Origin of the sequence: Bacillus paranthracis (assembly GCF_001883995.1) — a bacterium.
GTDB classification, from domain to species: Bacteria; Bacillota; Bacilli; order Bacillales; family Bacillaceae_G; genus Bacillus_A; species Bacillus_A paranthracis.
On sequence record NZ_MACE01000027.1, the window covers coordinates 1 to 57671 of the forward strand.

59 protein-coding genes, 4 pseudogenes and 3 other annotated features (1 of these 66 running past the window's edge) are annotated in these 57671 nt (G+C 33.9%); of the genes and pseudogenes, 52 read left to right on the forward strand and 11 right to left on the reverse strand.

The genetic code is table 11. The features are described from left to right. The coding region (locus BAQ46_RS11580) for a 3D domain-containing protein (protein WP_249024550.1) at window positions 1-616 on the forward strand (616 nt) is incomplete at its 5' end. A gap of 51 nt (window positions 617-667) precedes the next feature. Here the strand turns inward: BAQ46_RS11580 and BAQ46_RS11585 are convergent. Then, the gene (locus tag BAQ46_RS11585; protein WP_000070098.1) at window positions 668-1183 is read right to left on the reverse strand and encodes a kinase; all 516 of its coding nucleotides are present in this window, start codon (window positions 1181-1183) and stop codon (window positions 668-670) included. A 101-nt stretch (window positions 1184-1284) separates the two neighbouring features. Between BAQ46_RS11585 and BAQ46_RS11590 the strand changes: the two genes are divergently transcribed. The 3 genes from BAQ46_RS11590 to BAQ46_RS11600 are packed head-to-tail and all read left to right on the forward strand — an operon-like array spanning window position 1285 to window position 2683. Next, on the forward strand, window positions 1285-1581 hold the full coding sequence (locus tag BAQ46_RS11590) for a YfzA family protein (protein WP_000387947.1): 297 nt from the start codon (window positions 1285-1287) through the stop codon (window positions 1579-1581). Window positions 1582-1602: 21 nt separating this feature from the next. Continuing rightward, complete coding sequence (locus tag BAQ46_RS11595; RefSeq protein ID WP_071741954.1) at window positions 1603-2136, forward strand: GNAT family N-acetyltransferase; 534 nt, start codon at window positions 1603-1605, stop codon at window positions 2134-2136. A gap of 16 nt (window positions 2137-2152) precedes the next feature. Continuing rightward, window positions 2153-2683, forward strand: a complete 531-nt coding sequence (locus tag BAQ46_RS11600; RefSeq protein ID WP_000709526.1) for a cysteine hydrolase family protein — start codon at window positions 2153-2155, stop codon at window positions 2681-2683. Between the two features lie 189 nt (window positions 2684-2872). Here BAQ46_RS11600 and BAQ46_RS11610 read toward each other — a convergent pair whose 3' ends face one another. Further along, window positions 2873-3307, reverse strand: a complete 435-nt coding sequence (locus tag BAQ46_RS11610) for a YndM family protein (protein WP_000997700.1) — start codon at window positions 3305-3307, stop codon at window positions 2873-2875. Window positions 3308-3457: 150 nt separating this feature from the next. On the opposite strand from BAQ46_RS11610, the gene BAQ46_RS11615 reads away from it, so the two are divergent. From BAQ46_RS11615 to BAQ46_RS11660, 10 genes are all read left to right on the forward strand, one after another. Further along, window positions 3458-6970: a DUF4020 domain-containing protein gene (locus BAQ46_RS11615; RefSeq protein WP_002170222.1), complete on the forward strand. Its 3513-nt coding sequence runs from the start codon at window positions 3458-3460 to the stop codon at window positions 6968-6970. Window positions 6971-7078: 108 nt separating this feature from the next. Further along, window positions 7079-7315 (forward strand) — a binding site (T-box leader). A gap of 54 nt (window positions 7316-7369) precedes the next feature. Further along, window positions 7370-7606, forward strand: a binding site (T-box leader). A gap of 195 nt (window positions 7607-7801) precedes the next feature. Beyond that, the gene (locus BAQ46_RS11620) at window positions 7802-8878 is read left to right on the forward strand and encodes a bifunctional 3-deoxy-7-phosphoheptulonate synthase/chorismate mutase (RefSeq protein WP_001273581.1); all 1077 of its coding nucleotides are present in this window, start codon (window positions 7802-7804) and stop codon (window positions 8876-8878) included. A 9-nt stretch (window positions 8879-8887) separates the two neighbouring features. Then, window positions 8888-9107, forward strand: a binding site (T-box leader). 53 nt (window positions 9108-9160) lie between these two features. Then, complete coding sequence (gene aroC, locus BAQ46_RS11625) at window positions 9161-10333, forward strand: chorismate synthase (protein WP_001269412.1); 1173 nt, start codon at window positions 9161-9163, stop codon at window positions 10331-10333. A gap of 18 nt (window positions 10334-10351) precedes the next feature. After that, a complete protein-coding gene (gene hisC, locus BAQ46_RS11630) occupies window positions 10352-11452 on the forward strand; it encodes a histidinol-phosphate transaminase (protein ID WP_071741955.1) in 1101 nt (366 codons plus the stop codon). After that, window positions 11445-12545 carry a prephenate dehydrogenase gene (gene tyrA, locus BAQ46_RS11635; protein ID WP_071741956.1) on the forward strand — a complete coding sequence of 367 codons (1101 nt, stop codon included), beginning with the start codon at window positions 11445-11447 and terminating at the stop codon, window positions 12543-12545. The genes hisC and tyrA overlap by 8 nt, the downstream gene beginning before the upstream one ends. A gap of 16 nt (window positions 12546-12561) precedes the next feature. Beyond that, on the forward strand, window positions 12562-13851 hold the full coding sequence (gene aroA / locus BAQ46_RS11640; protein ID WP_000664611.1) for a 3-phosphoshikimate 1-carboxyvinyltransferase: 1290 nt from the start codon (window positions 12562-12564) through the stop codon (window positions 13849-13851). A 134-nt stretch (window positions 13852-13985) separates the two neighbouring features. Then, the gene (locus BAQ46_RS11645; protein ID WP_071741957.1) at window positions 13986-15143 is read left to right on the forward strand and encodes a GNAT family N-acetyltransferase; all 1158 of its coding nucleotides are present in this window, start codon (window positions 13986-13988) and stop codon (window positions 15141-15143) included. Window positions 15144-15372: 229 nt separating this feature from the next. Beyond that, window positions 15373-15939, forward strand: coding sequence for a TetR/AcrR family transcriptional regulator (locus BAQ46_RS11650; RefSeq protein WP_001107307.1), 567 nt, complete (start codon window positions 15373-15375; stop codon window positions 15937-15939). Between the two features lie 211 nt (window positions 15940-16150). Further along, complete coding sequence (locus BAQ46_RS11655) at window positions 16151-19267, forward strand: MMPL family transporter (RefSeq protein WP_071741958.1); 3117 nt, start codon at window positions 16151-16153, stop codon at window positions 19265-19267. Window positions 19268-19682: 415 nt separating this feature from the next. Next, window positions 19683-20531, forward strand: a complete 849-nt coding sequence (locus BAQ46_RS11660) for a P-loop NTPase family protein (protein WP_000992226.1) — start codon at window positions 19683-19685, stop codon at window positions 20529-20531. Between the two features lie 192 nt (window positions 20532-20723). On the opposite strand, the gene BAQ46_RS11665 is transcribed toward BAQ46_RS11660, so the two are convergent. After that, entirely contained in the window at window positions 20724-21164 is a 441-nt protein-coding gene (locus BAQ46_RS11665) for a hypothetical protein (protein ID WP_001997685.1), read from the reverse strand. Between the two features lie 233 nt (window positions 21165-21397). Here BAQ46_RS11665 and BAQ46_RS11670 point away from each other — a divergent pair, with 233 nt between their 5' ends. Both BAQ46_RS11670 and ltaS read left to right on the forward strand, forming a co-directional pair. Beyond that, a complete protein-coding gene (locus BAQ46_RS11670; RefSeq protein WP_000633868.1) occupies window positions 21398-23023 on the forward strand; it encodes an ABC-F family ATP-binding cassette domain-containing protein in 1626 nt (541 codons plus the stop codon). Window positions 23024-23541: 518 nt separating this feature from the next. Further along, window positions 23542-25515 carry a lipoteichoic acid synthase gene (gene ltaS / locus BAQ46_RS11680; RefSeq protein ID WP_000808752.1) on the forward strand — a complete coding sequence of 658 codons (1974 nt, stop codon included), beginning with the start codon at window positions 23542-23544 and terminating at the stop codon, window positions 25513-25515. A 56-nt stretch (window positions 25516-25571) separates the two neighbouring features. Here ltaS and BAQ46_RS11685 read toward each other — a convergent pair whose 3' ends face one another. Then, entirely contained in the window at window positions 25572-26246 is a 675-nt protein-coding gene (locus BAQ46_RS11685; RefSeq protein WP_000346935.1) for a TerC family protein, read from the reverse strand. Between the two features lie 305 nt (window positions 26247-26551). Between BAQ46_RS11685 and BAQ46_RS11690 the strand changes: the two genes are divergently transcribed. The 4 genes from BAQ46_RS11690 (at window position 26552) to BAQ46_RS11705 (ending at window position 30816) form a co-directional block, all read left to right on the forward strand. Then, a complete protein-coding gene (locus BAQ46_RS11690; protein ID WP_071741959.1) occupies window positions 26552-28657 on the forward strand; it encodes a BglG family transcription antiterminator in 2106 nt (701 codons plus the stop codon). 13 nt (window positions 28658-28670) lie between these two features. Further along, entirely contained in the window at window positions 28671-28940 is a 270-nt protein-coding gene (locus BAQ46_RS11695) for a PTS sugar transporter subunit IIB (protein ID WP_000757318.1), read from the forward strand. A 24-nt stretch (window positions 28941-28964) separates the two neighbouring features. Beyond that, complete coding sequence (gene ulaA / locus BAQ46_RS11700; RefSeq protein ID WP_000459665.1) at window positions 28965-30236, forward strand: PTS ascorbate transporter subunit IIC; 1272 nt, start codon at window positions 28965-28967, stop codon at window positions 30234-30236. A 154-nt stretch (window positions 30237-30390) separates the two neighbouring features. Then, the gene (locus BAQ46_RS11705; protein WP_000575898.1) at window positions 30391-30816 is read left to right on the forward strand and encodes a WapI family immunity protein; all 426 of its coding nucleotides are present in this window, start codon (window positions 30391-30393) and stop codon (window positions 30814-30816) included. A gap of 38 nt (window positions 30817-30854) precedes the next feature. Here the strand turns inward: BAQ46_RS11705 and BAQ46_RS11710 are convergent, their stop codons facing one another. Beyond that, a complete protein-coding gene (locus tag BAQ46_RS11710; RefSeq protein ID WP_000551424.1) occupies window positions 30855-31682 on the reverse strand; it encodes a peptidoglycan-N-acetylglucosamine deacetylase in 828 nt (275 codons plus the stop codon). 222 nt (window positions 31683-31904) lie between these two features. Between BAQ46_RS11710 and BAQ46_RS11715 the strand changes: the two are divergent. The 25 genes and pseudogenes from BAQ46_RS11715 to BAQ46_RS31045 all read left to right on the forward strand — a co-directional run. Next, window positions 31905-32069, forward strand: a pseudogene (locus BAQ46_RS11715) (hydrolase); the annotation flags it as partial. A 191-nt stretch (window positions 32070-32260) separates the two neighbouring features. Next, window positions 32261-32650 carry a VOC family protein gene (locus tag BAQ46_RS11720; RefSeq protein ID WP_071741960.1) on the forward strand — a complete coding sequence of 130 codons (390 nt, stop codon included), beginning with the start codon at window positions 32261-32263 and terminating at the stop codon, window positions 32648-32650. A gap of 119 nt (window positions 32651-32769) precedes the next feature. Beyond that, a pseudogene (locus BAQ46_RS11725) lies at window positions 32770-33272 on the forward strand (pyridoxal-phosphate dependent enzyme); the annotation flags it as partial. A gap of 222 nt (window positions 33273-33494) precedes the next feature. Continuing rightward, window positions 33495-34178, forward strand: a complete 684-nt coding sequence (locus BAQ46_RS11730; protein WP_000923436.1) for a DNA alkylation repair protein — start codon at window positions 33495-33497, stop codon at window positions 34176-34178. A 16-nt stretch (window positions 34179-34194) separates the two neighbouring features. Next, window positions 34195-34896: a nucleotidyltransferase domain-containing protein gene (locus BAQ46_RS11735; RefSeq protein ID WP_000646299.1), complete on the forward strand. Its 702-nt coding sequence runs from the start codon at window positions 34195-34197 to the stop codon at window positions 34894-34896. A gap of 15 nt (window positions 34897-34911) precedes the next feature. Next, a complete protein-coding gene (locus BAQ46_RS11740; RefSeq protein ID WP_071741961.1) occupies window positions 34912-35457 on the forward strand; it encodes a GNAT family N-acetyltransferase in 546 nt (181 codons plus the stop codon). A gap of 34 nt (window positions 35458-35491) precedes the next feature. Beyond that, a complete protein-coding gene (locus BAQ46_RS11745) occupies window positions 35492-35992 on the forward strand; it encodes a GNAT family N-acetyltransferase (RefSeq protein WP_071741962.1) in 501 nt (166 codons plus the stop codon). 15 nt (window positions 35993-36007) lie between these two features. Beyond that, window positions 36008-36681 (forward strand): annotated as a pseudogene (locus BAQ46_RS31675) (DinB family protein). Between the two features lie 69 nt (window positions 36682-36750). After that, on the forward strand, window positions 36751-37689 hold the full coding sequence (locus tag BAQ46_RS11760; RefSeq protein WP_071741963.1) for a DMT family transporter: 939 nt from the start codon (window positions 36751-36753) through the stop codon (window positions 37687-37689). 56 nt (window positions 37690-37745) lie between these two features. Further along, the gene (locus BAQ46_RS11765) at window positions 37746-38147 is read left to right on the forward strand and encodes a GNAT family N-acetyltransferase (protein ID WP_001053313.1); all 402 of its coding nucleotides are present in this window, start codon (window positions 37746-37748) and stop codon (window positions 38145-38147) included. Between the two features lie 112 nt (window positions 38148-38259). Next, a complete protein-coding gene (locus BAQ46_RS11770; RefSeq protein ID WP_001242156.1) occupies window positions 38260-38871 on the forward strand; it encodes a hypothetical protein in 612 nt (203 codons plus the stop codon). 20 nt (window positions 38872-38891) lie between these two features. Next, the gene (locus tag BAQ46_RS11775) at window positions 38892-40139 is read left to right on the forward strand and encodes a glutathionylspermidine synthase family protein (protein WP_071741964.1); all 1248 of its coding nucleotides are present in this window, start codon (window positions 38892-38894) and stop codon (window positions 40137-40139) included. 176 nt (window positions 40140-40315) lie between these two features. Further along, window positions 40316-41113: a BA2930 family N-acetyltransferase gene (aacC, locus tag BAQ46_RS11780; protein WP_130776749.1), complete on the forward strand. Its 798-nt coding sequence runs from the start codon at window positions 40316-40318 to the stop codon at window positions 41111-41113. A gap of 15 nt (window positions 41114-41128) precedes the next feature. Next, complete coding sequence (locus BAQ46_RS11785) at window positions 41129-41818, forward strand: phosphopantothenoylcysteine decarboxylase domain-containing protein (RefSeq protein WP_071741965.1); 690 nt, start codon at window positions 41129-41131, stop codon at window positions 41816-41818. Window positions 41819-41941: 123 nt separating this feature from the next. After that, window positions 41942-42415, forward strand: coding sequence for a tetratricopeptide repeat protein (locus tag BAQ46_RS11790; RefSeq protein WP_000400626.1), 474 nt, complete (start codon window positions 41942-41944; stop codon window positions 42413-42415). A gap of 12 nt (window positions 42416-42427) precedes the next feature. After that, window positions 42428-43477: pseudogene (locus tag BAQ46_RS11795) on the forward strand (hypothetical protein). Further along, window positions 43470-43964 (forward strand): NUDIX hydrolase, encoded by a 495-nt coding sequence (locus BAQ46_RS11800; protein ID WP_000525962.1) that lies wholly within the window; start codon window positions 43470-43472, stop codon window positions 43962-43964. The pseudogene BAQ46_RS11795 and the gene BAQ46_RS11800 overlap by 8 nt, the downstream one beginning before the upstream one ends. 102 nt (window positions 43965-44066) lie before the next feature. Next, the gene (locus tag BAQ46_RS11805; RefSeq protein WP_061130987.1) at window positions 44067-44576 is read left to right on the forward strand and encodes a ribonuclease FAU-1 family protein; all 510 of its coding nucleotides are present in this window, start codon (window positions 44067-44069) and stop codon (window positions 44574-44576) included. A gap of 209 nt (window positions 44577-44785) precedes the next feature. Continuing rightward, window positions 44786-45376 carry a TetR/AcrR family transcriptional regulator gene (locus BAQ46_RS11810; RefSeq protein WP_061130988.1) on the forward strand — a complete coding sequence of 197 codons (591 nt, stop codon included), beginning with the start codon at window positions 44786-44788 and terminating at the stop codon, window positions 45374-45376. Beyond that, window positions 45373-46101 (forward strand): hypothetical protein, encoded by a 729-nt coding sequence (locus BAQ46_RS11815; protein WP_061130989.1) that lies wholly within the window; start codon window positions 45373-45375, stop codon window positions 46099-46101. Before BAQ46_RS11810 ends, BAQ46_RS11815 begins: the two co-directional genes overlap by 4 nt. A gap of 228 nt (window positions 46102-46329) precedes the next feature. Beyond that, on the forward strand, window positions 46330-47085 hold the full coding sequence (locus tag BAQ46_RS11820; RefSeq protein ID WP_000218625.1) for an ABC transporter ATP-binding protein: 756 nt from the start codon (window positions 46330-46332) through the stop codon (window positions 47083-47085). 17 nt (window positions 47086-47102) lie between these two features. Then, a complete protein-coding gene (locus BAQ46_RS11825) occupies window positions 47103-48089 on the forward strand; it encodes an aliphatic sulfonate ABC transporter substrate-binding protein (protein ID WP_071741966.1) in 987 nt (328 codons plus the stop codon). Window positions 48090-48105: 16 nt separating this feature from the next. Next, window positions 48106-48954: an ABC transporter permease gene (locus BAQ46_RS11830; RefSeq protein WP_071741967.1), complete on the forward strand. Its 849-nt coding sequence runs from the start codon at window positions 48106-48108 to the stop codon at window positions 48952-48954. A gap of 76 nt (window positions 48955-49030) precedes the next feature. Continuing rightward, window positions 49031-50143 (forward strand): FMNH2-dependent alkanesulfonate monooxygenase, encoded by a 1113-nt coding sequence (ssuD, locus tag BAQ46_RS11835; RefSeq protein ID WP_000422271.1) that lies wholly within the window; start codon window positions 49031-49033, stop codon window positions 50141-50143. A 138-nt stretch (window positions 50144-50281) separates the two neighbouring features. Next, window positions 50282-50374 (forward strand): putative holin-like toxin, encoded by a 93-nt coding sequence (locus BAQ46_RS31045; RefSeq protein WP_001289320.1) that lies wholly within the window; start codon window positions 50282-50284, stop codon window positions 50372-50374. A 228-nt stretch (window positions 50375-50602) separates the two neighbouring features. Here BAQ46_RS31045 and BAQ46_RS11845 read toward each other — a convergent pair whose 3' ends face one another. Continuing rightward, complete coding sequence (locus BAQ46_RS11845) at window positions 50603-51424, reverse strand: HNH endonuclease (RefSeq protein WP_000189721.1); 822 nt, start codon at window positions 51422-51424, stop codon at window positions 50603-50605. A gap of 149 nt (window positions 51425-51573) precedes the next feature. On the opposite strand from BAQ46_RS11845, the gene BAQ46_RS11850 reads away from it, so the two are divergent. Further along, window positions 51574-52659: an AI-2E family transporter gene (locus tag BAQ46_RS11850; protein ID WP_000837888.1), complete on the forward strand. Its 1086-nt coding sequence runs from the start codon at window positions 51574-51576 to the stop codon at window positions 52657-52659. A 241-nt stretch (window positions 52660-52900) separates the two neighbouring features. On the opposite strand, the gene BAQ46_RS11855 is transcribed toward BAQ46_RS11850, so the two are convergent. From BAQ46_RS11855 to BAQ46_RS11875, 5 genes are read right to left on the reverse strand one after another with little or no spacing between them, the layout of a single operon-like run. Beyond that, window positions 52901-53041 carry a YrzI family small protein gene (locus BAQ46_RS11855; RefSeq protein ID WP_000668488.1) on the reverse strand — a complete coding sequence of 47 codons (141 nt, stop codon included), beginning with the start codon at window positions 53039-53041 and terminating at the stop codon, window positions 52901-52903. Between the two features lie 25 nt (window positions 53042-53066). After that, window positions 53067-53207: a YrzI family small protein gene (locus BAQ46_RS11860; protein ID WP_000669815.1), complete on the reverse strand. Its 141-nt coding sequence runs from the start codon at window positions 53205-53207 to the stop codon at window positions 53067-53069. A 25-nt stretch (window positions 53208-53232) separates the two neighbouring features. Further along, window positions 53233-53376 (reverse strand): YrzI family small protein, encoded by a 144-nt coding sequence (locus BAQ46_RS11865; protein WP_000668983.1) that lies wholly within the window; start codon window positions 53374-53376, stop codon window positions 53233-53235. A 28-nt stretch (window positions 53377-53404) separates the two neighbouring features. Further along, window positions 53405-53548 (reverse strand): YrzI family small protein, encoded by a 144-nt coding sequence (locus BAQ46_RS11870; protein ID WP_000142725.1) that lies wholly within the window; start codon window positions 53546-53548, stop codon window positions 53405-53407. 27 nt (window positions 53549-53575) lie between these two features. Next, window positions 53576-53716, reverse strand: a complete 141-nt coding sequence (locus tag BAQ46_RS11875; protein WP_000156179.1) for a YrzI family small protein — start codon at window positions 53714-53716, stop codon at window positions 53576-53578. Window positions 53717-54156: 440 nt separating this feature from the next. On the opposite strand from BAQ46_RS11875, the gene BAQ46_RS11885 reads away from it, so the two are divergent. From BAQ46_RS11885 to BAQ46_RS11910, 6 genes are all read left to right on the forward strand, one after another. Further along, window positions 54157-54750: a DUF4825 domain-containing protein gene (locus tag BAQ46_RS11885; RefSeq protein ID WP_048557961.1), complete on the forward strand. Its 594-nt coding sequence runs from the start codon at window positions 54157-54159 to the stop codon at window positions 54748-54750. Window positions 54751-54764: 14 nt separating this feature from the next. Then, window positions 54765-55253 (forward strand): DinB family protein, encoded by a 489-nt coding sequence (locus BAQ46_RS11890; protein WP_071741968.1) that lies wholly within the window; start codon window positions 54765-54767, stop codon window positions 55251-55253. Between the two features lie 125 nt (window positions 55254-55378). Then, the gene (locus tag BAQ46_RS11895) at window positions 55379-55759 is read left to right on the forward strand and encodes a GntR family transcriptional regulator (protein ID WP_071741969.1); all 381 of its coding nucleotides are present in this window, start codon (window positions 55379-55381) and stop codon (window positions 55757-55759) included. Continuing rightward, complete coding sequence (locus tag BAQ46_RS11900) at window positions 55756-56628, forward strand: ATP-binding cassette domain-containing protein (protein ID WP_071741970.1); 873 nt, start codon at window positions 55756-55758, stop codon at window positions 56626-56628. The genes BAQ46_RS11895 and BAQ46_RS11900 overlap by 4 nt, the downstream gene beginning before the upstream one ends. Continuing rightward, window positions 56625-57296 carry a DUF4052 family protein gene (locus tag BAQ46_RS11905; RefSeq protein ID WP_000178193.1) on the forward strand — a complete coding sequence of 224 codons (672 nt, stop codon included), beginning with the start codon at window positions 56625-56627 and terminating at the stop codon, window positions 57294-57296. The genes BAQ46_RS11900 and BAQ46_RS11905 overlap by 4 nt, the downstream gene beginning before the upstream one ends. A 36-nt stretch (window positions 57297-57332) precedes the next feature. Continuing rightward, window positions 57333-57671: the 5' portion of a CcdC family protein gene (locus BAQ46_RS11910; RefSeq protein WP_000502987.1), read on the forward strand. The gene runs 141 nt beyond the window's last position; 339 of the gene's 480 nt are visible here — the first part of the coding sequence; the start codon lies at window positions 57333-57335; its stop codon lies off the right edge, out of view.

Genomic DNA, 57671 nt, shown 5'->3' on the forward strand with positions numbered 1-57671 from the left:
AGCGAAAGCGCAAGAGATAGCCAAAGCTAAAGAAGAAGCAAAAGCACAAGAGATAGCCAAAGCTAAGGAAGAGGCGAAAGCACGAGAAATAGCAAAGGTTAAAGAAGAAGCAAAAGCACGAGAAATAGCAAAGGCTAAGGAAGAAGCAAAAGCGCAAGAAATAGCCAAAGCTAAGGAAGAGGCGAAAGCACGAGAAATAGCAAAGGCTAAGGAAGAAGCGAAAGCACGAGAAATAGCCAAAGCCAAGGAAGAAGCAAAAGCACGAGAAGCACTAAAGGCAAAAGAAGAGTCTAAAAATAACGCGCAGTCTGCTAAACGTGAATTAACGGTGGTGGCGACAGCATATACTGCTGATCCGAGTGAGAATGGTACATATGGTGGACGCGTTTTAACTGCGATGGGGCATGATTTAACGGCTAATCCAAATATGAGAATTATCGCAGTAGATCCGAAAGTAATTCCATTAGGATCTAAAGTATGGGTAGAAGGTTATGGAGAAGCAATCGCTGGAGATACCGGAAGTGCAATTAAAGGTAATCGCATTGATGTATTAATGGGTTCAAAAAGTAAAGCGATGAATTGGGGAAGACAAACAGTTAAAGTGAAGATTTTATAATAAATCTAGAATATAACATAATGAAAATAAGACTGACATATTCTGTCGGTCTTATTTTCGTACCATCACATCATTAAGAATTGCATCAAATATATCTTTTTGTGTGAAGTTATCTGTAAAAATAGTTTCTCTAGTAACTTCAATTGTATCGTACGGATTATACCATTTTTGTAGGGAATCCTCACCAAATTCATGCCGCTTTTCCCTTGTGTTATGTCGTCGAATCGTTTCTTTTAACGATAAATCAAAGTAATATGTATACGCGTTTCCTTCAAAAAAATGTATTAATTCTTTCAGCATATCACCGTATCTACGACTGTTTAAAATACCTTCTAAAATAACAAACTCACATTTCCCTTTTCCGTACTTTGTAATTTCAAATAGTAAATCGTGTGATAAATTACCGATCGTGTCGTGTACTCTAAGCATATCTCTACGTACAACATCCTGTGATACTAAAAGTGTGCCTTGTCCGAAATGTTCTTGTAGTTGCTTTGCGATTGTTGTTTTACCACTTGCGGAGTTTCCTCTAACGATGATTAATGTTGATTTTATAGGATTAGACATAATGTATTCCCCCAACGTGAATGATTATATAGAAAATTTTAACAAATTAAACGTAGAAAGTGTATAATTAATATGATGTAAATAAAAAAGGTGGGGGCGAAATGGAAGCGAATTTAAATAAGGCGCAACCAATTTGGAAACGAACATGGTTTCGCTATCTTGGGGTATTTATAATTTTACAATTGTTGTTTATTATTTGTGAAGTAACTGCATGGGCACCAAACTTTAGACCTGACGGAGAATTCTTTAATAGAGTATTAAATTCTCAATTTTTCACAGAATGGTTCACGCCATATAAAATCCCTCATTTTAATATGTTTACAGCTTTTTTTGCGATTACATTGTTACCATACGCACTAATAGGTGCAATGAAAGATTTCACTACAAGAAAAATATAAAGAATTAAAAAGAGGTACTATATGCTATTTCAAAAAGATAATGTATCGGTTAGATACGTAGTAGAAGAGGATGCACAAATCATTTCAAAATGGTTAACAGACCAAGAAGTACTTCAGTATTACGAAGGACGAGATAATCCGCAATCAGTAGAAATGGTACTGAATCATTTTATATATAATCCAAATAGTCCTGAAAAAAGATGCTTAATAGAGTTTGATGAAGTGCCAATTGGTTATATTCAAATGTATCCAGTTGATTCGGAGTGGAAAACATTATATGGCTATGAAGAATCGCAAAATGTATGGGGGATGGATCAATTTATTGGAGAACCGACTTATTGGGGAAAAGGAATTGGAACAAAATTTGTTAAGGCCGCAATTACATACATTTTGAGCGAAATAGGAGCAGAAGCAATCGCAATGGACCCGAAAGTAAATAATGAACGTGCAATAAAGTGTTATGAAAGATGCGGATTTAAAAAGGTGAAGATTTTAAAGGAACATGAACTACATGAAGGGGTATTAGAAGATTGTTGGATGATGGAATATAAATAAAAGGGAGCTGCACGAAATGAAAAAAGCATTAATAGTAATCGATGTACAAGCAGGTATGTATACAGCGGGAATGCCAGTACATAATGGGGAAAAGTTTTTAGAGACATTACAAGAGCTTATTGAGAAATGCCGTTCAAATGATATTCCGGTAATTTATGTGCAACATAATGGACCGAAAGACCACCCGTTAGAAAAAGGTACAGACGGGTGGAAAATCCATGCGGCAATTGCTCCACTAGAAGGGGAGTGTGTGGTTGAAAAAACGACTCCAGATTCATTCCACAAGACGAACCTAAAAGAAGTATTGCAAGACAAGGGAATCGATCATGTTATCATTTCAGGAATGCAAACGGAGTACTGTGTGGATACGACAACGCGAAGAGCGTTTAGTGAAGGGTATAAAGTAACGTTAGTGAGCGATGCACATAGTACGTTTGATACAGAGGTGTTACGTGCTGAAGACATTGTGAAGCATCATAACGTAGTGTTTGGAGCGTTTGCTAATGTTGTTACGTTAAAAGATTTGAAAGAAACTGTCTCTAAATAAGAGGCAGTTTTTTATTAGAGGAAATCATGTCAAATAATGTCGGTAAGTCGATATCCTTTGTCGAAACGTCGATATATTGCAATAATCGTTGATATATTTGAAAAATCGTTCATATAATTTCACGTACCATAATGAAAACACAAAAAAGGAGCACCACATAATTAAAAAGGGCGCTCCTGTATCAAAACATTACTTCTTATCTTTATCCAATATATTTTGCTCTTCAGCAAACTCCGTACCATATGCGAAGCGACGATTAATACGAATATTATCGTTGTGGTGCTTTGTGTGAGAGTTAGAGAAGCGATGAACGATTACTTCTGATAATGTGAAGACAATTGCGGAAAGGATGCTTCCCCATGCAATTTGCATGTAGTTGTCTAATAAAATATTACCGAAAATCCATACGCTTAAATACGTTAGTAAGAAATCCGACATAATAGCACCGGTATTACCGATTCGATTTAATATGATTTTATCAACGAACATATAAGATACGATTGTAACAAAGAGACTGAACGAAATAATTTGGACGAACGTTGCTGGGAAAAATAAAGCGAGTCCGATACTAAATGCGATAATGCACGATATAAACTTGATAAGCACTACTGTGAAATCATTCAAAATTTACACCTCCGTTTTATCCATAGTTTTGCAATAAATATAGGAGTTCATACATTGTAACGAATATATTTACATAAAACTTTTTCATGTCAATTATTTGTCTAAATATTAAAAAAACAAAAGGAAAATGTTATAGTAAAATGAGAGTATATGACATTTTTAGGTAAGGGGGAATCCTCGGTGTGGATTACTTCAGAAGTAGAAATTCCAGACGAGTTAATTGATCATCTTGAAAAAGGAAAGTTAGTACTATTTGTTGGAGCGGGAGTTTCTATGAAAGGGAAATCAAACTTACCGAATTTTGATGATTTAGTTGATGAAATTGCAAAAACGTTATATGTCGAAAAACGTGAAATAACAGAACCGCATGATTATTATCTTGGTAAAATTGCGAAAACAAAAGATGTACACCAAGTTGCAAGAGATTTAGTTCATATTGAAAAGTCAAAGCCGAATCCGCTTCATTATGCGATTCCGAGGTTGTTTCCTTTAGATACAGAAGTCCGCATTGTAACAACAAATTTTGATCGACATTTTACAACTGCGATAAAAGAAATGAATAGAGAATTAAACGTATATTACGCACCTGCGTTACCTACAGGTAGAGCGTTTAAAGGACTTGCTTACATACATGGCAATATAGAACAAGAAAAAGAAGCGTTAATTTTAACAGATGGTGATTTTGGAAGGGCTTACTTGACAGAAGGATGGGCAAGAAGGTTTTTAGTTGATTTATTCTCGAATTATACCGTTTTATTCGTTGGATATAGCCATAATGACCCAGTAATGAAATATTTAGCAACTGGTTTACCACCAAGTACAAGACGTTATGCATTTGTCGCACAAGGGGAAAATACGTACCACTGGGAGCATTTGGGAATACGGCCGATTGTATATCCGAATAAAGGTAATAATCATCAATCTCTCGTTAAAGCAGTAAAACGATGGGCGGAGTTAATGGGGGATAATTATATTACAAAACGAATGCGAATTCGTGACATAGTAACAGTACCGCCGTCAGTAGAGCAGGAACAATTATCATACATAAAACAATCTATAAAAAAAATTGAAACAGTCCGCTACTTCGTTGAATTTGCTCACGATTATGAATGGGTGGAATGGCTTGAAGCGGAAGGGAAATTACAAAATTTATTTTTAATTACATCAAACTATAATGAGGTAGATGAATTACTTGCAAAATGGTTAGTGGAACAATTTCTTTTTAGTCATCAAAAAGAATTATTTCAATTAATTTTTAAAAATCATTCTAAACTATCTCCGTTATTATGGAGAACAATTTGTAGCTACTTAAACGAAACGAAAATGAAAATGGACCCGTTGTTGTTTGCAAGGTGGACACTGCTTTTATTAGAAACAGCTGAAAAAGATAGTAAATCGATCGAAACAATTTCTTACTTACTGCAAAAATGTTCTTTTCCTGAGCATAAAGAAATCGCTTTATTGTTACTAACGTTTATTTTGGACGGCAAACTTAAGTTGAAGCGTGAAAGAAAGTGGGGAAATGATACCGGGGAATCAATAGAACTTGAGGAATCGAGTCGTTTACCCGTGTCTACATTTTCTTTTGTGGAGCAAATTTGGAATGAAAAGATGAAACCGCATATTTCCTATTATGCCGTTCCAATTATGATGATGGGAATAGAGAAGATGCGGATGTTATCACTAAGGCAAGCGGCACTGAAAAAAAGGGATAAGGAAAATGTGGAAAAAGAGTTTCAGCAAAATGATCTAGCGTTTTTAATTCAAATTGTAAAAGAATGTTTAACCTATCTATGTGAAAACGATGAGAAAAAAGCAAATTATTATATTACAGAAATGATAGAAGCAAACAGCGTACTTCAAAATCGAATTGCAATTGATGCGATGAATAAAAATGTATTTGTTAGCGCCGATGAGAAAATGAAATGGTTGTTACAGGAAGGAATTCTTTTAGACGTCACGTATAAACAAGAAGTTTTTCAACTTATAAAAAATCATTACGCACTCTCTTTAGAAAAAACAAAGGAAGAAGTCATTCAAATTGTATTAAAGGACCTTGCGGAGGAAAGAGCATTTGATGTTTGTTTCGTGTTGGATTTATTATTCACTTGTGATTCGAATAGTCCATCTACGGCAAAAGGTTACGAGTTAATGAAGCAAAAACATCCTCATTTTCATTCTGAGCGATACAGTGTACAAAAGAAAGAGGCGGCAGAACAAAGTATTACTTGTAATGTGACAGCTGATGGATTATTGCAACTAAAAGACGATGAAATTATGAAGCAAGTTCAGCAATTTTCTCAAGATGGTGTTTTTGAACAACGTCATTTTTTAGAGATGTTATCGAAAGCATGTAAATTGAATACAGAATGGAGTATTTCATTTGCATATCAATTAGTTGGAATGCACGGAATAAGTAATGAAGTATGGTTTGTTTGTATTAGGGAGTGGCGAAATAACCGAGGACTGACAAATGAACAAATACAAAAAGTTATTCCTCTATTACAGAAATTCGTTAGAAATACAGCTTTTCATTGGTTAATTAGTAGCTTTCTATATGAAATTAGTAATCGATTAGAAGAGTTAGAGGAAAATAGTATACGCAATGTAAAGCGGTTTGCTTTTTCGGTATTTCCTCAAGTCATGAAAAGTGACACGGATTTTAAGCTGGCAAAACAAGATTTTTACAATGAATCGATTCAGCATCCTGTTGGGAAAATGACAGCAGTATTATTAAAACTGTTATCATATGATCATTTATACGATCGTAATGTGTATGAATATTTATTTTTGTTTGAAGAACAAGTAAGAATTAGTACAGAACGGACAAATTTTATGATAGCTCGTTTAGTAGCAGATATTACATTTCTTTATCATATTGAGAAGCAATGGTGCCGAAAATATTTGTTACCGTACTTAGAGTTAAAGAAGGAAAATGAGATTACGAAATATGCATGGGCTGGCCTATGTTACACACAAATCAATTTACCTTTATTTACAGAAATGAAGCGATTTATTAAGTATGCGGTAGAACATTTGAAAGTATTACATCCGCATACGAGGGAAGCTTTCTTAAAATGGCTCAGTTTTGTATTTATTAAATGTGTACTGTATTGGGAACAAAAAACAGACTGGTTATACCCTTTACTTATACGAGAAAATGAAGAAAATAAAATTAAATTTATGCAGTTCTTATGCTATTATGTCAAAACGTTAAGTGCAAAAGAACAACAAAAATTTTGGGCAGCTTGGCTCAGTATATTTTTGCGAGAGCGACCGAAAATGGGGGGAATCACAGCTAGAGAATATGTAATGCTTTTACGTATTATTTTATTTATGGATGAAATAGTAGAAAGAGGATTATCTATCATTTGTAAAACATTTTTGGACGTGGGTGGAAAAGGGAATCAAACGGAGTTAAAACAGTTATTTCATGAAATACTTGAGAAGACAGAGAGTATAAAAATGTATAAAGAGTTGTATGCAAACGTATTTTTCACTTTACTGCAAACGCTTCAGGAAGCTAATTTACTTGAAACGGAAATCATTCAAATAAAAGAATTATTAATTGGATATAGAGTAGAAAAATGTGTAATAAATGCAATAGATAATGAGATAATTCGCATCGGAATTGTTCTGGAGAATTTACAAGAAGAAATGTAGGGCAAAAATGTAATTTAAAAAAATATATAAAAAGTTGTTGACAGTGTTTTGAAAAGCGTTCTATAATACGAATCATACTTATTCAATTTCAAAAAACATTTGAATAAACAAAGTGCAATGAAGAGATCACAGTAGTGGTTAGTCTTACTGTAACAGAGAGCTGGTGGTTGGTGTGAACCAGTACAGAGATAATCATGAATTACAGTCTTGGAGCATCTTTTTCGTAGTAAAGATAGTATTGTCTTTATGAAGAAAAAGCGGTCAATTGATCGTTAACAGTGAAGAGAGGTAGACGGAAAGTTAGTCTACAACTAGGGTGGTACCGCGATAAATATCGTCCCTACTGATTTATTCAGTAGGGACTTTTTGTATTTTAGTGGCCCAACTTGAAAATTAAATATGTATGCGTTGAAAGGAAAAGCAGTAGTTGTTGTTTCCCTGTAACAGAGAGCTGGTGGTCGGTGTGAACCAGTACAAAAACAAGAGCGAATTACAGTCCTAGAGCATCTTTTTCGTAGTAAAGATAGTATATATCTTTATGAAGGGAAAGACGGTCAGATGATCGTTAACAATGAAGAGAGGTAGACGAAAGAAGTCTACAACTAGGGTGGTACCGCGATAAATATCGTCCCTACTGATTGCATCAGTAGGGATTTTTTGTACAAAAAAAGTGGGTTTTTAACTAGTAGAGAGTGTCTTTGTACGAATGATTAGTTTAAAATAAGAAGAGGTATCGATTCCACTTTAAATTTGTATAATTGACCAGTTCAGAAAATAGAGAATTTTTCATTCTCTTACTATACTTTTAAAACATTAGAGGAGGATTTCCAAATGGCAAATCATGAATTAGATCAATTACGTAAACAGGTAGATGAAATTAACTTACAACTATTACACCTTTTAAACAAACGTGGTGAAATCGTTCAAAAAATTGGGGAGCAAAAGCAAGTACAAGGTACGAAACGTTTTGATCCAGTACGTGAGCGTGAAGTACTTGATATGATCGCAGAGAATAACGAAGGACCATTCGAAACGTCAACGGTTCAACATATTTTCAAAACAATCTTCAAAGCTAGCTTAGAATTACAAGAAGATGATAACCGTAAAGCATTACTAGTATCACGTAAAAAGAAACAAGAAAACACAATCGTTGATGTAAAAGGTGAATTGATTGGTAACGGCACACAAACGTTCATTATGGGACCTTGTGCGGTAGAAAGCTTAGAACAAGTTCGCCAAGTAGGGCAAGCGATGAAAGACCAAGGCTTAAAATTAATGCGCGGTGGTGCTTTCAAACCGAGAACATCGCCATACGATTTCCAAGGTTTGGGGGTAGAAGGATTACAAATTTTACGCCAAGTAGCAGATGAATTCGACTTAGCAATCATTAGTGAAATTTTAAATCCAAATGATGTTGAAATGGCATTAGACTACGTTGATGTAATTCAAGTTGGTGCACGTAACATGCAAAACTTCGATTTACTACGAGCTGTAGGTAAAGTTAACAAGCCAGTATTATTAAAACGTGGATTAGCAGCAACAATTGATGAGTTCATTAATGCAGCAGAATACATCATTGCACAAGGTAACGACCAAATTATTCTATGTGAGCGTGGTATCCGCACATACGAAAGAGCAACACGTAACACATTAGACATTTCAGCAGTACCGATTTTAAAGAAAGAAACACATTTACCAGTTGTTGTTGACGTAACGCATTCAACTGGACGTAGAGATTTATTATTACCAACAGCGAAAGCGGCTCTTGCAATTGGCGCAGATGCAGTAATGGCTGAAGTACATCCAGACCCTGCAGTTGCATTATCAGATTCTGCACAACAAATGGATATTCCAGAATTCCATAAATTCATGGAAGAGTTAAAAGGATTCAAAAATAAATTATCTTAATTCCATATCATATATGCGCTGAAGAGGAAACAGTAGTGCTTATCTCACTGTTAAAGAGAGCTGATGGTTGGTGTGAATCAGTACAAAGGTAAGCATGAATTACAGCCTTGGAGCATCTTTTTCGTCAAGTTTTGATGGGAAAGACGGTCTAATGATCGTTAAAGAAGAAGAGAGGTAGACGAAAGAAGTCTACAACTAGGGTGGTACCGCGATGAACATCGTCCCTACTGAGCGCTCAGTAGGGACTTTTTTGTACAAAAAAATAGTAAAGGGGCAAGAGAAATGAGATACATTACAGCTGGAGAATCACATGGACCGCAGTTAACAGTTATTTTAGAAGGTGTACCAGCAGGTTTAACGCTGGCGGCGGAACATATTAATAAAGAATTATTAAGAAGACAAAAAGGGTACGGACGCGGAAGACGTATGCAAATTGAAACGGATACAGTTGAAATTGTAAGTGGTGTTCGTCATGGGATGACACTTGGCTCACCCATTACGTTAATCGTAAAAAATGATGATTTCAAACATTGGACGAAAGTAATGGGTGCAGAGCCAATTTCGGAAAAAGAAAGTAAAGAAATGAAACGTACAATTACGAAACCACGTCCAGGACATGCGGATTTAAATGGAGCAATTAAATATGGTCACCGTGATATAAGAAACGTACTAGAGCGCTCTTCTGCAAGAGAAACGACAGTTCGTGTAGCTGCTGGTGCGGTTGCGAAACAAATTTTAAAAGAATTAGGCGTAGAAATTGCAGGGCATGTACTTGAAATTGGCGGAGTAAAAGCAAAACATATTTCTAACTTGTCTATTGAAGAAATTCAAACAATTACTGAAAACTCACCAGTTCGATGTTTAGATAAAACAGTAGAACAAGAGATGATGGATGCGATTGACAACGCAAAAAGTAGCGGAGATTCAATTGGGGGCATTGTAGAAGTCATTGCAGAAGGAATGCCGATTGGCGTTGGTAGTTACGTTCATTACGATCGTAAATTAGATGCAAAACTTGCTGGTGCAATTATGAGTATTAATGCATTTAAAGGTGCTGAAATTGGTGTTGGTTTTGAAGCAGCAAGACAGCCAGGAAGTAAAGTGCATGATGAAATTTTATGGGATGAAGAACAAGGATACAAGAGAAAAACGAATAATGCCGGCGGTTTAGAAGGCGGTATGACAACGGGAATGCCAATTGTCGTAAGAGGTGTAATGAAACCAATACCTACATTATACAAACCGTTAGCAAGTGTTGATATTGATACGAAAGAAGCATTTCAAGCGAGTATTGAAAGATCTGATAGCTGTGCAGTACCAGCAGCAGGTGTAGTAGCTGAATCTGTTGTAGCATGGGAACTTGCACATGCACTAGTCGAACAATTCGGAAAAGATCGTATGGAGTTAATTCAACAAAACATTACGCAACATAATAAATACGCAAAAGAATTTTAATAAAAAGGTGGTTTTAACATGCAAGTAAAAGATCAACTATCATCATTACAACCATATAAACCAGGTAAATCACCTGAACAAATGAAAGAAGTGTACGGAGATCATTCGTTTGTTAAATTAGCATCGAATGAAAATCCATTCGGCTGTTCGCCACGTGTTTTAGGTGAGTTGCAAAAATCGTGGTTGGACCATGCTTTATACCCTGACGGAGGTGCTACAACGCTCCGTCAAACAATTGCAAATAAGTTACATGTGAAAATGGAACAAGTACTTTGCGGTAGTGGTTTAGATGAAGTTATTCAAATGATAAGCAGAGCAGTACTTAAAGCAGGAGATAACATCGTAACGGCTGGAGCAACATTCCCGCAGTATCGTCATCATGCAATTATTGAAGGGTGTGAAGTGAAAGAGGTTCCATTAAATAACGGTGTATACGATTTAGACGAAATTTCGTCAGCTGTAAATAATAATACGAAAATCGTATGGATTTGTAATCCAAATAACCCGACAGGCACATATGTGAATGACCGAAAATTGACTCAATTTATTGAAGGCATTAGTGAAAATACGTTAATTGTCATTGATGAAGCGTACTATGAATACGTAACAGCAAAAGATTTTCCAGAGACATTACCGCTTTTAGAAAAACATAAAAATATTCTTGTACTTAGAACATTTTCTAAAGCGTACGGATTAGCTTCTTTCCGCGTTGGATATGCGGTTGGACATGAAGAGTTAATCGAAAAATTAAATGTCGTACGTTTGCCATTTAACGTATCTTCATTAGCGCAAAAAGCAGCGACGATTGCTTTTGGTGATGACGAGTTTATTGAAGAAATAGTTCGTGTGAATACAGAGGGATTACAACAATACGAGAGCTTTTGTAAGGAACATGATATTCCATTTTATCCATCGCAAACAAATTTCATCTTCTTGCCAGTTGAGAATGCTGGAGAGATTTATGAAGCTTGTGTACACGCAGGATTTATTATTCGTCCGTTCCCAAATGGCGTCCGTATTACCGTTGGAACAAGGGAGCAAAATGAAGGAGTGATTTCAGTGTTACAACAACACTTTGAAAATAAAAAAAGAAAGTCTCGAGATGAGGCAAATGCGTAAACAGGTAGTATTAATTGGAACGGGTTTAATCGGAGGTTCTCTCGCATTAGCAATTAAGAAAGAGCACGATGTAACGATAACAGGTTATGATATATTTCAAGAACAAGTAGAGCGTGCAAAAGAATTACACGTAGTAGATGAAATAGCAGTAGATTTACAACATGCATGTGAAGAGGCACATTTAATTGTTTTTGCTTCACCAGTTGAAGAAACGAAGAAGTTATTACACAAATTAGCGTCATTTCGTTTACGAAAAGATGTTATTGTAACCGATGTTGGTAGCACAAAAGGAACAATTATGAATGAAGCGGAAGCTTTATTTTCAAAGGAAATTTCTTTCATTGGTGGACATCCGATGGCAGGTTCTCATAAAACGGGAGTTGAAAGTGCAAAAGCGCATTTATTTGAAAATGCATTTTATATTTTAACGCCAATGAATCATGTGCCAAATGAACCTGTGGAAGAGTTAAAAGATTGGTTAAAAGGAACAGGGTCACATTTCCTTGTTTTAAATACAGAAGAACATGATTATGTAACAGGGATCGTTAGTCATTTCCCGCATCTTATTGCCGCTGGATTAGTAAAGCAAGTGGAGAAACATGCAGGAGATAATCCACTTATCCATCAGCTAGCTGCTGGAGGTTTCAAAGACATTACACGTATCGCATCTAGTAGTCCGAAAATGTGGAGTGATATTGTTAAGCAAAATCGAGAGCATTTAATGGTATTATTAAAAGAGTGGATCTCTGAAATGGAAGATTTATATGATACAGTTTCTAGCGGAGATGCAGGCGAGATTCAAAACTATTTTGCGGATGCGAAAGAATACCGTGACTCTTTACCGGTAAGAAAGAGAGGGGCGATTCCTGCCTATCACGACTTATACGTCGATGTTTTAGATAAAGTAGGGGCATTGGCTCACATTACAAGTATTTTAGCGCGCGAAGAAATTAGTATTACGAACTTGCAAATATTAGAAGCACGTGAAGGATTGCTTGGGGTATTACGTATTAGCTTCCAACGAGAAGAAGATCGTATGAAAGCAAAGCTAGCGCTTGGAGAAGAGAAATACCAAACGTATGAAACAATTTAAATGAGAAGGTGAAAACGTGAAGGAAAGAACAATACAACCTGTTAATAACGGATTAAATGGCAATATTACAATTCCAGGAGATAAATCGATTTCTCACCGCGCTGTCATGTTCGGTGCGATTGCAGAAGGAAAAACAACAATTAAAGGTTTCTTGCCTGGTGCAGACTGTTTAAGTACGATTTCTTGTTTTAAAGAAATGGGAGTAGACATCGTACAAAACGGTGATGAAGTCACTGTAGTTGGTAAAGGATTAGAAGGTTTACAAGAACCGAAAGCTGTATTAGATGTTGGTAATTCTGGTACAACTATACGTTTAATGTCAGGAATTTTGGCAAATACACCATTTTTCTCTTGCGTACAAGGTGATGCGTCTATTGCAAAAAGACCGATGAAACGTGTAACAAATCCATTAAAACAAATGGGTGCAAACATTGATGGCCGCGAAGAAGGAACGTTTACACCGCTAACAATACGTGGTGGGGATTTAAAAGCAATTGAATACACTTCCCCGGTAGCAAGCGCACAAGTGAAATCAGCTATTTTACTTGCAGGACTTCGTGCAGAAGGTGTAACAGCTGTTACAGAACCACATATTTCTCGCGATCATACGGAAAGAATGCTTGAAGCATTTGGCGTCAAAGTAACTCGCGAAGGAAAGACAGTGAAACTAGCAGGTGGACAAAAGTTAACAGCGACAGATGTTCAAGTACCAGGTGACGTATCATCAGCTGCCTTTTTCTTAGTAGCAGGTGCAATTATTCCAAATAGTAAACTAGTATTACAAAATGTAGGTATGAATCCAACACGTACAGGTATTATTGATGTTTTAGAGAAAATGGGTGCTACGTTCACTGTAGAGCCAATTAACGAAGGAGCATCAGAACCAGCTGCAAACATTACAATTGAAACATCTTCATTAAAAGGAATCGAAATCGGCGGAGATATTATCCCAAGATTAATCGATGAAATTCCTGTTATCGCCTTGGCGGCAACGCAAGCAGAAGGAATTACAGTTATTAAAGATGCACACGAATTAAAAGTAAAAGAAACGAACCGTATTGATACAGTCGTAGCGGAATTAACGAAACTTGGTGCTCGCATAGAAGCAACTGAAGACGGGATGATTATTTACGGGAAATCAGTTTTAAAAGGAAATACAGTTAATAGTTATGGTGATCACCGCATCGGAATGATGCTTGCGATTGCCGGCTGTCTAGCAGAAGGAAAAACAACAATTGAAGACGCAGAAGCAGTAGGCGTATCATACCCTACATTCTTCGAAGAACTTCAAAGGTTAACTAAATAAATGGATGAGAAGCAGATACAGGATGTATCTGCTTTTTTATATTGAATTTGTGTCGTTAAGTCTATATAATTTCATTCACCGCACTGTAATATTTTAAATTATGGTACAATTCAAATAAAGAAGGGGGAAAATTTATGAACGTTATACGATTAAAAGAAGATAAATTTAGAGAAGCATTACGCTTATCAGAATACGCTTTTCAATATAAAGTTGAAGAAGAACGAATGCAGCAGCAACTTACAAGAATGAAGGAAAGTCATGAAGTATACGGTATTATGGAAGGTAATGACTTAGCTGCAAAACTACACCTTATTCCGTTTCATATATACATAGGAAAAGAAAAATTTAAAATGGGTGGCGTTGCAGGGGTAGCGACGTATCCAGAATACAGAAGAAGCGGATATGTGAAAGAATTGCTTCAACATTCTCTTCAAACGATGAAAAAAGACGGATATACAGTATCAATGTTACATCCATTTGCTGTTACATTTTACCGTAAATACGGCTGGGAACTTTGTGCGAATCTTCTCGTATGTCATTTGACAAAGAGTGATTTAGTTATGAAAAAACAAGTGAATGGTACTGTGAAACGTTTCAATAAAGAAAATCACCCAGAAGAAGTCGAGAAGCTTTATGAAACATTTGCAGAACGTTTTTCTGGTATGCTTGTTCGCAATGAAAAATGGTGGTTACAAGCTGTTTATGAGGATTTAACATTAGCAATTTACTACGATGAAAATAAAACTGCAGCAGGTTACATGTTATATAAAATAGAAAAATCTAAAATGACTGTAGAAGAATTCGTACCACTGCATAATGAAGCACGAAATGGTCTATGGAACTTTATTTGCCAACATGATTCTATGATTAAAGAACTTGAAATGACAGTAAGTGAAAACGAACAGTTGTTATATACATTGCAAGAACCACGTGTGAAAACAGAAATAAAACCATATTTTATGGGAAGAATTGTAGATGTAGAGCAGTTCTTAAAACAATATGAGTTGAACTGGAACAACGTACAGCAAGAATTAATCTTACATATTACAGATTCATTTGCACCGTGGAATAATGTATCAGTGAGACTTGCAAATTATGAAATAACAATTATAGAAGAACCGATGGATAAAGGGATCAAGCTAGATATAAATGCACTATCTACAATATTGCTTGGATACAAACGCCCATTAGAACTAAATGAATTAGAATTAATTAGCGGAAGCGAAGAGGAAATACGGGCATTTGAGAATGTAGTACCAGTGCACAAGCCGTTTATTTATGATTTCTTTTAATTTGCATATAAGATGGAGTTGTTTCGAACAAAATTTTGGGATAGCTCCATCTCATCTTATTAATTTTTGTCGGTAAGTCGATATATCCTGAAAATCGCTGATATAATTGTATTCACAAACAAGGGAATAAAATCGCAACTATACATTGTCATGCACTTGACTTTTATTCCCTGTAATTTATAATTGAAAACGGAATGAATTTTCATTCCTGAAAATAGAGGTGGAAAAAATGGCTAAAAACAAACAAGAGGATATTTTTGATGCTGCGATGCAACTTTTTGCAGAGCGTGGTTACGATGGTACGACAATTCCAATGATCGCTGAAAAAGCAAATGTCGGTGCGGGTACTATTTATCGCTATTTTGAAAATAAAGAGGCGCTTGTTAACTCATTATTTTCAAAAAGTATGTTACAGCTTTCTGAAATGATAAAAACGGATTTTCCTGTTGAAGCAAATATTCGTGAACAGTTTAGTCATACATATAACCGTTTATTTGAATTTGCGAGAAATAATGTGGATGCTTTTTTATTTACAAATTCTCACTGCGATAGTTATTTTCTTGATGAGCAGAGTAAGAAAATATTTGACGATTTTATAGGCTTCTTTATGAATATTATTGAAGATGGAATCGCAAAAGGTTTTCTTCGTCCATTGCCTCCAGTTGCTTTAATTATTATTGTATATCAACCGTTAGAAAAATTAACGAAAGTAATTGCAACAGGGCAATTAGAATACTCGAAAGAGTTAGTAAAAGAATTGGAAGAAAGCTCTTGGAACGCTATTAGAATCATTTGATTCTATAGCTTTATAAGGACAGGAATGAATATTCATTCCTAAATAGAATTAAAAAATGAGAGTAGGAGAGGGTATTTGTGTAACTAAAGGAATGAATATTCATTCCGGAAAGACTGGTTTAATAGAGTTTATAAAATAATGTAATAGAATGATAGGAATGAATATTCATTCCGTAACTAACGTAAAATTGTAATCGCGGGAGATGATGCAAATGAGCAAGCTGAGAAATTGGAGAAGTTTATCTTTTCTATTGTGGATAGTTATTACCATTGCAATGATCGTTACGATGCCTAATATGGATAAATTAGTGAAAGAAAAAGGGCACATTACGATTCCTAATACAGAACAAAGTAGTATTGCTGACAAAATGATAAAAGAAATGAATAAAGACGGGACAGAAAAGTATGAGATTATAGCAGTTTTTAATAGTGGTAGTAAAACAGCTTTAACGACTGAACAAAAAGAGGAAATAACAAAAACAATCAATGCTTTGCAAAATGAAAAAGAACAATTAGGAATTAAAGAAGTTGTTTCACATTTAGATAATAAAGAATTAGAGAAACAATTAGTTTCTAAAGATAATACGACTATTTTAACGCAAATATCGATAGATAAAAAACATGGTGAAATATCGAAAGTTTCAAATAATCTTCATAATAAAGTGAAAACGAAAGGGGTAAAAACGTACTTAACAGGAAGTGACTTAGTAGCAGGTGATTTTCTTACATCTTCTCAAGAGGGAGTGAAAAAGACTGAAGTTATTTCTATCATTTTCATTCTTGTAGTATTAATCATTGTATTCCGTTCACCTGTTGTTCCGATTATTTCACTTCTTACAGTTGGTGTATCGTACTTAGTTTCAATGGGGGTTATTGCCCATCTTGTAGATCAATTTAATTTCCCGTTTTCAAACTTTACGCAAGTCTTTGTAGTTGTTGTCCTGTTTGGGGTTGGAACAGACTATAACATTTTATTATTTACGAGATTTAAAGAAGAATTAAGTAAACAAGAAAACTCATTTTTGGCTACGAAAGAAACATTTAAATCGGCAGGGAAAACCGTTTTATATAGCGGGATAGCAGTACTAATTGGTTTTGCATCTCTTGCTTTAGCGAGCTTTAAATTATATCAATCTACTTCAGCGGTAGCAATTGGTGTTGCAGTATTATTACTCGTATTAACTACGTTAAATCCATTTTTCATGGTGCTTCTAGGAAAAGGGATGTTTTATCCAGTTAAAACATTTAAAGGCCATGAAGATAGTCGTCTATGGGGATTCTTTGCGAAAAATTCAGTTGCAAGACCGTTTGTCGCTTTAATTATTGTATTCGTGATATCGATTCCTTTCGTATTAAAGTATTCTAATACACTTAATTACAACGATTTATTTGAAGTAGACAATAAATATGAGTCGAAAATGGGGATTAACGTAATAGAAGAACATTTTCCACCTGGTTTTTCTTCACCAAGTACGTTAGTCATTCAATCGAATAATAAGTTAGATGAGGCGAGTTCGCTTCAAACTTTAGATGAACTAACTGAAAAGATTTTGAAAGTGAAAGGTGTTTCAGAAGTATATGCACCGACACGTCCAACTGGTGAAAGAATTAAAGAACTATATATAAATAAACAAGCGGGTGAACTAAATACAGGTTTAGGAGATGCCAATGGTGGTATAAAGGAAATTAATGATGGATTAACTACTGCGAAAGATAAAATGGGTAGTAAGGATTCAAATAGTCTTGCAAACGTTCAAAAGTTAATTGATGGAACAAATGAAGCGAAAAATGGTGTATTGGCATTAGGAACAGCTTTAAATCAACTATCAAATGGCATAAATGACGGAGCAAAAGGTGCGCAGCAAATTGAGAGTGGGTTAACTTCAGTAAATGAAAATATAAGTGTATTATCTCATGCAACTTCACAACTTCATGCTGGCTATACGCAGTTAGAAAAAGGTTTAAGTTCTTACGATCAATACTTCGGAAGTATTTCTCAAGCGATTGACGGTGCGAAGAAAGGTTATGAACAAATTGAAATGTTAATGACCAATTTCATTCAAACGAAACCAGAATTAGCAAATGATCCTAACATTCTGCAGACGATAGGAATTGCCAAAGAGGCTCAAAAGCAATTAGGTGGGCTGTCAAATGAATTAAATCAATTAGCAGCGCAGCACAATGCGGCGATGGGATCATTTAAAGAAGCGAATCAATCGTTATTGAAAGTGGATAACGGCTTAAAAGAAATGAGCAATGGAGTTACTAAGTTACAAAAAGGAGCAGCTGATCTTAAAAATGGATTAAATGAAGGAGCAACAGGTTCAAAACAAATTGCAAACAAGTCATCTGAGTTACAAACCGGATTAACGAAAATAAACGATGGGCAAGGTCAGCTATTAACCGGACTGAAAGACTTGCAAGAACAGATGGGACAATTACAATCAGGACTATCTAAAAGTACAGAAGGCCTTGAAAAGGTAAGTAACGGCCTAGGGGATGCTCAGAAATATTTAGGAGAACTAAATGAATCAAAAAGCTCTGAGAAATTTTATATTCCAAAAGAAGTTTTGGAGGGAGAAGATTTCCAAAAAGCTTTGAATACGTACATGTCACATGATAGAAAGACTGCTAAAATGACAATCATTTTAGACGTAAATCCGTATTCAAAAGAAGCCATGCCAATTATTCAAGAAATCAATAAAACGATAGATGGTACTTTGAAGGGGACGGAATTAAATCATGCGAAAACAGCAATTGGAGGAACAACAGCTAGAAACGTTGATTTAAAAGAAGTAACAGGGCAAGACTTCTTACGTACAGCTACAATTATGTTAATTGGAATTGCAATCGTATTAATCGTGATTACACGTTCATTATTAAACACAATCTTTATTATTGGATCTTTAATATTAGCTTATTTTGCATCACTTGGTATAAGTGAACAAATTAGTACACACTTACTAAACGTAGATTCACTAAGCTGGAATGTTCCATTCTTTAGTTTCATAATGATTGTCGCTTTAGGAGTGGATTATAGTATTTTTGTAATGATGAGATACAATGAGTTAGAAGAGGACCCAGCGACGAAAATTGTAACTGCTTCTCGTCATATCGGAGGAGTCGTATTATCAGCGGCACTTATTTTAGGTGGTACATTTGCTGCATTAATTCCTTCAGGTGTATTAACGCTTATACAAGTAGCATCCGTTGTTGGTGTTGCATTGTTACTATTAGCTATTATTGTGATGCCGATATTGCTACCTGCTTTAATAGGCTTAACGAGTAAAATGAAGAATTATGCAAAGAAATTAAGTGAAAGGAAATAAAAGAATCGCCTTTTAAAAGTAACTGTTTCAGTTATGGGAGAGAACATATAAAATAACACACAAATTAGGGATGTAAATCACATATGATTTAGCATCCCTTTTTTAATTGGTATTACATTGTTTAAGTACTTTTATATAGTAAAATTGCAAAGGAAGAGAAAAAGAAAACAGTAAAAACAGCAGCGCAACGATTGGGGATTACTGACAAAGTATTTGGTTTAAAAGATAAATGGAAAATTTATGTTAAAATAATGGTAGAGATTGTGAAAAAATGTTCTTAAACTAACGGTCAGGATACTTTAAGAAGGATTTTTCAAAGGAAATGGTGAATATCATATTTTGAAGGAGTGATTGCAGTGGAGTAATTAATTTTTTAAATCTTGGTTAAATACTTTGAAGGAAGGGATTTATAAATATGAATGCAAAACTAATAATAGTAGAAGGTTTACCTGGATTCGGAAAATCGACCACTGCAAAGCTAATAAATGAAATTCTAAGCCAAAATAAAATTGAAGTTGAACTATTTTTAGAGGGGAATTTGAACCACCCCGCCGACTATGATGGTGTATCTTGTTTTAATAAATTTGAATTCGATAGATTAGTATCTAACAGTGGAGATTTTAAAGAAGTGCTTCTTAAAAGAGTTTTAAAAAAAGGAAGCAATTATTTATTACCATACAGAAAGATAAAAAATGAGTTTGGTGACCAGTTTTCGGACGAATTATGTAACGATATTTCAAGAAACGATATATATGAATTACCATTCGATAAAAATGTTGAATTAATTGCTGACAAATGGAATGACTTTGCTGAAATTGCTCTAGAAGATGATAAGGTTTATATTTTTGAATGTTGTTTCATACAAAACCCATTAACGATTGGGATGATTAAATACGGTGAACAAAAAGAAAAAATAATAAATTATGTAATGAAAGTTGCAAAAATCATAGAGAATCTAAATCCAATGTTATTCTATGTAGAACAAGATAATCTTGAACTTTCATTTAGGAAGGCATTAAAAGAAAGAACTCCAGAATGGTCTACAGGATTTGTCGACTATTACACGAACCAAGGCTATGGGAAAGAACATAACCATTCAGGTGTAGAAGGAACGATAAAAGTTCTTGAAGCTAGAAGGAATTTAGAGTTAGAAATATTTGATATGTTAAAAATGAACAAAGAAAAAATCAATAATACAAAATATGAAATTGACTCGTATAGGTCAATGTTAAAAGATAAGTTAATAATACAAATGGTGAAATAGCTTTTTACACTACCTGGTGCTTTAGTTGGAGAAGGAAATGAAAACGCTCAGAATATTTTCTGAGCGTTTTAGTTTGCTCTTTATAATACGAAACGTGGTGTGAAATGCATACAAATTATTGTGTTATTTATAATGGGTATTAACATTTTTCTCTCCCTAAATTGAACCCGTTCTTTTAAAAGGTGATTTTCCTTATTTTACAAACTTGTCCATCACATCTTTATATTTTACAAACTCTTCATCTTTCATATCGCCATTCATTTGTAGAAGAAAATTGCCTTTTGCGTGTGTATGAGAGAATAACATAGGAGCAGAATTTCCTAATTCATCGTAATATTTCTTTACTTTTTCTAGGTCTTCTTTCTTTGTAATTTCGAATAATCGACCGCCTTTATCTTCACCAAGAGCAGGTACGACAATACGCTTACCTTCTTTTCGAAGGTTACCAAATTCTTTTTGTGGAAGATCGGTTGGATTTTCTGCTTGGAGACCAGCATTTTTAAATTCAGTGATAATTGAATCGACAGTTACTTTCGTTTCTTTTTTCTCTTGTTTTGATTCAGTAGGTGTTTTTCCATTGTTATTACTACATGCAGTTAAGGAAATAAGAGATAAACATAATGCTCCAATCATAAATATTGTTTTCAAAATGAATCCCCCTTAAAGTGTGTATGTAACTTTAATATAATTAAAAACAAAGGTTTTATTCAAGTTTGGAAAGAAAGGAATAGCAATCAACCGTTGCTATTCATCCAGCTTCTACTATATAATAACTATAGTCTACAATAATTGAGTCGTAATATGCGATTTTTTAAGACAATCGGTGAGAAAACGCTGAAATAAGCGGTATTAGTAGGAGGACACAAATGATTACAGTAAGTAACGTTAGTTTGCGTTTCGCGGATCGCAAATTGTTTGAAGATGTTAACATAAAATTCACGCCAGGTAACTGCTACGGTTTAATCGGAGCAAACGGTGCTGGTAAATCAACATTTCTAAAGATTTTATCTGGAGAAATCGAACCATCAACAGGTGACATACATATTACGCCAGGTGAGCGTCTTGCAGTATTAAAACAGAACCACTTCGAATACGAAGAGTTCCCAGTATTAGAAACTGTAATTATGGGTCATACTCGTCTTTACAAAGTAATGCAAGAGAAAAATGCCATTTATATGAAAGAAGATTTTAGTGATGAAGATGGTATGCGTGCTGCTGAACTTGAAGGTGAGTTTGCTGAGCTGAACGGTTGGGAAGCTGAGTCAGAAGCTGCAATTCTTCTTAAAGGTTTAGGTATTGGTGAAGACCTTCATGATAAGAAAATGTCAGAATTAACTGGGGCAGAGAAAGTAAAAGTATTACTTGCTCAAGCTTTATTCGGTCAACCTGATATTCTATTACTAGATGAGCCTACCAACCACTTGGACTTAAAAGCGATTCAATGGTTAGAAAACTTCTTAATGAACTTTGAAAATACAGTTATCGTTGTATCCCATGACCGTCACTTCTTAAATAAAGTATGTACGCACATGGCTGATCTTGATTTCGGTAAAATTCAACTTTATGTTGGTAACTATGACTTCTGGTATGAGTCAAGCCAATTAGCTTTAAAATTAACACAAGATGCTAATAAGAAAAAAGAAGAGAAAGTAAAAGAGTTACAGAACTTCATTGCGCGCTTTAGCTCAAACGCATCTAAAGCGAAACAAGCAACTTCTCGTAAAAAATTATTAGATAAAATTACATTAGATGATATTAAGCCATCATCTCGTCGTTACCCATTCGTTGGCTTCACACCAGAACGTGAAGTAGGAAATGACTTATTAACTGTTGAAGGTCTTTCTAAAACAATTGATGGTGAAAAAGTGTTAGATAATGTGTACTTCACTTTAAATAAAGGTGATAAAGTTGCATTTATCGGTCGTAACGATATTGCGATGACGACATTATTTAAAATCCTTATGGGTGAAATGGAGCCAGATAGTGGTTCATTTAAATGGGGCGTTACAACATCTCAATCGTACTTCCCAAGAGATAACTCTAAATACTTTGAGAACAGTGACTACAACTTAGTTGAATGGTTACGTCAATTCTCTCCACAAGATGAGTCAGAAAGCTTCTTACGTGGTTTCTTAGGCCGTATGTTATTCTCAGGCGAAGAAGTTAAGAAGAACGTTTCAGTACTATCTGGAGGCGAAAAAGTTCGTTGTATGTTATCTAAAATGATGTTAAGTGGTGCAAACGTTATTACACTTGACGACCCAACGAACCACTTAGACCTTGAGTCTATCACTGCATTAAACAATGGTTTAATTGCATTTAAAGGTACAATTTTATTCACATCACATGACCATCAGTTCGTACAAACAATTGCAAACCGCATTATCGAAGTAACGCCAAACGGTGTAATCGATAAAGAGGCTACTTACGATGAGTTCTTAGAAAATGAAGAACTTCAAAAACAAGTAGATGCAATGTACAAAGGTCAATAATAAATGATGAAAACCCTCGCTCTCGTTTTGAGAGCGAGGGTTTTTTTATAAATTGTATTTTATGGATTGTGAATAATTATTCAAAAATAATTTTATTGAAGGAAAGAGATTTGAATGTTGTACATAGAAGAATGGCTGAAGCATAAATAACTGACGAAATATAATATACATTAAAAAATAAATGTTATCTATTGTGAATTTAATTATATTACATTAATGTTCCAGAACTGGAGACATATTTATTTGCGAAGTAGGGAATAAAGGTATATAGTATGTGATGTCATAATTAGTGGATGAATCTTGGGAGAAAACAGAAAATGTTACAAATTTATTTTGTTAAATAGAAACCAAGGTCAAAATGTATAGAAAGAAATAGTTGAATAAATACTAGCTTCAAATTATAATTACTAGTATTCTTCATATAGTTAAATAAATAGAATCTATTTGAAGATAAAAAATTGAATAGAGAGACAGACTTATAAAAAAATAAGCCTTGGATGATCAAAAGAGGTGGAGAAATGAAACAATTCTTATTAAAGAGCAAAAGCGTGCTAAGTAATCATTTTGGATTCTTTCTGTTTGCCGTTATTTTATTTTGGCTCAAAACATATGCGGCTTATGTAACAGAATTTAATTTAGGTATTTCAAATACAATCCAAAAATTCTTGCTGTTTTTCAACCCGCTTAGTTCAGCAGTTCTATTTTTAGGACTTGCATTATTTGCAAAAGGGAAACGATCTTATATTTGGTTAATTGTTATCAACTTGTTATTGTCGATTCTTTTATATGCAAACGTCGTATACTATCGCTTTTTCAGTGACTTTATTACGTTCCCGACGTTGACACAAACGAATAACTTTGGAGATTTAGGTGGTAGTATTGTTGCGTTGCTACATCTTTATGATCCGCTATACTTCTTAGATACAATTATTTTAATTGTGTTAGTTGCAACGAAATTTGCAAATCCAAAACCAATTCGTGTTGCGAAGCATAAAGTATCACTAGTATTTGTAGCAGGTATTTTATTATTCAGTGTTAACTTAGGACTTGCAGAATCTGACCGTCCTGAATTATTAACAAGAACGTTTGACCGAAATTATATTGTGAAATATTTAGGGGCGTATAACTACACAATTTATGATGGAATTCAAAGTGCGAAAGCATCAACGGAAAGAGCGTTAGCTGATGGAGATAATATGACAGAAGTAAGAAATTATTTAACATCAACTTATGCTAGTCCGAATCCTGAGTATTTCGGTAAAGGTAAGGGAATGAACGTAATTTATATTCATTTAGAGTCATTCCAAAACTTCTTAATTGATTATAAATTAAACGGTCAAGAAGTTACGCCGTTCTTAAACTCATTTACAAAAGATGCGAATACGCTTTATTTTGATAACTTCTTCCATCAAACAGGACAAGGGAAAACGTCTGATGCGGAGTTTATGTTAGAGAATTCTATGTTTGGTTTACCACAAGGGTCTGTATTTACAACGAAATCTCATAATACGTATCAATCAGCACCAGCAATTTTAGGACAACAAGGATACACATCAGCTGTATTCCATGGTAACTATAAAACATTTTGGAACCGTGACGATATTTATAAATCATTTGGTTTTAATAAATTCTTTGATGCTTCATACTATGATATGAACGAAAAAGATGTAGTAAACTATGGATTAAAAGATAAACCATTCTTTAATGAATCCATTCCGTTATTAGAAACATTGAAACAACCGTTCTATACGAAGTTTATTACGTTATCGAATCACTTCCCGTATCCGATTGATAAAGAGGAAGCGACAATTGAACCAGCAAACACAGGTGACTCGTCTGTAGATACGTATTTCCAAACAGCACGTTATTTAGACGAATCTGTAAAAGGTTTCATCGATTACTTGAAACAATCTGGTTTATACGATAATTCTATTATCGTTATGTACGGAGACCATTACGGTATTTCAGATAATCATAATGCAGCAATGTCAAAAGTAATGGGTAAAGAAATTAACTCATTTGAAAATGCACAGTTACAACGTGTACCATTTATCGTTCGTGTACCAGGTGTGAAAGGTGGCGTACAACATCAATATGGTGGTGAAATTGATGTTCTTCCAACTCTTTTACACTTACTAGGAACAGATACAAAAAATTATGTTCAATTTGGTTCAGATTTATTATCACCAGATCATAAACAAGTTGTTGCGTTCCGTAACGGCAACTTCGTAAGCCCAACAGTTACTGCATTAAACGGCAAATACTATGATACAACGACTGGAAAACCAGTAGAATTTACAGATGAAATAAAACAAAATGAACAAATGGTTCAAAACTCGTTAAAATACTCTGACCAAGTCGTAAATGGTGACTTATTACGATTCTACACACCGGAAGGATTTACACCGATAGATCGTTCGAAGTATAACTATAACAATCGTGATAAAAACAAAACGAAAGTAAAAACGACTCCGGAAGGGGAAGCTAAATAAATAACAAAAGGCACTATTCCTATGAATAGTGCCTTTTGTTTGTAAATAAAACATCATCATGAGATAGAACCATCTGTTGCTTTCTGTTTTGCCTTTCCGAAGAAAACTACACCGGCAATAATGATAATGATGAATGCCCATTTTATGAAAGGGTTACTTTCGAAAAATGCAGCGAACCATTTCTCGTCTACAATCATTTTCGCAGCGGTATAAGCTAAAACAGCTGCTCCAATCGTAATGATGATAGGATAACGGTCAACCCATTTTAAAATTAATGTACTGCCCCAAACTACTACTGGAATTGAAACTAATAGCCCGATGATTACTAAAGAAAAGTTGCCATGCGCAGCTCCAGCAACAGCGAGAACGTTATCAATTCCCATCAATGCATCAGCAATGATAATGGTTTTAATAGCAGACCAGAAACCTTCTTCCGCCTTAATATCGTGATCTTTGCCTTCAGCAATTAATTTGTAAGCGATCCATATAAGGAGTACACCACCAATTAGAAGTAGCCCTGGTATTTTTAACAACCAAACGACAACTAAAGTAGCGAGGGCTCTAATCGCGATTGCCCCGATAGTTCCCCATATAATAACTTTCTTTTGTTGATCTTTCGGTAATCGTCTTGCTGCTAACCCAATTACAATGGCATTATCACCTGCTAACACTAAATCAATTACAATAATGGCAAGTAAGGCTGACAAATACTCAGCTGAAAGGAAATCCATATACATATCACTCCTTAAGAGTAATATGTGCTAAGCTACTATACAGTATTAAAAATTCTGAGGGTAATATTCATGTTTTATTGAAAAGGAACATGAAGGGGAATAATAGCATTAAACATAAGCTTAAGAAATTTTCAAAGCACAATCTTTGCACTACAGAGAAACAAAAATTTGGACTTATATTTAGAAGCAATAATAGATATTATATTAATAGAAAGCGATTTCAAAAAATCTAATTTTGCAAAGTTAGTATCTATACTTGCAAGTCAATTAGTGAACAAGTATAGAAAGGGTGTACACCAAATATGATATTAGATACTCGAAGTATAAATATTTTGCAACAAATTATTCAAGCAGAGGATTATGTGTCTATAAATCAATTAATTGATGTGATTCAAGTTTCCAAACGAACGCTTTATTACGATATTAAGAAAATTGACGATTGGTTACAAGAGGAAGGATTACATTCTATTGAATATATACGACACTTAGGTTATTGCTTAAATAAAGAAACGAAACAAATGATAGTAAAAAAATTAAATGAGTGTATGAATAATCAATATGAATATTCTCCGAAAGAAAGAAAAATATGGTTAATATTATATTTACTAATACAGGAAAAAAGAATTTTATTGAAAGACTTAATAAATCTTTTGCAGGTAAGTCGTAATACTGTACTTGCAGATTTGAAAAAGCTAAAAGTAGAGTTGAATAAGTATAATTTATCTTTACATTCTTTTCGTAAGGAAGGCTATCAAATTGTTGGAAATGAACAGAGTAAACGAAATTTATTAATTTTAAGCCTCTCTCAAATTATTTCTCAAAATGGCTGGGAGTATTTAATATCACAAGTAAATTATATTATGAGTGATATGGGAAGTGAAACAGATACACTTGCAAGAGAAACATTGTATATTATAAAAAAAATTCTTGCGAATTGTGAAGAGTTTTTAGGTGTCCAATATACAGATGAGGTACTAGAAAATTTAAGCGTTTACATGTATTTGTTCCATAGACGTATTCTAAAAGGTAAGTGCGTCGAGATGGAAGAAGCTGAAAAAAATGTTCTGAAAGATTCAAAGCAATTTGAAGCTGCGAAATATATAGCAAAGCAGTTTGAACGAGCGTTTGTTGTCAAATTTCCAATAGATGAAATCTATTATATTACGACTCATTTGCTAGGTGCAAAAGTAAATTATCAGGAAAATGTTTATGAGAAAAATAACATGGATGAAATACATTCAATTGTTGACTGTATGATTAAAGATTTTCAACACTATGCTTGTGTTTTATTTCAAGACTTTAATGGGTTGTTTACAGATCTATATTTGCATATGAAACCTGCATTTTATCGTGTGAAGTATGGAATAGAAATTGAAAACCCATTACGAAATACAATTCAAGAAAATTATGAAGAGGTATATTTTCTTACGAAAAAGGTAATTCATCATTTTGAAGAATATGTGAGAAAATCTGTTTCCGATGATGAAATTGCGTATGTTACTATGCATTTTGGAGCTTGGATGAGGAAAGAGGGAATCGTTCCCAATCCACGAAAAACAGCATTACTTGTTTGTCCAAATGGCATTGGCACATCACGTATGTTGCAGTATCAATTAGAGAAGTTATTTTCAAACATAGATATATTAAATGCAATTTCAAAACGGGAATATGAATCAAATACATTTGATGTAGATTGTATAATTACGACTACTGAAATTGAAAAAGGGAATGTGCCGGTTTTTAAGGTGAATCCAATTTTATCGGATTCTGAAAAAGCAGCTCTATTAAGAAAAGTAAATGGAGTATTGTATGGAGAGAATCAAAAAGATTCTGTGAATTTAGTGATGGGGATAATTCAAAAATATGCTGACGTAGTGGATGAAGAATCTTTAAAAAGAGAACTGATTGAATTTATGAGTGGTCCGGCGTATTTTGAGAAGGAGGAGAAGTATAAACCAATGTTAAACGAACTTTTAACTAGAGAATTTATTCAGCTTGAAGATCGTGTTGATAATTGGAAAGATGCGATAAGATTAGCGGCTGATCCGTTATTACAAAATCAATACATCTTTAAAGAATATATCAATGAAATGATTGTAAATGTAGAAAAATTAGGTCCTTATATTGTTATTGCACCTAAAATTGCAATACCTCATGCTCGCCCGGAAGCAGGGGTCAAAAAATTGGGGATGAGTTTATTACAACTAAAAGAAAGTGTTCTATTTTCAGAAAAACAAGAGCATGCTGCAAATTTAATTATTGTATTGGCAGCGATTGATAATGAGACACACTTGAAAGCATTAGCACAATTAAGTGAGATGTTATCGGATCCGAAAAATGTGGAAATGTTAATTCATTCAAATTCAATAGATGAAATGCTAAAAATGATAGCTAAATATTCTAATTAAAGGGGAGATTAAAATGAAAAAAGTATTAGTTGTATGTGGAAATGGATTAGGAAGTAGTTTTATTGTAGAAATGAATGTGAAGAAAATTTTAAGTGAATTAGGATTACAAGCAGAAGTATCACACACAGATTTAGCATCAAGTAAATCAGAACAAGCAGATCTATATTTAGGTTCGAAGGATATTATTTGTAACCTTGAAGATGGTAATCGAACAGTTGCTGGATTAACGAATATTTTAGATTTAAATGAAATTAGAGAAGCATTACAAAAACACCTAATGTAGTAACAATGAAGGGGGAGTAGTGCTATGTTTGATATAATTATGAAGGATATTTTAGGACAACCCGCAATATTAGTCGGATTATTTGCTATGTGTGGTTTACTACTGCAAAAGAAAAATTTTGCTGATACGGTTTCAGGGACTTTAAAAACAATTATGGGCTTCGTAGTTTTAGGAGGCGGAGCCACTATATTAATAGGAGCTTTAGATGTTTTTGGTAAAATATTTGATAAAGCATTCCATATTAAAGGGATTATACCAAATAATGAAGCTGTAGTTGCAATAGCACAGCAAACATTAGGAAAAGAAACAGCGTTAATTATGGTATTCGGTATGATTGTGAATTTACTAATTGCACGTTTTACAAAATTTAAATATGTGTTTTTAACTGGTCATCATACATTATTCATGGCATGTTTAATTTCAGCGGTATTTTCAACTACCGGAATGAAAGGTGCTACATTAGTTACTGTTGGATCAATCATTTTAGGGTCACTCATGGTGATTTTTCCAGCATTATTACAACCATATGTTAGAAAAATTACAGGAATGGATGATATCGCAATCGGTCATTTTGGATCAGTTGGATACTTAGCGGCAGGGTTTGTTGGGAGTAAATTTGGAAATAAGGATAAATCAACAGAACAAATTAAAGTACCTAAGTCACTAGGGTTTTTACGTGATACATCAGTTTCTATGTCATTAACGATGGCTGTATTATTCTTTATTGTTGCACCATTTGCGGGTAAGGAGTTTATCGAAACGGAATTAAGTAACGGACAAAATTATCTTGTGTATTCTTTCATGCAAGCAATTACATTTGCAGCAGGAGTATATATTATTTTAGCGGGTGTCCGCATGTTAATTGCAGAAATAGTACCTGCATTTAAAGGGATTGCAGATAAACTTGTACCAAATGCAAAACCAGCGTTAGATTGTCCAACAATCTTCCCATTTGCACCAAATGCAGTTATTATTGGCTTTTTAACAAGTTTTATCGCTGGATTACTTTCCATGTTTATACTTCCATTTATCGGTTTAAGTGTAATAGTGCCAGGGTTAATTCCTCACTTCTTCACAGGAGCAACAGCAGCTGTATTCGGTAATGCAACTGGAGGAAGACGAGGAGCAATACTAGGAGCTTTTGTAAATGGATTACTAATTTCATTCCTACCAGCAATATTATTACCTATATTAGGTGGATTAGGATTTGAGAATACAACATTTGGTGATTCTGATTTTGCAGTTGTAGGTATTTTAATTAGTGAAATTGTGAAGTTAGTAGGATATATTTTTTAATAGATAAGATGAAAAAGACTTGGATTCTTGTAAGGAATGCAAGTCTTTTTTATTATCTTATTAATGAATTTAAAAATTATGATAAAATAATTTGAAAAACATTATTAAATATTAATTGGATAGTCTCTATACTTGAATAATAAGGAGGTAATTTATGATTTTTTTTAATGAAATTGTATCATTACATTTAGAAGCTGTAAAATACGAGTTTAACAATGCATTTGATACATTTGATCGTAATTGGCTAATAATAAAAGTGAAACTTTCAGAGGGAAATAAAGTTTTTGAAACGATGGATCCTTTTTTACAAACTAGCGAATTACAACACATGAAAGAATGGTTTCAGACATTACCGAATCCTACGTATACCCGACTAGACTTCATAGAACCTAATCTGTCGTTTGAATTTATAGGAGAAAAAGAAGAGATATTTCAAATTATAGTTCGTTTATCTATAGAACTAAATCCTTCATGGTGTAAAGAAGAAGAGTACGAATTTTGTATTACTATTACGCAAGAGGATAGAAAAAATATTATTCGTTTGATTGAAGAACAACAAATAAAATTTCCAAAACGATAAAAAAGACTTGATATCCTAAAGGAAATCAAGTCTTTTTATTACATACGATTATCGTGCCAGAAGTTTAATGGGAAGTGTTCGTTCTCACTATAGGCTTCTAATTCATATCCTTTTTCTTTCAGCCCTTTAATAATACCAGGTACTGCTTTTACGGACTGTGGATGAATGTCGTGCATAAGGATAACTTCTGTTGGCTTGTTTGCACCATTAATAACGTTTTCTACAATTTTAGCTGATGCAGCGTCAACCGGCATTTTGTTATATCTCCAGTCTAATGAATCAATTGTCCAATCCCAAACTTTTAGCCCATTCTCAACAACTTTGTTGCGAAGCGCTTCGTTTAATCCTGGCATTGAGCCGTAAGAAGGACGAGTTAATACTGGTGATTTACCTAGAACGCCAGCGATTAATCCTTGATCTTCTTTCATCTCATCTACGTAATGACCTTCTGTGTAAAGTTTCTTGTAGTTATGAGTCATACTGTGCATCCCAACGTAGTGGCCTTCAGCATCTTCACGCTTTACAAGATCAGGAAAAGCTTTTACATTTGAACCAATAAGGAAGAATGTTGCTTTTGCATTTTCTTTCTTTAACATATCTAAAAGCTCAGCTGTGTATTTTCCAGGACCATCATCAAATGTTAAATAAGCTACTTTTCTAACTTGCCCATTGTATTGTTTTGGAGCTTCTTTCGGTGCAAGAGACGATTGAATTTCACTTACAAGTTGAACAGATTTTGCTTCATCCTCTGTACTTGCTAGAGCAGTATGTGTTGATCCTAAAGCCGCTTCGTATGTAAATAATACCCCCGCGCAAATCAAAATAGCCCTTTTCACTAAAGTTGTCATTCGAATTCCATTGTGCATAATTTTCCTTCTCTCTATAAAAGTTCTACTCTACTATATTAGCAATTATAGGGAGGTAATTGCAAAAAAACTTTTTTACAAGTGCAAAAAAGTTTGTCCAAAAGTATGCAAGATTTCATACTTTCGTATCACTTCATTTTCGTTCCAATTATTGATTCGAATATTTTTGTTTTTTATTAAGATATTGGTAAAGAAACAATGAAATGAAAAGGGAGGGGGAATATGGCTAATTATATTTGCAATACATGTGGAGTACAGTATTCCTAAAATGAAGAAGCACCTTCTCGTTGGAAAATTTGTAATGAAGAAAGACAATATGTGAATCCAATTGGACAGTCATGGACAACATTAGAAACTATGCAAAATAGCAATTTATACAAAAAGGAAGAAATGTTTATTTTATCTTGATATCCATATAATTAATTTTATATGAATTTAATACTAAAGGCCTACTATTTATAAACTAATAGGCCTTTCAACTTAAGTAGTTCTCACACTAATGAGGGATGTTAAAGGAAATATATGTTACCTATAATAATAACTGTAAATATTTGGAAAATGAAAAGGAGGAGATTTGCATGAAGAATTGGGTTCAATTTAGAATTGCAAGACCAACAGATAAATTTGAAGAAGTTATATGTTTTTATGAGACGGGGTTAGGATTAAAGCGTATAGGAGAATTTCACAATCATGAAGGATATGATGGAGTTATGTTTGGATTACCGGATGCCGAGTATCATTTGGAGTTTACAACGCATGTTAACGGAAGTCCCTGTCCGGCACCGACAAAAGATAATTTACTAGTTTTTTATATGCCTAATAAAGATGAAATTGAAAAAATAGTGAATCGATTAAGCAATATGGGCTATCATGAGGTGGAACCAGAAAATCCGTATTGGATAGAGAAAGGAATCACAATAGAGGATCCAGATGGTTGGAGAATTGTGCTAATGAACGCATTTGAATAAAGAAGCTCTTTTCGTATGTAATGAAGTGTAACAAAATGATTGAGTCATAAATCCCTACAGCATTTGTAGGGATTTTTATATAAGAAGATTTAGTTAAGGGAGTTATTAAAAAGTATAGAGTATTAAGTCATATAGAAGGTACAGGCCAAGAAATTATTGTACAAATGAATGGGAAACCAATTCATGCATGGGTAGCATCTGCTGGTATTGGTGGAACTCTAATGGGGGGGTATAAAGCAGTAAAGAATTATACAAAAAAATTGAGCTACATTTAGTAATGCCTGCTGAATTGCCTTATGGTTCTGAACAACCACCAAATGATTTAAAGAAATATGCTGGATCAGGTGGGTTCGGCTTAGGAAGGAAACAGGAAGACAATTTGATAGAAAAACAATGGACTTATTCATATGAAGAGACCTTGTATGAAATGGCGCGTTTTTATAATGAAACTAGTATGAAAATAGGAACGTCTGCGGCAGCGAATTTATTAGCCGCTAAACAAATTGGGAGAGAAAAAGGTTCGGATTTTAATGTAGTTACAGTTTTTCCAGACGCAGGGTCCATAGAAGAGTGGTCAGATGTAAAGAGCTTACCAAAAATAAGGAGAGAATCAAACCATTAAAAGTTCTTTCATATTCTATTTCTTACACTATAGGAAATCGATGAAACGAAAACCTGTATATGTAAAATGTACAGGTTTTTCGTAGTGGTTTTAGATGTTTGTAGCAACTAAAAAATTTCACATACCGTATTTAAAAAATAAATATAGGAAAACCAAAAAGTAATGTAGAATATATCGTACATACATATATGAAGTCAATAGAAAAGATAAAGAGGTGGGCATATGTTACTTGAAGAAGTAATGCAGCAACTAGAGGAATATGGAACAGAACAAAATCGTAAAACGTATAAAAACCATGGGGCGAAAGAGCCTCTATTCGGAGTTAGTTTTGCTAATTTAAAATTGTTAAAAAAGAAGATAAAAAAAGATCATGATTTAGCAATTTCATTATGGGAAACAAAAAATATGGATGCAATGACTTTAGCAACAATGATATTAGATCCAAAAAAAGTTACGACAGAACTACTAAATAAATGGGTACAGGAAGTTGATTATTATTGTTTAATGGACGTTTTAATGACGGCTATTTGTACGTCGCCAATCGCGATAGAAAGAATGGAAGACTGGACAAAGTCTGATGATGAATGGATTGGAAGAGCAGGCTGGTCTTTATTAGCAAATATAGCGATTAAAAATAAAACGTTACAAGATGATTTCTTCTCTCCTTATCTAGAAGAAATTAAAGTAAATATACATAATGAAAAAAATAGAAAAAAAGAAGCAATGAATAGTGCTTTAATTGCGATAGGAATTCGTAATGAAGACTTAGAGCGAAAAGCGATTGAAATTGCACGTGAAATTGGAAAAGTACACGTTGATCACGGAGCAACGTCATGCAAAACACCAGACGCAGAGTCGTATATAAAAAAAGCGAGAGAAAGAGCTGCAAAAAAGAAAGTGAAATAAGAAAAGGGGAACGGTTATGAAAGCAATGGAAGCGGCAAAAAGCATCATTACATCACACTTTCCGGATTGTGATGTAGCCTTACTTGGAGGAAGCGTTGCAAGAGGGGAAGCGACAAAAACATCTGATCTGGACATTGTAATAATAGATCCTAGTTTGTCATCTTGTTATAGAGAATCTTTCTATAGTAATGGATGGCCAGTTGAGGTATTTGTACATAATTTTGAAACGTTAAAAACCTTTTTTAAAATGGATTGTGATCGCGGAAGACCTTCGTTACCACAGTTAGTTGCAGAAGGTGTTGTATTAAAAGGGGAAGATGAAATTGTTGAGAAATTAAAAAGCGAAGCGAATGAGTTACTAAATAAAGGACCAGCTAAATGGACTGAAGAAATGATGAAGCAGAAGCGTTATTTTATTACAGATACTTTGGATGATTTTATTGGTGCATCAAAAAGAGAAGAAGAGTTGTTTATCGCGAATTTATTAGCTGATTTATTACATGAATATGTATTAAGAGTAAATGGGAAATGGCTTGGAAGTTCAAAATGGTTTATAAGGGTACTTAGAAAATATGATGAACAATACGCAGATCAATTTGTAGTGGCGTTCGATCATTTTTATACAACGGGAGAGAAAATAAAATTAATTACTTTTGTAGAAAAAACGCTAGAACAGTATGGAGGAAGAATGTTCGAAGGGTTTTGTATAGGAAAGTAAAAAGGGGATAATACAATGAATATACCATTCGTTCAATTAAGAGAACTGACACTAGATGATGTAGAAGACCGATATCAATGGTCATTAGATACAAAAGTAACAAAACATTTAGTTGTACCAGATCAATATCCACCGTTCGCTCGTGAAGATACGAAAAAATGGATTGAAGCATGTATAAATCGAAAAAATGGTTACGAACAAAGAGCTATCACGGCAGAGAACGGCCTACATATTGGATGGGTAGATCTTAAAAACTTTGATAAAACAAATAAAAATGCAGAATTGGGAATCGCGATTGGTAATAAAGAATACTGGGGTAAAGGGTATGGAATAGCTGCCCTATATAGTATGTTACATGTAGCATTCTTTGAATTTGAATTAGAAAAAGTATGGCTACGTGTAGATGAAGATAATTTTCAAGCTAGAAAGAGCTATGAAAAGGCTGGTTTTGTATGCGAAGGGTTAATGAGAAATGATCGATTACGTAGAGGTCAGTTCATTCATCGCTATCGTTATAGTATGTTAAGAGAAGAATATCAATCTTTAATTAGTAGTTTATAAAAATGTTATGTTAACTAAAAGGGGATAGAGAAATATGATTCGATTACTTACGAAAGAAGATGCAAAAAAATATTGGGACTTACGTTTACAAGCATTACAAGTAAATCCAGAGGCATTTGTAACAACTTATGAAGAGGCGATTCACCAAGAAAATCCGATTAAGCGAGTGGAAAGTAATTTAACAGCTGCTACTAGTTGTACATTTGGTGCTTTTAATGAAGATCATCAATTAGTTGGAGTTGTTACTTTACTAACAGAAGAGAAAGAGGCGTATAAACATAAAGGCCATATCGTTGCGATGTATGTAGATGCAAGCAATCGAAGAAGTGGCCTTGCACGTGAGTTAATACGTAAAGCAATCGAAAAAGCAAGAGAAATGAACTTGGAACAATTGACATTAGGTGTTGTATCCACAAACGTGCCAGCAAAAAGGTTGTATGAATCAATAGGCTTTAAAACGTATGGGATTGAAAAGAGAGCTATAAAGATGAATGGTGTGTATAGTGATGATGAACATATGGTTTTGTTCCTTTAAAAGAGGGAGTTTACTATGAAAGATCTCTATTTAGAAAAAAATATGAACCCGCAAGTAGCAATTCTATATGCGACAGTTGCCGATACATTTAAACGGTTGCAAAAGTTAGTAGAGGGTACCGATGAGAAAGAACTGTCTTTTAAAGGGTTAAAAAATAATGAAAATAGTATTGGACAACTACTTCAACATTTAGCAGTTGTCGATTTGCATTGGGTATACCGCTTAAAAGGAGAACCCGTTCCACTGGCACTTGATAATATATATGGACCTATGTTAAATGAAGCAGGAGAGCTGCCCAGTTTAAGAAAACATACATTGCAACAATTAATGCAAGATTATGAAGCAGTGCAACATATGTTTTATGAGGAATGTTTGAAACTAACCGAAAATGATTTAACACGAGAGGTTTTTTATCCGACTTTAATGGGCAGTAAGACCCCCACCTCAAAATGCAGCGAAAGCAAAGAAGTTAGGTGGGGGATCAACTGCCCATAAAAGTCCGATTGGTTCAACTAATAATCAGTGGGGGATGAACAAAACCCCCACTGATTAAAGTTTCACTTTATGAAAAGGGAGAAAATGTGACTATAAGGTGGGGAATATGGCATATAGCTGATCATAATCGGTACCATCAAGCTCATATTAGTCAGTTAAGAAAACTATATAGAGCTAGAATGCATACGAGATAAAGATTTCGAATTTTAATTATATTTAATTTGTTGTATAGTATAAGAAGAAACTAAACAAGGGGTTTTATAATGAAAGCTATTGCAGTAGGGATATTGGCATCATTTTTCTTTGCCTTTACCTTCGTTTTAAATCGGGCAATGGACCTAGAAGGTGGAAGCTGGATTTGGAGTGCATCATTACGGTACTACTTTATGGTTCCAATGCTTTTACTTATTGTCATGTATAGAGGGAATTTAAAGCAACTCTTTCAATATATGAAAAACAATCCGAAAGAATGGTTAGTTTGGAGTATCGTTGGATTTGGTCTCTTCTATGCACCACTTAGTTTTGCCGGAGCTTTTGGACCTGGTTGGCTCGTTGCATCAACATGGCAAATTACAATCGTCGCAGGGATTTTATTAACACCATTTTTTGCGGTAGATCCGTTACATAAAAAACTCCCAATGAAGGAGTTAGTTATGTCGGGTATTATTTTATGCGGTGTTGTACTTATGCAAGTAGAACATGCTTCTTCATTAGGAATTCGTGAAACTGTTTTATGTGTCGTTCCTGTACTTATTGCAGCGTTTGCGTACCCTCTTGGAAATCGAAAAATGATGCAAGTTTGTAAAGGGGAATTAGATGTATTTCAGCGAGTTCTCGGTATGACATTAGCAAGCTTACCATTTTGGTTTTTACTATCTGGTTATGAAGTATCAACAAGTGGTCTACCGTCAAGTAGCCAAGTTTTCCAATGTTTTATTGTAGCAGTTAGTTCTGGCTTAATCGCAACGGTATTATTCTTCTTTGCAACAGATCTTGTAAAAGATGATCCGCAAAAACTAGCAACAGTGGAAGCAACTCAGTCCGGTGAGGTTTTATTTGCGCTAGTAGGAGAACTTATCTTGTTATCTGCACCAATTCCGTCATCTTTATCTTGGATTGGTATGAGTCTCGTTATTATTGGAATGATACTACATAGTTATGTAGCGGTCGTTGTGAAGAAAGAAGAAAAAATAACGGCGTAATGAGATTAGCTCTTTATATAAAGAGCTAATCTTTTTTCATAGAAAGGAATGATGATATGAATTTGCAACGCGTTGAACAAATTGAGAAAGATCCCATTTTAAATGTACTACAGTATGCAGTCGGACCAAGTGAAACTAGCTTAAAGAAAGCAGTTTTATTTTATGAAAGGAATAAAGCGACTTTGCATAGATATGAAGAAAAGGCTTGCATAGGTATTGAAATAATTGGAGCAAAGAAAGCGAGAATTTGTCATATAGCAGTCGTTCCACAATATCGTCATAATGGAATTGCGTGGCAAATGATAAAGGAAGTATTAAGAATGCATCAATTGATGTATCTAGAGGCAGAGACAGACGATGAAGCGGTAGAATTTTATAAAAAAATTGGTTTTCAGGTTAAAAGTTTAGGAGAAAAATATCCGGGGGTTGAAAGGTTTTGTTGTTATTTGGAAATGTAGTATAAAAATATATAAATATACATCTTATGTTTAGTTTGAAAAAAGTGATATTTACATTATATAATAAAGGTATCTGGAAAAATATAGATAATAGAAATTAGGTGTATAACACATGAGAATGGATAAAAGTAAATTTATAAAAATTGCTACTTCAATAGGAGTGTCATCTTTTTTATTAACGGGCTGTGGCGATTATGAAGAAGATACTGCCCAGCAAGAAAGTACTGCTGTTAAAACAGATGGTGCAAAACAAGGAAATGAACAAGAAAGATTAAATTGTGATGATAAAGCTCCAACTAATGAAAATGTAGAAAAAGATGAGTTATGTAAGGAAAATAATCCGTCATTTTCTTCTTATCATGAAAATTCACATTTACCGATACTGCCGTTCGTTGCAGGATATTTATTAGCAAGCAGAACTTCAAATATGAATTATACAGTAAAACCGAATATAATGAAGAAACCGTATGCAAATAACATTATTCCATATCGTGAAAAAGACCAAAGTAGAACTGGAGGCAGCGGTGGTGGAGGGTATTACGGCGGAACTAACAGTAACAATAATAAATCTTCCAATAAAGTGGATTTAAATAAACAACAGCCAAATCCATCAAATAAAGTAACACCAGATACAAATACGCCGAAATCATCTACGACACAAACGCCGAAAGTGAATTCTGGTTCTAGTGGAATTGGGAACGCAAAAGCGCCAGCAGGATCCTAAAATGAAAGGATAATGGAGTAATGTATACAGAACAAGAACAGAAAGAGTATATGAAAGTATGGTTTTCACTTGCAGAAGAGGCTGGTCGGAATGGGTTTACTTGGCCGAGCCTATTAGAAAATGAAGAATGGAATCAATATATGGCAACAGGTATGTATCGTATGCCAGTAAAAACTTATACTGCTATTTCAAAAGCGACAGAAGAAATTATGTATGTGTTATATAGAACGTATCAATACATTCTCAATACGACAGAAGATTTTCAAAAATTAGGATTTCCAGCTGAAACGTGGGAAATTGCGAGAATGAAACATACAGGTTTATTTTCATATTTTACAAGGTTTGACTTTATCGTAAATGGTGAAGATATAAAGTTAATAGAAGTAAATTGTGATACACCAACAGGTTATTTAGAGCCATCTGTCGCAAATGAAGTATTATGCCGTTATCACGATGTAAATCATCCAAATCATATAGAAGAGCATATTGTGCGGGCGTGGGAACAAATTAAACATGACTATAGTATAGATCCTAGAGAAACGATTTATTTTACGAGTTATGATTGGCATGATGAAGACCATCAAACGGTTCAATTTTTAAGAAGCTATTGTTTAGATCAGTCAACGGATTATATAGGTATACAAGATATCGTCGTTGCAGATGATGGTATATATACGCCAAATGGTGAGAGAATTCATTATTTATATAGATTATATCCAATTGAATATTTAGTTTCAGATGCTGATAAAAGCGGGAAAAGAATTGGACTCCAGTTTTTAGATCATATAGCGCAAGGCAGAGTGAAAATCATTAATCCACCAGCTGCTTTTCTTATGCAAAATAAAAGTGTACTCGCATTAATTTGGCAACTTTACGAAGAAGAAGTTTTCTTTAAGGAAGAGGAGCGAGGAATCATTCAGAAATACTTCCTACCAACATATTTTACAAATAAACCGTTTATAGAAAGAAATGAATCCTATGTTTCTAAACCTTTATACGGCCGTGAAGGCGGAGGAGTATCTATATACGAAAATAATGAACTATTAGCTGAAGATAAAACAGAGTATTACTTTGAACAGCGGAAAATATATCAGCAATACATAGAAATGCCAGACTATACAATTGACACGTGGGACGGTCCGTATACTGGTAAACTATTAATTGGTTCACACTGTATTAGCGGGAGAGCTGCTGGTTTATTTTTACGTGTAGGTGAGAAAATAACAGGAAATTTATCGATGTTTACTGGAGTTACAATTGAAGGATAAATGAAACAAAGAGCTTATCATTTTTGGTGAGCTCTTTGTTTGCATATAGTGTTTTTATGTTTTTGATGTAACGCCTTCATTTTTTGCATAGATAAAATGATTAAGTTAAAAATTAAGAAAAATATGATAATATATGTATGTAGTAGTTTAAAACAAATGGGGGAACAATCGTGAAAATGAATGACATAGTGGCAAGTACGCAATTGCCAAATACAATCAAAACAATTACAAATGATTTAAGAAAATTAGGATTAGAAAAAGGAATGACAGTTATTGTACATTCTTCGTTAAGTTCCATTGGCTGGGTATCAGGCGGAGCAGTTGCAGTAGTAGAGGCGTTAATGGAGGTTATTACAGAAGAGGGAACGATTATTATGCCAACTCAGTCTTCGGATTTATCTGATCCGAAACATTGGTCAAGACCACCTGTACCTGAAGAATGGTGGCAAATTATTCGGGATAACGTTCCAGCATTTGAGCCACATATAACACCAACAAGGGCAATGGGAAAAGTAGTTGAATGTTTTCGTACATATCCGAATGTAGTACGTAGTAACCATCCATTAGGAAGCTTTGCTGCATGGGGAAGACATGCAGAAGAAATAACAGTAAATCAGTCACTATCGATGAGTTTAGGAGAAGAATCTCCATTAAGAAAAATATACGATCTAGACGGATACATATTATTAATTGGTGTTGGATATGATTCGAATACTTCTGTACATTTATCAGAAGTACGTTCTGGTGCATGTGAGTTAATAAAAGTAGGGGCACCTATTATAGAAAATGGTGAAAGAGTATGGAAAGAATTTGTTGATATGGATTACGATTCTGACAAATTTGTAGAAATTGGTGTAGAGTTTGAGCAAAAAGGAACCGTAACAATGGGGAAAATAGGAAACGCAAAGTGCCGTCTTATGAAACAACGTGATATAGTTGACTTTGGAACAGAATGGTTTCGTAAGAAAAATTAGTAAGGGATGGTTACGATGAAGGGGAAAAAGGTATTAATTACAAGCGGTGGTTGTTTAGAAAAATGGGATCAAGTACGCGGCCATACAAATATGGCAAAAGGAACAATTGGAAGAATAATCGCCGAAGAGCTTATAAGTAAAGGGGTCCATGTTATATATTTACATGGTTATTTTGCGGAGAAACCGAATGATATAAACAATCAATTAGAATTACATCCATTTGAAGGAATTGTTGATTTACAAGATAAAATGAAAAGTATCATTACGCATGAAAAAGTCGATGCGGTTATTATGGCAGCGGCTGGATCTGATTGGATTGTGGACAAGATTTGTGATCAAGAGGGTAATGTTCTTGATATGAATGGAAAAATCTCAAGTGATATAGCACCAATTATACATTTTCAAAAGGCACCGAAAGTATTAAAACAAATAAAAGAGTGGGATCCAGAAACTGTACTCGTTGGCTTTAAACTTGAAAGTGACGTAAATAAAGAAGAATTGTTTGAAAGAGCGAAAAATAGAATGGAAGAAGCGAAGGCGAGTGTAATGATTGCAAATTCACCACATTCTTTATATTCGCGCGGAGCAATGCACTACGTAATTGGACAAGACGGTAAAGGGCAGTTATGTAATGGAAAAGATGAAACAGCGAAAGAAATTGTCAAAAGGTTAGAGGTACTATGTAATCGCGTTACTGCTTCATAATTTCAAGTATTTGGATAAGAGTGAATCCGCATAGTATATATTGGTAAGCGAAACTTTTTGCTTTGATACAAACGTTAACCATTCAATATGGATACATAGAATAATTGGTGAGGAGTGAATTCTATGGAACATTTATTAAAGCAAGCTATTAAACTCCGGAAAGAAAAGAAATATGCGCAGTCTAAAGAGATACTCATTGGATTAACGAATTTTACGAGGGATGCAGAAGTACTTTATCAATGTGCTTGGATACATGATGTAATGGGGCTGGAAACAGAAGCTATGCCGTATTATGAACAGGCAATTGCAAACGGTCTTGAAGGTGAGTCACTTTGCGGAGCTTATATCGGCCTTGGTAGTACATATCGTTGTATAGGTGAGTATGACAAAGCAATTACTGTTTTAGAAACAGGATTACAGCAGTTTCCAGATAATGATGTGATGAAAGTATTTTTGTCATTAGCGAAATATAACGTAAACGATCATGAATCCGCGATGAAATTATTACTTGAAACAGTCGTAAAAGTAGAAGAAGTGAAAGAATTTGAACGTGCTATTTCATTTTATAAAGATCATTTAAATGAGGTTTTTAAATAGAGGAGTGAACATATGAGTGTCACACTTTCGCGAAGGCGAAAAGGTATATGGATTGGACTCGTATCTTTAATCTTGTTATCAAACTATTTATTATATGCTCTTCCGATTGTACCAGCTGCTCCGAAAGAAGTTGTCCTTGGGTCAATATTAGATTGTATGTTTGTAATTCCAATCATTACGTATTTCTTTATTATTCGAAAAAGGTACTCGTTAACGTATATATTTCCTGTTGTAATAGCTGGTTATATATTTGCAAGATTTATTATTCCAAGCGACTATTTACAAGCTTTTTCATACGTTTCTTATATTATAGTTGCAGGGGAAATTGCTTTTGTATGTTTTGAGTTATTCCTTCTATATAAAATTGTTAGAATGCTTCCTACAATAAGAAAAAAATATAAAGAATATAAAAGTGAGTATTCTTCATTTTCTTATGCAATTGATGCAGCGTTTGACACCACTATGAAAAGAAATAAATTAGTAGATATCATTGTAACAGAGTGTAAGTTAATCTATTATGCATTTTTATCGTGGCGTGAAAAAGTGCCAGAAGGTGAATGCGTATACTCATATCACAAAAAGACTAGTGCAATAGGTGTATATATTATGATCATCCATGCGACTTTAATAGAAAGTATCGGTTTTCATTATTTGTTTCATCAATGGAATCCAGTTGTAGCATGGGTGTTACTTATTTTAAACGTATATGCAATGTTTTATTTTTTAGCTGAAATACAAGCAATGCGTAAAAGTCCAATTATTGTTACGGAAGAACAGGTAATTATTCAAATTGGATTAGGGAAGAAAATCATTATACCGTTTACACAAATTGATAAGATTACGTTTTATAAAGGAGAACTTTAAAAAAAAGAGAAAGAGCTTCTTGACGCAACGGTGATGGAATTTATAAAGGAACCTCCAACATTTGAAATAATACTTAAAGAGCCAATAAAAGCACAATTGTTATATGGATTTTCTAAAACAGTAAGTCGCGTTCACTTAAATGTTGATGAGGAACGGAAATTTTATGATGCAGTTACCGAGAAATTAAAACATGGGTAATGCTATTAATTTTCATCGTGCGTTTGGTGTGTACGGTATTTGTATCGAAAATAATAATATATTAGTAATCGATAAATCAAAAGGTCCATATAAGAATAGATATGATCTACCTGGTGGGAGCTTATATGAAGAGGAGTCGCTGTTAGCGGCACTCCATAGGGAATGTAAAGAAGAAACTGGATTAGAAGTAAAGGTTATAAAGCAAGTAGGAACGGTTGATTTTCAATACCCTTCAAAGTTTAAAGATTATACACATGTACACCATATTGCAGTTTTGTATGAAGTTGAAAAGAGTGCAGGGAAAATCATAGTACCAAAACAATTTGAAGGTCAAGATTCTTTAGGAGCGAGATGGGTTTCTATAGAAAGCATTACAGAAGACAATTCATCTCCGCTTGTATGTAGTGCAGTAGAGTGGCTGAAAACAAATGAGCTTCCATTAGAAGTAAAAAAATATGAAACATGGACAGTGAAAAACTCCTTCTAAAATAAGAGGGAGTTTTTATTGTGTATTTGGAGACCAAACACTTCTTTATCACTATATAAATGGATATAATAAAGCTAGAAATAGCATAAGGGGAAACAAAGAATGAATAAATTACTAACACCAAAAAGTGAAATTATAGAAAGAAAAATAAGATATGACTCGACAACAGTAGAACACACTTGTTTATTACTTGAAAAGCAGTTGCAAAGTATCGTGCTATTTCATGAGGTTCAGTATTCATTTACAATGACTGCACATCTTGCGAGTTTAACAATCCCAAAAGGAAGTTACACCATTGCATACTATTGGGAAGATCGTCCGTACAATTTATACATATGGAGAGATAAGAATGGAACGTATTTAGGCTCTTATTTTAATGTTGTAAAAAATACGCAAATAACAGATGAACTAGTGTCATTTGAAGACTTAATTATTGATATTTTGGTACTTCCAAGTGGAGAATATTTTATTTTAGATGAGGATGAGTTGCCTGAGTCTTTAGAGGAGTTTGAGGATGGTTATGTGAATGAAGCTCTTAATGTATTAGAGGAAATAATTCAAAAGACGCTTCCTCAAATGATTGTAGAGACAGAAAGAGTCGGGTTAAACTAAATTGTAATCGATTTGAAAATAGAATACGTATTTAATGAAATTGAGTAGTCTCAAGTTATATAATCTAACTTTTTTGATAAGTCTAAGGTTAGATGTATATTTCTTGGGATTACTCTTTTTTTGTGGAAATTAATATTGACTGAATACAGTTCAGTCGTTTATGATTGAATCACATTCAGTCGCAGAAAAAACATAATAGGAGATAACATATGAAAAGAATATCGAAAGAACCAGATGTTAGAAGGCAAGAGTTGATGGATATTGGTTTTGAACTATATATGAAAAATGGTATGAAAGGATTTGGCATAAAAGATGTTGTGAATCATGCTGGTGTAGCAACGGGCTTATTTTATTATTACTTCAAGTCTAAAGAGAATTTTGTTGATGAAGTATTAAATGATTTTATTGTGAAAAATATGGAGTTAATTGAAGAAATACTTGTTTCTAATGAACGGTCTGTCATGCAAAAGCTGAAAGATTCTCTAAATATATTTTGGACATTTATCGAAAAATTAGCGCCTTATAAAAATGTGAGTTCGTTTCAGACGGAACAACATTTTCAACTGGAACAGAAATTATTTACGCGAATGCAGCCATTAATTCGACAAGTAATCGAAGAAGGGGTGAAAACTGGGATTTTTAATATTGATAACTCATTATTAGCATCAGGATTTATTTTATACGGTCTTAGCAGTATTGCTCATTCAGAGGTGAAGTTGAATCTAGACATGAAGCGAGAAATGGTTAATTTAGTATTAAATACACTACGATATGATCAAAGAGAAGGAGAATGTATATGAAGATTATGATCGATGGAAACAATATTTCGAATGAACAACTTACAAAATGGAAAAGAGAACGTATGAAAAAAGTTTTCAATACATTAGGACATAAAGAGCCAGAATTAAATGATACAGACGTTATGATAAAAAAACTAACAGAACTAAAATTAAATTATTCATACGATGAAATGTATGATAAGTTGAAGTCTAAACTTAAATTAAGTGAAATGGGTATGCGTATCGCTACAGTTTTATCTGGTAATAGACGAAAATTTTCAAAAACAAGTATCTATTTAGATGGGATTACAGCAGAAGAAGCGATAAATGGAATTGATAGTTTTATGCTTGAACAATCAGATGAAAATAATCAAGTGAATTTATCAGCCTGTCCAGATCACTACGTACTAAGACCCTTTGGGGAAAATGAATTGGAGGTTATCGAAACTACTGGTAATTCTCCATTTCCAGTTCAATTTTTTATTGTTTTTGGTGACGAAACAGGATTAAAGACACCTAGAGATAAGTCTTATCAATACCAATCAACAGGTGTTGCACGTATGAAAGACGGTACTACTATTGGTGGAGTTCGACATCAATTCAAAGATACAGATACTGGTATAGAAGTAAGTCTAGTTGTAGAGTTTCCGGCACTTTGTCCTAATAGTCTTATTGAATCGCATCAAATGCATTTGGCATGTGAGTTTTCTTATTGGTTACAGTGGATTAAGGAACATAAAAAATAATTTTTATATAAATAACAATAAGGGTATTTAAACGAATCATATATATATTTTTAATAAAACCTAGTTGACTTATCGGAAATATTTGTATAATATGTACTTAATTCTATTACGTATTGCTGATTGGAGAAACCAAAGGCATTTTATCTATTGATAAAATGCCTTTGGTTTTTTTATTACATAAATACTGAATCTATTCATTTAGATGAATCATTTCAAGGAGGGGAAGAAGTGACTGTTTCAATTAATGAGGTATCAAAATATTTTTCTAAGCAAACTGGTACTGTTCAAGTATTAGAGAATATTAATTTTCAATTAGAAAAAGGGGATTTTGTTACAGTAATTGGTCCGAGTGGTTGTGGAAAAAGTACATTATTAAAAATTATTGCAGGTTTAGACAACGATTTTGAAGGTGAAATCATTATTGATGGGGAGCGTATAACAAAACCGAGTAAGAAGCAAGGATTTATATTTCAAGAGCATCGTCTGTTTCCGTGGTTAACAGTTGAAGAAAACATTGCAGCTGATTTGTCATTAAAAGATAAGTATGTGAAGGATAAGGTAAAGGAATGGGTTAAAATTGTTCGGTTAGACGGTTTTGAAAAATCATATCCGAAAGAAATATCAGGCGGGATGTCACAACGTGTTGCGATTGCAAGAGCGTTGCTAAGAGATCCTAATGTATTATTACTTGATGAACCATTTGGAGCATTGGATGCATTTACCCGAAGTCATTTGCAAGAAGTACTGCTCAACATTTGGGAACAAAAAAAGACGACAATGATATTCGTTACACATGATATAGACGAAGCAATATATCTTTCAAACAGAATTGTCATCATGAGTGCAAAGCCTGGAAAAATACATAAAGTAATTGAAAATAATTTACCTTATCCGCGTAGTAAAACTTCGGAGTCATTCCAAGAAATTCGAAAGAAAGTATTACAGCAGTTTGAGTATGGAGGATTGATTCAAACAAGTTTATAGGGAGAGGGTGAATATTTATGTATAAAAAATTTAAAGTTCTTTCTTTTGCATTAGCTATTTCTTTCTTTTTATTCGGATGTGAGAAAAGTACAGCAAGTAGTAAGAAGGAAGATGTAACAGTACAAATTGGTATTCAGCAAGGATTAAGTCCACTATTACTCGCGCAGAAAAAGGGATGGTTTGAAGAGGAGTTTAAAAAAGAAGGAGTTAAGGTGAAATGGACAGAGTTCCAAAGCGGACCTCCTTATTTTGAGGCAATCGCATCAAATCGATTAGACTTTGGTGAAGTTGGCAATTCTCCAGTTATTTCCGCGCAAGCAGCAGGTATTGAATTTACCGAAATTGCTAATACAAGTTATGCGAGAAAAGGAACAGGGATTCTTGTACAAAAAGATAGCAAGATTACGAGTGTAAAAGATTTAAAAGGTAAAAAAATCGCAGTAGCAAAAGGAAGTAGCGCATTTAATTTATTGTATCGAGCGCTTGATAAAGAAGGTATCAATGCGAAAGATGTAAATGTTATTCAACTGCAACCAGATGAAGCGCAGCCAGCATTTGAATCAGGATCAGTAGATGCATGGGCAATTTGGGATCCTTTCATATCGTTACATACGGTAAATAAAGGAGCGAAGGTGATTACAGATGGTGAACAATTAAATGTATCTTCTCCAGAGTTTTTAATTGCGAGAACAAAATTTGCGAAAGAGCATCCAGAATTAGTGGAGAAATTCCTTAAAGTATATGAAAAAGCACGTGTATGGCAAGATGAAAACTTGGATGAAGCAATAAAAATATACACTTCTGCAAAGAAAATAGATGCAGATATTGTAAAAGAAGTGTTTAATCACGACAAACCCATCTTAGTTCCGGTAACGAAAGAAATAGTTGCAGAACAGCAACAGACAGCAGATTTTCAATATAAGCTTGGTTCTATAAAGAAAGAAATTAAGACAGATAAAGTTGTAGATAATTCTTTCGTAGAAAAAGCGTTAAAGGCGAAGTGAAAAGAGGTTGTATAAATTGGAGAATACGAAAGCGGTTATTAAAAGGGCGAGTATAACGATTGAGAAAAACAATGTAAAGAAAGTACAGAAGACGAATATCAAATTTTTGATAAGGGCAATTACTATACCGATTATTATATTAATAATTTGGCAATTGGCCGGCGTATTCGGTCTAGTTTCTAAAACAGTTTTACCAACGCCGCTAGATATATTTTTAGCTTTTCAGGAACTTATAAAAACAGGAGAGTTATTCGGTCATGTAAGTATTAGTGTATTCAGGGCTGCGGCTGGTTTCTTTATTGGCGGGAGTTTAGGAATTATTTTAGGAACAATTGTTGGATTTTCAACGAGAAGTGAGCAATATTTAGATCCGTCAGTACAAATGTTAAGAACTGTGCCTCACTTAGCTGTTGCACCGCTTTTCGTATTATGGTTCGGTTTTGGGGAAACATCAAAAGTGTTATTAATTGCAGATGGTGCATTTTTTCCTTTATACGTAAACGCGTTTCTAGGAATACGAGGTGTAGATTCAAAGTTATTTGATGTTGCGAGAGTGTTAGAGTTTAGTAAAAGAAAATTAATTACAAAACTAATTTTACCGGCAGCATTGCCAAACCTATTACTTGGGGCAAGATTATCATTAGGAGTAGCATGGGTGAGTTTAGTAGTAGCAGAACTTATGGGATCTACAGAAGGTGTTGGCTATATGATTATGGATGCAAGGCAATTTTCAAATACAGATATTGTATTTGTCGGTATTATTATCTTTGCATTTGTTGGGAAGTTTTCGGATTCACTCGTACGTTTACTAGAAGTGAAGTTTTTAAGATGGCGAGATAACTTTAAAGGCGAGATAGGAAATTAACATATAAATTATTAGGGGTAATTTATATAGAGTAGTTTAGTGTACGTTTCAAAATAAATAAGGGGTGTGTAAAGGTATGGAATTATTATGGTTTATTCCAGCGTATGGAGATGGACGATATTTAGGAACGACAAAACGAGGAAGAGCAGCTGAGTATGGTTATTATAAACAAGTTGCACAGGCAGCTGATTATTTAGGATATACAGGTGTGTTACTTCCAACTGGCCAAGGTTGTGAAGATCCATGGGTATTAGCATCGGCACTTGCAGCTGAGACAGAAAAGCTAAAATTTTTAGTAGCAGTTAGACCGGGACTAATGTCACCGACAGTTGCAGCAAGGATGGCATCTACATTTGATAGAATTTCAGACGGGAGGTTACTTATTAATGTAGTCGCTGGAGGAGATCCAGTTGAATTACAAGGAGATGGATTGTATCTTGAGCATGATGAAAGATATGAAGCAGCTGATGAGTTTTTAAAAGTTTGGAAATCGACATTGCAAGGTGAAACATTTTCTTTAGAAGGAAAACATATTAAAGTTACGGAAAGTAAAGTTGTGTTCCCGCCAGTGCAAACGCCATACCCTCCTATATATTTTGGAGGATCATCCGCTGCTGGAAAGGAAGTTGCAGCAGAACATAGTGATGTATATTTAACGTGGGGCGAGCCACCAGAGCAAGTGAAAGAGAAAATAGAGGAAGTAAGAAAGCTGGCAGAAGAGAAGGGGCGTTCAGTACGATTTGGCATCAGGTTACACGTAATTGTAAGAGAAACAGAAGAAGAAGCATGGGAAGAGGCAGAACGTTTAATTCAATATGTAGATAATGAAACAATTGAGCTTGCTCAAAAGACCTTTGCAAGATATGATTCAGTGGGGCAAAAACGAATGACACATCTAAATAAAGGAACAAGAGAGTCGCTAGAGATAAGTCCTAACTTATGGGCTGGCATCGGGCTTGTAAGAGGTGGTGCGGGTACTGCGCTTGTTGGAGATCCGCATACAGTAGCAGATAGAATAAAAGAATATGAAGCGTTAGGAATTGATACGTTTGTATTATCGGGATATCCTCATTTAGAAGAGGCATATGAAGTGGCAGAACTGTTATTTCCTTTATTGAAAGAAGATAAGAAACAAGAAAATAAAATTGTTGGTGAAATGATAGCTGATGCATATGCATTAAAAAAATAGTGAGAAAAAACCCGCAAGTAAATCACTTGCGGGTTTTCATCGTAAACTATCAGAAAATATGGTAAAATTAAATAGTAACTTAAGGTACGGTTGGTTGTTCAATTATCACTTCTCCAAGTAGGAGGGGGGTGATAATAAGTGAGTGAAATAGCGTTGTTACTGCAAGGTGGACTGTTTCTCGTTGCACTGTTAACATTCGTCGTCGTTTTAATAGACAAGCTCAAAAAATAACAACCCACCTATGCCAATAGAATGTGGGTTGTTTTGTTTGTAAGAAACAAATAGGATAAATGAACAATCCAATCTGCTAAGTTACGTGGACTAGTGTGTAGCCGCACACTAGTCTTTTTTATTTATATACAATTTATAATTGGTTTATGTGATTGTATTGTTCTTTTCATACTTATTATAACACAGTGTCTTTTCATCAAGAAAGGAGACCGTATGTTCTGTTTCTAATTAAATAGAAGGTGACTTTTCTTTAAAGAGCCCGTCCATATACTGTTTTAAAGTTTGAACGTAAAATTTTTGCTTATTTACATCATTTACGCCGACAATTGGTGATGGAAGTTCATATCTCTTTTCTGATAAATGAACGACAACATCAAAAATATCAAATAGACGAATGAAACAGAACAGGCCATCTTTATCACTTAATAAAATAAAGTAATGGTTTTCACTATTTGTATTTAATGTATTCCATAAAGAACTTTTGCTTAAATCACGAACAATGCTCTTTTCTTTTAATTCCATGAAGTCGGCATTCGATAGGATGCTAGAAATATCAATCGCATCTGGATCTTCAAAATAGCCATCGACTGCTTGTACAGCGAAAGTATAAGCCATTTTTAATACACTCATTTTATACTTACGGTTATCTAAAAGTAATTCCCGTTGAATAGAGCTAGCTACTTTCGTTACACGTTCTTCTTTCCAGATTTCGTTATGTAGTGAAATATCGTGCTTTTTACATAGTTTCATAATTAATGCATTGGAATAAAGTATTTCGTCACTTACTTCAACAACATCTGTCTCAGCGGCCGCAAGTTCCTCACCATGCTCATTCGTATAGAGCGGGGAGTCAATCTGTTTTTTCATATGTTCAATCTTAAACTGACTTAATTTATGCCGAATTAAGGGGCGATCAATATTTGTTGTCATTTGTTCATAACAAGTATCACAAATTGAGTTTGTGAAATAATATCCACATAATATTTCTGGGATGACATATTGTTCACTAAGTTCTTTCGTATCTTTTCTGCAAATGATGCATTGTGTCATTTTTATCACCTTTACCTGCAAATTTGTATGTAATCTCATTGTAGTGTATTTATTGGTATTTTGGAATATTGTAAAGGAAAATATTATGTGAAATTGTTACTTATTTTGGTACAATGAAGAGAAGTGCTAGTTTAAAGGAGGACGTTTTTTTGAAATCGAAAGTGCACTTTTGGACATTAGAAGTGCTAATGGTTGTAGCGATCATATTTATTTGCACAAAAATATCGTTTCTATTTCAACCGATTGGTATCTTCATATCAACGCTGTTTTTCCCAATCTTAATCGCGTTATTTTTATACTTCATATTTAATCCGGTGTTAGTCTTTTTAGAGGAGAAAAAAGTACCTAGAAATTTAGCGATTTTACTGTTATATCTTTTTATCATAACATTAACTGCGGTTGGCGTTGGGGTAGTTGTTCCAACGATCTCACAACAGCTAATGGATTTAGTGAAAAATATGCCAGGCTATATAAAAGAGGGAAAACTATACATACAAGATTTATCCCATCATAGATTGTTTGAATGGTTATCTACACAAAATTATGTTTCCATTGAAACAATTGAAAAAAATGCAATTGAATACTTAAAGGATATACCAAACACAATTACGTCGAGTGCAACGGCTTTATTTGGTATCATAACGAACGTCGCATTAGTTATTTTTACAGTACCGTTCATTTTATTTTATATGTTTAAAGATGGACATGCGTTTCCAGGAAAAGCAGTAAGCTTATTACCAGAGTCATACCGTGAAGAAGGGCTTCGTATCATTAAGGAAACGAACGAAACATTATCTGCATATATTCAAGGACAAGCGCTCGTTTGTATATTTGTAGGTGCTTTTACTTTTATCGGTTATTTAATTATCGATTTACCGTACGCTTTTGTTTTAGGAATTATAGCTGCATTTACAAATATAATTCCTAACTTAGGCCCATTTATCGGTGCAGCACCAGCTGTTATTGTAGGTTTGTTCGTATCTCCGATGCAAGCGTTGTACGTAATTATTATCGTAACAATTGTACAACAGTTTGAAAGTAACATCATTTCACCGCGTATTATGAGTTCAAAATTAAATATCCATCCGTTAACAATTATTATTTTAATTTTAGGGGTAGGTAACTTTGCGGGAATTATTGGAATGATCTTGGCGGTGCCAGTGTACGCAGTAACGAAAACAGTTGTATCGAACTTAGTGAGACTGTTTAAGACGAAACGAAGTAATCGAAAATAGTATATGTTGAGAAAGATACACCACTTTTTAAGTGGTGTATCTTTTGTTTATTAATCAATGTTAAAAAGTGTACGAATGCAATTTTATTATATATTTATTACATATCAAATAAAACGGTAAAGTTGTATGATATAGCCCCCAATAAACTATGTGGAATCCCTCTGAACTATCCAAATCATTTCCTTACAACGTGCTATCAACATCATAATCGACTCCTTTCAAGTTTTATATTTTTAAAGGATTATAGGTGAGTGTAGTATTTGCTTCTACGATCTCGAATTTCGTCCATAATCTTTTTGTATTGTTGCTCTTGTTTTAATTCATCTTCAGAAAAGATTTCTTTCTGGATTGTAATTGTTAAGAAGAAAAGATGAAACTTCATGATACATTCCTCCTTTCGAAAGGAATTATAGATGGCTACAGTAGTGACTTTGACGTTCTTTTACATCTTCCATAGCTTTATTAATTTGATGGTCATGCAATACCTCACTGTCCGAGAACTTAGTTTTTTGAATGGTAATCGTTAAAAAGAATACTTTAAATTTCATTAGATAAAACCCCTTTATAATTGATTTAGAAAAGACGGCTGTAATAAGAAGCTTGACGCTCTTTTACTTCGTCCATAATAGTTTGAATGTGTTGCTCACGTAAAATCTCACTTTGAGAAAGCTTACGTTTTTGAATGGTGATAGTTAAAAAGAATGCTTTAAATTTCATGAAGGTATTGCTCCTTTAAAATATATTTTTAATACATATGCGTATAATATGAACTTTTAATGTCAGTCATTTTATCAGTCAGTTGTTTTATTTGTTGTTTACGAATGATTTCACCTTCAGATAAAGTATTTTTCTGAAGTACAGTCGTAAAAAAGAAAATATGAAAAGTCATAAATGAATTCCTCCTTTCGAAAAGGAATTACATGTGATCACAATAAAGTGCTTGGCGCTCCTTAACATCATTCATAGCTTTTTCAATTTGCTCATTATGAAACATTTCATCTTTAGAAATTTTATTTCTTTGAATCGTAATACTTAAAAACAATACGCTAATAGTCATCGAATGTTGCTCCTTTCTTTAAAAAATAATGTAAGAGACTAAAAAATCGCACAAAAAAGCCACAGGAAGATATAGTTCTCCTATGGCAGGGCGTGAAAAAGCCACAGGAAAGCATACGACCTCCTGTGGCGAATTTATGAATTAATCGAAATAATGTACGATTTTCAATTCTCCATTAGGGTGGTCGAATTCATATTTAATTGTCCAGAAAACACAGGTGCAGTTAACGCTAAAGTTAAAGCATGTAATTGTAATTTCATCATTTCCTTCGACCTCCTTTTAGAATATTTTTCTTACGTTAGTAAGTATATACAATTAATGGATAATTGTAAACATAAAAAATGAAAATTTTTAATTTTGATTAAAATGCGTATATTTTAAAGGGTTTTGAGAAGGTGTATTGTAATTAACGAAATATCGATAAAAATGGGGGATGCTAAATGAAATATATGCATCGTAATGTAGTTGTTATGCTAACAATTTTTTTATGTATTACTGCTTGTTCTAGCGGAGAAAGAATAAAAGAAATATCTGATGTTGAACCTGGTGACTTTAAGCAATATGCTGGGACATATGTTGGGAATAACTCAGATGTGGTTGCAATTGTTAATCGTTTACCCGGTGGTGAAACATTTCAAAGTGTAAGTTTAGAGAATGAAAGTATAAAGGTGAACTATGGTACAAAAGGAAATGGAACTTTGACAGAAGACATGGTTGAGACGTATTGGTTTGATGGTAAGGATACGATGGAGAAGAATTTTCTCTTTAACGTTATTTATTTAGCGATTTTAGTACCAAATGCAAAAGGTTACGAGTTGCAAGTAGAAAATAAAAATTTCACGATAAAAAGAGAAGAAATACTATCAATCCTGTATGAAAAGTTTGATAATTTCCCAAAAGAAAATGATATATGGGATAAAAAGAAAGTAGTAAAGTTTCTTAACGAAAATAACGAAGAAATTACAATGCTTATGAATGATAAAGAGTTTAGGAATGCTTTATTTGTAAAGTATCCAGTACAGCAGTTGAAATGATGGGAGGAAAATAGGTGGAGTTAGTATATAAAATTACTTATCATCGAATGCAAGATCATTATTTACCTAAGTTAATACAGGTAATTAGCTTCGTTAGTGAAGAAGATTTATGGAAACAAGGGGATTCTGTGAATTCAATTGGTGGAATCGTACTACATATTTGTGAACATATACAGAGAAATACTAGTCGTTATAAAAATCCAAATATAGTCTTTGAAAAGGGAATTGAGGAGTATTTTCCAGTAAAGCGACAACGTACTGAACTTTTGCTACAGTACGTTGAAGAAGTATTTGATGAATGGGGAACAGAATATATACAAGCATGTGGAGAAAAAAGACATATTGACCTTCATAGTTTATTACATTTAGTGGAGCACACAAGTTATCATTTAGGGCAAGTTGTAGATCGTACAAAGTCTATAAAGGGACAACAATTTAATTTTTGTCAAAATGGTATAAATGAAAAGAATTTAAAAATTAGAGTTGAAACTTCAAAATTTTAGAAAGAGAGTCATTCTTAAACGAATGACTCTCTTTTTTTATAAAAGAAATTTATGGAAATATACATTTTTATGTGATATGGTTAATTACATAAGTAATGAACCTATGAACCTAAGGTGGTGAAATTATGAAACCTACTCTGGAGCAAAATAAATTAATATACTTGCAAATTGCAGAAACGATTGAATCTGATATTTTAAAAGACATATTACTTGAAGAAGAACAAGTTCCATCAACAAATCAATTTGCGAAGATGTTACAAATAAATCCAGCTACTGCAGCTAAAGGGGTAAACGTATTAGTGGATGAAGGGATTTTATATAAAAAGAGAGGGATCGGGATGTTTGTTGCAAAGGGAGCGAAAGAAGTTGTATTTAAAAAAAGACAAAATACTTTTATGACCGAATATTTACCTAAAGTGTGGGAAGAAGCGAAAGTATTAGAAATATCCAAAGATGAATTGATGGATATGATTCAAAAAATTACGAAGGGGGGGAACGAGGGATGATTGCACTTGAAACGAAAGATATAACGAAAAAATACAAAAAGAAAGTAGCAGTAAATGAAGTAACGATTTCATTGGAAGAGCATAAAATATATGGTTTGCTCGGTAGAAACGGAGCAGGAAAAACGACACTATTAAATTTACTTGCAGGTCAAATTACTTCAAGTAGTGGTAGCGTATCTGTATTTGGTGAAAATGTATTTGAAAATAGTAAAGCAATGCAAAATATTTGTTTTATTAGAGTAAAAGAAGAGGCACATTTAAGCTATAAAGTAAAAGAAATTTTTAAGATGTGTAGCATGTTTTATAAAAATTGGGATGGAGCTTATGCTGAAGAACTGGCAGATAAATTTAAGCTGAATATGACAGAGAAATACCATAAACTATCCCATGGTATGCAAACAGTCGTAGGAATTATTCAAGGATTAGCAAGTAGAGCACCAATTACTATTTTTGATGAACCAACTACAGGTTTAGACGCAGCACACCGTGAATTATTTTATAGTCTACTACTAGAAGATTACGGTGAGTATCCACGAACAATTATATTATCAACACATTTAGTAGAAGAAGTAACCCATGTGATTGAAGATGTGATAATCATAAAAGAAGGAAGATTAGTTGTTCAATCATTGGTGGAAGATTTATTACAACAAGTTCAGATTATTTCAGGGCAAAAGGATAAAGTGGACGAGTTCTTGATCAATAAAAAAGTATTAAATCGAGAAGTTTATGGAAATAAGGGTATTGCTGTTATATGGGAAGAACTTTCTAATGAAGATTATTACTCTCTTGAAAAAGAAGGTTTAGCAATTGATAGAATTACATTGCAAAAATTATTTATTCATATAACTGGTGGTGAAGTGAAATGACGATGTTAATGAAGCAGTTAAAGTTACATATTAATTTTCATTATAAAGCAATTTTAATATTTTGGATTGTAGCCTTATTAATAAAAGGGGCTTTAAATGCTGCGCATTTAAATGGAGTGAACATTGGTTATTTACCCGAAATTATAAATAACCCGTCAATAGCAATTATGTTGTTTATAGTAGGGAGTGTTTTCATCATTCAAGATGAGCTATTTCGTTTAGCTGTTTCATTTGGTGTAACGAGAATTCAATATTTCATCGGAGCAATTTGTTATATCATCTTGCAATCCGCAATGTTTTCGTTTCTTCAAATAATGCTTTTACAAGATATAAAATATAATTTAGTAAATGTTAGTTTTGGGGAGCAATCGGTGCAACAATTTATTTTGCAATTTTTATTTTATGTTACAACAGCATGTTTCTTTCAAGTGGTAGTAGTTTTTAAACAACGATTTCAGTGGATCGGTCTTATGATTGGTGGGACCCTTTTCTTATCAACAAATAGTGTACTTTATGGAGAAGCAGGGGTAACCAATTTATTATTTACGAGTGATGGATCTTTAGTAAATATACCGTATTTTACTGTTATTTCAATTGGATTAACTGTCCTTTATATCATAACTAGTAGTATATTTATTCGTAAAGTATCATTCGAAAAAACGATTTGAAATATTATTAGATTACTATAGAGAGAAGGATAGCAAATGGGAGACACATCTTCACTCATTACAGTCTTTTTAGGCATTGCACTATTAATATTCTGGCGTCGTTATCGCTCCATGCATAAGCCAATAAAGGGATCAGGAAAACGTATTTTATGGCCGTTATTATTTTTAACACCAGGTGTTGTATGGTTTTTTGGTCCAGTACATCCAGCTATATTACAAGTAGTTATAGCGGTATTCATTGGGGTACTTTTCTCTGTGCCGCTTATAGTATTAACAAATTATGAACGAAGAGATGATGGGAATATTTATACGAAAAAAAGTGCTGTCTTTTTAATTACTTTTATTGCACTTGTCGTTTTAAGATATGGTTCAAGA

Bases quoted from the DNA above. Each gene is read 5' to 3' on its own strand.
- BAQ46_RS11585 (WP_000070098.1), bottom strand. From the start codon at position 1,183: ATGTCTAATCCTATAAAATCAACATTAATCATCGTTAGAGGAAACTCC.
- BAQ46_RS11590 (WP_000387947.1), top strand. From the start codon at position 1,285: ATGGAAGCGAATTTAAATAAGGCGCAACCAATTTGGAAACGAACATGG.
- BAQ46_RS11595 (WP_071741954.1), top strand. From the start codon at position 1,603: ATGCTATTTCAAAAAGATAATGTATCGGTTAGATACGTAGTAGAAGAG.
- BAQ46_RS11600 (WP_000709526.1), top strand. From the start codon at position 2,153: ATGAAAAAAGCATTAATAGTAATCGATGTACAAGCAGGTATGTATACA.
- BAQ46_RS11615 (WP_002170222.1), top strand. From the start codon at position 3,458: ATGACATTTTTAGGTAAGGGGGAATCCTCGGTGTGGATTACTTCAGAA.
- BAQ46_RS11620 (WP_001273581.1), top strand. From the start codon at position 7,802: ATGGCAAATCATGAATTAGATCAATTACGTAAACAGGTAGATGAAATT.
- aroC (WP_001269412.1), top strand. From the start codon at position 9,161: ATGAGATACATTACAGCTGGAGAATCACATGGACCGCAGTTAACAGTT.
- hisC (WP_071741955.1), top strand. From the start codon at position 10,352: ATGCAAGTAAAAGATCAACTATCATCATTACAACCATATAAACCAGGT.
- tyrA (WP_071741956.1), top strand. From the start codon at position 11,445: ATGCGTAAACAGGTAGTATTAATTGGAACGGGTTTAATCGGAGGTTCT.
- BAQ46_RS11645 (WP_071741957.1), top strand. From the start codon at position 13,986: ATGAACGTTATACGATTAAAAGAAGATAAATTTAGAGAAGCATTACGC.
- BAQ46_RS11650 (WP_001107307.1), top strand. From the start codon at position 15,373: ATGGCTAAAAACAAACAAGAGGATATTTTTGATGCTGCGATGCAACTT.
- BAQ46_RS11655 (WP_071741958.1), top strand. From the start codon at position 16,151: ATGAGCAAGCTGAGAAATTGGAGAAGTTTATCTTTTCTATTGTGGATA.
- BAQ46_RS11660 (WP_000992226.1), top strand. From the start codon at position 19,683: ATGAATGCAAAACTAATAATAGTAGAAGGTTTACCTGGATTCGGAAAA.
- BAQ46_RS11665 (WP_001997685.1), bottom strand. From the start codon at position 21,164: ATGATTGGAGCATTATGTTTATCTCTTATTTCCTTAACTGCATGTAGT.
- BAQ46_RS11670 (WP_000633868.1), top strand. From the start codon at position 21,398: ATGATTACAGTAAGTAACGTTAGTTTGCGTTTCGCGGATCGCAAATTG.
- ltaS (WP_000808752.1), top strand. From the start codon at position 23,542: ATGAAACAATTCTTATTAAAGAGCAAAAGCGTGCTAAGTAATCATTTT.
- BAQ46_RS11685 (WP_000346935.1), bottom strand. From the start codon at position 26,246: ATGGATTTCCTTTCAGCTGAGTATTTGTCAGCCTTACTTGCCATTATT.
- BAQ46_RS11690 (WP_071741959.1), top strand. From the start codon at position 26,552: ATGATATTAGATACTCGAAGTATAAATATTTTGCAACAAATTATTCAA.
- BAQ46_RS11695 (WP_000757318.1), top strand. From the start codon at position 28,671: ATGAAAAAAGTATTAGTTGTATGTGGAAATGGATTAGGAAGTAGTTTT.
- ulaA (WP_000459665.1), top strand. From the start codon at position 28,965: ATGTTTGATATAATTATGAAGGATATTTTAGGACAACCCGCAATATTA.
- BAQ46_RS11705 (WP_000575898.1), top strand. From the start codon at position 30,391: ATGATTTTTTTTAATGAAATTGTATCATTACATTTAGAAGCTGTAAAA.
- BAQ46_RS11710 (WP_000551424.1), bottom strand. From the start codon at position 31,682: ATGCACAATGGAATTCGAATGACAACTTTAGTGAAAAGGGCTATTTTG.
- BAQ46_RS11720 (WP_071741960.1), top strand. From the start codon at position 32,261: ATGAAGAATTGGGTTCAATTTAGAATTGCAAGACCAACAGATAAATTT.
- BAQ46_RS11730 (WP_000923436.1), top strand. From the start codon at position 33,495: ATGTTACTTGAAGAAGTAATGCAGCAACTAGAGGAATATGGAACAGAA.
- BAQ46_RS11735 (WP_000646299.1), top strand. From the start codon at position 34,195: ATGAAAGCAATGGAAGCGGCAAAAAGCATCATTACATCACACTTTCCG.
- BAQ46_RS11740 (WP_071741961.1), top strand. From the start codon at position 34,912: ATGAATATACCATTCGTTCAATTAAGAGAACTGACACTAGATGATGTA.
- BAQ46_RS11745 (WP_071741962.1), top strand. From the start codon at position 35,492: ATGATTCGATTACTTACGAAAGAAGATGCAAAAAAATATTGGGACTTA.
- BAQ46_RS11760 (WP_071741963.1), top strand. From the start codon at position 36,751: ATGAAAGCTATTGCAGTAGGGATATTGGCATCATTTTTCTTTGCCTTT.
- BAQ46_RS11765 (WP_001053313.1), top strand. From the start codon at position 37,746: ATGAATTTGCAACGCGTTGAACAAATTGAGAAAGATCCCATTTTAAAT.
- BAQ46_RS11770 (WP_001242156.1), top strand. From the start codon at position 38,260: ATGAGAATGGATAAAAGTAAATTTATAAAAATTGCTACTTCAATAGGA.
- BAQ46_RS11775 (WP_071741964.1), top strand. From the start codon at position 38,892: ATGTATACAGAACAAGAACAGAAAGAGTATATGAAAGTATGGTTTTCA.
- aacC (WP_130776749.1), top strand. From the start codon at position 40,316: ATGAATGACATAGTGGCAAGTACGCAATTGCCAAATACAATCAAAACA.
- BAQ46_RS11785 (WP_071741965.1), top strand. From the start codon at position 41,129: ATGAAGGGGAAAAAGGTATTAATTACAAGCGGTGGTTGTTTAGAAAAA.
- BAQ46_RS11790 (WP_000400626.1), top strand. From the start codon at position 41,942: ATGGAACATTTATTAAAGCAAGCTATTAAACTCCGGAAAGAAAAGAAA.
- BAQ46_RS11800 (WP_000525962.1), top strand. From the start codon at position 43,470: ATGGGTAATGCTATTAATTTTCATCGTGCGTTTGGTGTGTACGGTATT.
- BAQ46_RS11805 (WP_061130987.1), top strand. From the start codon at position 44,067: ATGAATAAATTACTAACACCAAAAAGTGAAATTATAGAAAGAAAAATA.
- BAQ46_RS11810 (WP_061130988.1), top strand. From the start codon at position 44,786: ATGAAAAGAATATCGAAAGAACCAGATGTTAGAAGGCAAGAGTTGATG.
- BAQ46_RS11815 (WP_061130989.1), top strand. From the start codon at position 45,373: ATGAAGATTATGATCGATGGAAACAATATTTCGAATGAACAACTTACA.
- BAQ46_RS11825 (WP_071741966.1), top strand. From the start codon at position 47,103: ATGTATAAAAAATTTAAAGTTCTTTCTTTTGCATTAGCTATTTCTTTC.
- ssuD (WP_000422271.1), top strand. From the start codon at position 49,031: ATGGAATTATTATGGTTTATTCCAGCGTATGGAGATGGACGATATTTA.
- BAQ46_RS11845 (WP_000189721.1), bottom strand. From the start codon at position 51,424: ATGACACAATGCATCATTTGCAGAAAAGATACGAAAGAACTTAGTGAA.
- BAQ46_RS11855 (WP_000668488.1), bottom strand. From the start codon at position 53,041: ATGAAGTTTCATCTTTTCTTCTTAACAATTACAATCCAGAAAGAAATC.
- BAQ46_RS11860 (WP_000669815.1), bottom strand. From the start codon at position 53,207: ATGAAATTTAAAGTATTCTTTTTAACGATTACCATTCAAAAAACTAAG.
- BAQ46_RS11865 (WP_000668983.1), bottom strand. From the start codon at position 53,376: ATGAAATTTAAAGCATTCTTTTTAACTATCACCATTCAAAAACGTAAG.
- BAQ46_RS11870 (WP_000142725.1), bottom strand. From the start codon at position 53,548: ATGACTTTTCATATTTTCTTTTTTACGACTGTACTTCAGAAAAATACT.
- BAQ46_RS11875 (WP_000156179.1), bottom strand. From the start codon at position 53,716: ATGACTATTAGCGTATTGTTTTTAAGTATTACGATTCAAAGAAATAAA.
- BAQ46_RS11885 (WP_048557961.1), top strand. From the start codon at position 54,157: ATGAAATATATGCATCGTAATGTAGTTGTTATGCTAACAATTTTTTTA.
- BAQ46_RS11895 (WP_071741969.1), top strand. From the start codon at position 55,379: ATGAAACCTACTCTGGAGCAAAATAAATTAATATACTTGCAAATTGCA.
- BAQ46_RS11900 (WP_071741970.1), top strand. From the start codon at position 55,756: ATGATTGCACTTGAAACGAAAGATATAACGAAAAAATACAAAAAGAAA.
- BAQ46_RS11905 (WP_000178193.1), top strand. From the start codon at position 56,625: ATGACGATGTTAATGAAGCAGTTAAAGTTACATATTAATTTTCATTAT.